Raw genomic sequence first — 55,624 nt, 5'->3', positions numbered from 1 at the left:
CGCCAGTTGCTGTGGGTCGGCACACAGTATGCAAGTGCATTGCGTAGCTACTACGCCAGTTCCCCGGGGCTGGCGCAGTTTCCCTCCAGTCTGGAGGAGTTGCTGGAGGACAAGCGTTTCCCACAGCCGCAGCATCATCTGCGCCGGCTCTATCCGGACCCGATGACCGGCGACATGGAATGGGGACTGGTACGGACCATCGACGGACGCATATCCGGGGTCTACAGCCAGTCGCGCGAGACGCCGATCAAGAAAGCCGGCTTTCCGCTGCGCTGGGAGGCATTCGAGGGCATGGAGAGTTATTCCGACTGGCAGTTCGTGGCGGAGAAGGACCTGACCGACAGCCGGCAATCCGGCGGCGGCCAGGGACAACCAGGCAGTTCCGGGCGAGGGCAGCCGTTCGTGCCCAGCCCGCTGCAGAGCAGTCCGCTGCCAAGCAGCCCAGCCGGTTCGGCAGGAGAGGAGTGATGTCGATGTCGATCTTCAGGCGCAACGCACCGGCAACCGGCAGGCCGTCCCGCAGTGGCGGACGGCTGGCCCGCGCCTGCGGCCTGGTTCTGCTGCTGGCGGCGGCGACGGCAGCGGCCGACGAGGAAGACGAAATGATGGGCTTCCTGGTCGACGACTCCATCTCGCACATCGGCCACGAGTTCTATCGCTACTTCAGCGACCGCATGCGCGACACCAGTCGCCTGGATTTCAACCTGGTGATCCGCGAACGCCCCGACGCGCGCTGGGGCAGCCTGATCATCGTCGAGTACGAGCAGCGCGTGGTGTACCGGCGCTTTCTGTCGCCGAACACCTCGGAACTCAGGACCGTCGCATCCGACGCGGCGGATTTCGTGAAGCAGCAGATCGTCCGCAGCAAGCTGGAAGCACAGCTGCAGGACAACACCGACCTGGAAAAGGATGAACTATGAACAGGAAAACAATCTGCCTTCCAGCCTGCATATGGCTGGCAAGCAATCTGCTCACGGGCTCGGCGGTGGCTTCCCAGCTGGTCTACACGCCGGTCAACCCATCCTTCGGCGGCAACCCGTTGAACGGCAACTGGCTGCTGAACAACGCCCAGGCCCAGGACGATCACGACGATCCGGATGCGGTGAGCCGGACCACCACCTCCGCGCTCGACCGGTTCACCAACCAGCTGCAGTCGCGGTTGCTGTCGCAGCTGCTGACGGATGTGCAGAACGGCAAGACCGGCTCGCTGATCACCGATGAATTCATCGTCAATATCCTGGAGGACTCGGGAGCGCTGACCATCCAGATAACCGACCGATCGACCGGTGAGATTTCCGAGGTCGTCGTAGACGGCCTGGCCCCCTGAACAAGACCAGCAAGGAAGACAGGCCATGAATGCAGTGATGAAGGCAGTACTGCTCGCAGTTGCTGTGACCGCACTCCATGGATGTGCGTTGCGTGATCCGATGCCAGCCGAGCAGGGCGAGCAGCCCACGCTCACTCCGCGCACCTCGACCTACTACGATCTGCTCGCCATGCCACGGCCGAAGGGGCGGCTGGTGGCGGCGGTCTACGGTTTCCGCGACCAGACCGGACAGTACAAGCCGGCCCCGGCCAGCTCCTTCTCCACCAGCGTCACCCAGGGCGCGGCAAGCATGCTGATGGATGCGCTGCAGACCAGCGGCTGGTTCGTGGTGCTGGAGCGCGAGGGTCTGCAGAACCTGCTGACCGAACGCAAGATCATCCGCGCCTCGCAGAAGAAGCCGAACACCCCGGCGAACATCCAGGCCGAACTGCCGCCGCTGCAGGCCGCCAACCTGATGCTGGAAGGCGGCATCGTCGGCTACGACACCGACATCCGCACCGGCGGCGACGGCGCGCGCTACCTGGGCATCGGCACCACGGTGGAATACCGTGCCGACCAGGTCACGGTGAACCTGCGCGCGGTGGACGTGCGCACCGGGCACGTGCTGGCCAACGTGATGACCAGCAAGACGATCTTCTCCATCGGCCAGAGCGCCAGCGTCTTCAAGTTCATCGAGTTCAAGAAGCTGCTGGAAGTGGAAGTCGGCTACACCAACAACGAGCCCGCGCAGCTCTGCGTGCTGGCGGCGGTCGAATCGGCGGTGGCGCACCTGATCGCCCAGGGCATCGAACGCGGCATGTGGCAGGCAGCGGACGTCAATGCGATGACCAATCCGGCGGTGACCAAGTACCTCACCCAGGCCGCTCCGCCGACCATCATCCATACCAACTGAGCTTTTCCCCTGAAGTATTCGGCCCGGCACTCGCCGGGCTTTTTTATGGTGCGCCCGTAGGTTGGCCTAGCGCGTAGGTTGGCGCTGAGCGCAGCGAAGCCCAACAAGCATGCTGCGATGCCCACCGGATGTTGGGCTGAGTTCTTGTAGGTTGGCGCTGAGCGCAGCGAAGCCCAACAAACATGCTGCGATGCCCATCGGATGTTGGGCTTCGTACCTCAGCCCAACCTACGAAGACCCCATGACTATGATCGAGTATCCGTCATAAGTGTTCGATATTCGAACGAATAGTCGATTATCGGATTGTTCGCTGCCCGGCCCAGGGATAAGGTCTTCCCAACGGCATCGCCGGATGCCCTGGATGACCAAACGAGAAAAACCATGGCCGAGCTCCTCACTCTCCGCGAAGCAGTCGAGCGTTTCGTACACGACGGCGACACCGTCGCCCTCGAAGGCTTCACTCACCTGATTCCCACTGCCGCCTCCCACGAACTGATCCGCCAGGGCAAGAAAGACCTGCACCTGGTTCGCATGACCCCCGACCTGGTCTACGACCTGCTGATCGGCGCCGGCTGCGCACGCAAGCTGACCTTCTCCTGGGGCGGCAATCCGGGTGTCGGCTCGCTGCACCGCCTGCGCGACGCGGTGGAGAAGAAGTGGCCGAACGCGATCGAGATCGACGAGCACAGCCATGCCGACCTGGCCAACTCCTACGTAGCCGGTGCTTCGGGCCTGCCGTTCGCGGTACTGCGTGCCTACGCCGGCTCCGACCTGCCGAAGGTCAACCCGAACATCAGGTTCATCAATTGCCCGTTCACCGGCGAGCAACTGGCCGCGGTTCCCTCGGTTCGTCCGGACGTCACCGTGATCCACGCGCAGAAGGCCGACCGCAAGGGCAACGTGCTGCTCTGGGGCATCCTCGGCGTGCAGAAGGAAGCGGCCCTGGCGGCCAAGCGCTGCATCGTCACCGTGGAAGAGATCGTCGACGACCTGAACGCGCCGATGAACGCCTGCGTGCTGCCGACCTGGGCACTCTCCGCCGTCTGCCACGTTCCCGGCGGCGCGCATCCGTCCTACGCCCATGGTTACTACGAGCGCGACAACCGCTTCTACCAGGCCTGGGACCCGATTGCCCGCGACCGTGAAACCTTCACCGCGTGGATCGACGAGTACATCCGTGGCACCGCCGACTTTGCGGCATTCCAGAAAAAAATCGCGGAGGCCAAGTGATGAGCGCCTACAGCACCAATGAAATGATGACCGTCGCCGCCGCCCGCCGCCTGAAGAACGGCGCCGTCTGCTTCGTCGGCATCGGCCTGCCGTCCAAGGCTGCCAACCTGGCCCGTCTGACCTCGTCCCCGGATGTGGTCCTGATCTACGAATCCGGCCCCATCGGCGCCAAGCCCACCGTGCTGCCGCTGTCCATCGGCGACGGCGAGCTGGCCGAGACCGCGGATACCGTAGTGCCCACCGGCGAGATCTTCCGCTACTGGCTGCAGGGCGGCCGTATCGACGTCGGCTTCCTCGGCGCGGCGCAGGTTGACCGTTTCGGCAACATCAACACCACCGTGATCGGCGACTACAACAACCCGAAAGTCCGTCTGCCGGGCGCCGGCGGCGCGCCGGAAATCGCAGGCAGCGCCAAGGAAGTGCTGATCATCCTCAAGCAGTCGCACCGCACCTTCGTCGACAAACTGGCCTTCATCACCTCCGTCGGCCACGGCGAGGGCGGCGACCATCGCCAGCAGCTCGGCCTGCCCGGCAAGGGCCCGGTGGCGATCATCACCGACCTCTGCATCATGGAGCCGGAAGCCGGCACCAACGAATTCATCGTCACCTCGCTGCACCCGGGCGTGACCCGCGAGCAGGTGGTCGAGAACACCGGCTGGGCGATCCGCTTCGCCGACAGCGTCGCCGAAACCGTCGCGCCGACCGAAGTGGAGCTGACTGCACTGCGCGCCCTGGAAGCCCGCACCGCTGCCGCCCACGGCCAGCAAGGCGGTGAGGAATGAGCCGGGAAGTATTCATCTGCGACGCCGTCCGTACGCCCATCGGCCGCTTCGGCGGCGGGCTGTCGGTGGTCCGTGCCGACGATCTGGCCGCCGTGCCGATCAAGGCGCTGGTCGAGCGCAATCCGCAGGTCAAATGGGACGAGCTGGACGAGGTCTACCTCGGCTGCGCCAACCAGGCCGGCGAGGACAACCGCAACGTCGCGCGCATGGCGCTGCTGCTGGCCGGCCTGCCGGAAAGCATTCCCGGCGTGACCCTGAACCGTCTGTGCGCCTCGGGCATGGATGCGGTGGGCACCGCCTTCCGCGCCATCGCCAGCGGCGAGATCGAACTGGCCATCGCCGGCGGCGTCGAGTCGATGTCCCGCGCGCCTTACGTGATGGGCAAGGCCGACAGCGCCTTCAGCCGCGGTCAGAAGATCGAGGACACCACCATCGGCTGGCGCTTCATCAACCCGCTGATGAAGGCGCAATACGGCGTCGATGCCATGCCGCAGACCGCCGACAACGTCGCCGACGACCACCAGGTTTCCCGTGCCGACCAGGACGCCTTCGCCCTGCGCAGCCAGCAACGCGCCGGCCGCGCCCAGGCGGAAGGCTTCTTCGCCGAGGAAATCGTCCCGGTGGTGATCAAGGGCAAGAAGGGCGAGACGGTGATCGATGCCGACGAGCACCTGCGTCCGGATACCACGCTGGAAGCCCTGGCCAAGCTGAAGCCGGTCAACGGCGAAGGCAAGACCGTCACCGCCGGCAATGCTTCCGGTGTCAACGACGGCTCGGTGGCGCTGATCCTGGCCTCCGCAGAGGCGGTGAAGAAGCACGGCCTCGTTCCCCGGGCGCGAGTGCTGGGCATGGCCAGCGCCGGCGTCGCCCCGCGCGTGATGGGCATCGGTCCGGTGCCGGCGGTGCGCAAGCTGCTGGAGCGCCTGAACCTGTCGGTCGCCGACTTCGACGTCATCGAACTGAACGAGGCGTTCGCCGCCCAGGGCCTTGCGGTCACCCGCGATCTGGGCATCGCCGACGACGACGCGCGGGTCAACCCGAACGGCGGCGCCATCGCCCTCGGCCACCCGCTGGGCGCCAGCGGCGCACGCCTGGTCCTGACTGCCGTGCATCAGATGGAAAAGAGCGGCGGCAGGAAAGGCCTGTGCACCATGTGCGTCGGTGTGGGGCAGGGCGTGGCGCTGGTTGTCGAGCGCGTCTGAGGGCTTTTCCCCTCACCCTAACCCTCTCCCGGAGGGAGAGGAGATGGTTCGGAGCGAGGGGATAGCAAACCGCGCCGGCCTACCCCCTCTCCCTCCGGGAGAGGGCGGGGGTGAGGGCGCTCTCGCTCCCGAAGTCCGTTACTCTTCATGAACGAATGCAATCCGCCTGGAGTTTTCCATGCCCTCCGTAAAACTCGCCGACGGCGACCTGAACTACCTCCTCGAAGGCCCGGCCGGCGCGCCGGTGCTGGTGCTGTCCAACTCCCTGGGCACCGACCTGCACATGTGGGACGCGCAGATTCCCGCCTTCAGCGAGCACTTCCGCGTGCTGCGCTATGACACCCGCGGCCACGGCGGCTCGTCCGTCACTGACGGCCCGTACAACATCGAGCAGCTCGGCCGCGACGTGCTGGCCCTGCTGGATGCGCTGAACATCGCCAAGGCCTGCTTCTGCGGCCTGTCCATGGGCGGCCTGATCGGCCAGTGGTTGGCAATCAACGCGCCTGAGCGTATCGAGCGTCTGGTGTTGTGCAACACCGCCGCCAAGATCGGTGACGAGAGCGTGTGGAACCCGCGCATCGAAACCGTCCTCGCCGGTGGCGCGCAGGCCATGCGCGACCTGCGCGATGCCTCCATCGCCCGCTGGTTCACCGCCGATTTCGCCCAGGCGCAACCGGGCAAGGTCGAACCCATCGTCGGCATGCTCGCGCAGACCTCGCCGCAGGGGTACGCGGCGAACTGCGCGGCCGTGCGCGATGCGGATTTCCGCGAGCAACTGACGGCGATCCAGGCACCGACCCTGGTCGTCTGCGGCGCTGCCGATCCGGTGACCACCACCGAACATGGCCGCTTCATGCAGGAACGCATCCGCGGTGCCGAACTGGTCGAATTGCACGCCGCGCACCTGTCCAACGTCGAGGCGGGCGAGCACTTTACCCGTCGCGTACTGGACTTCCTCCGCGCCTGACAGCGAAATCGCGGGCATGGCCCGCTCCTACAGTCCGTCGTGGGGCGAGTTCCTGTAGGAGCGAGCTCTGCTCGCGAAGCTTTTGCGGGGCCGATGTTCGCGAGCAGAGCTCGCTCCTACGGGTGACGCTACGTAGGGTGGAAAACGGCGAAGCCTTTTCCACCATCAGGCGCGGCGTGACGGAGTGGTGGACAAGCTTCGCGTTGTCCACCCTACAAAAAGCACCTTCGGCAGCAAGACAGTTGCTCCTACGATTCGGCATGCACCACTACGTGACTGGGCCATAACCCGCGTAGGTTGGCGCTGAACGCAGTGAAGCCCAACGATGGCGATGTTGGGCTTCGCGTTGCTCAGCACCAACCTACGGTGGGCATTGCAGCCCGCCAATCTCACCCGGCTACTCGCTGGAACAGTCCCTGGTAATCGATCACCAAGCCCTGCTCATCCACCTCGAGAACGGCCTGGAACCCGCTGCCTTCCAGGTTCTGGTACAGGTAATGGCTGGCATCGCGGCGCGTGTAGCCCTGGCGCATCCGTCGCGGCTTCAGCCGGGGCGCTTCCAGGAACACCACATCCAGCTCGGCGTGCTGGCCATCTTCCAGATTCAGCCGGCGGATCGGGAAGGTGTTGGTGAAGGGCGTGGGCCAGATATCGATATCCAGGCAGCCGTCCAGCTCCGCCAGCACAGTGCCGTCGGCGGTTTGCCAGTGCCCAAGGCCGTCCGCCAGCAGATGCAGTTCGTCACTGGCGCTTTCACTCTCGACTCGCAGCAACGCTTCGCGTAGGTGCCACTCGGCATCCCAGCGCAGGCTGTATTCCAACTGATAGGGTGCCTGGCCGTCCTCGCCAATCGCGCGCAACTGGCTGTCGGCGCGCCCCTCCTGCATGCACAGGGTTTCCCAACTGGCGGAAGGTTTCTGCCAGATGCCGATCCAGTTCAGTTCGTCGCTCATGGCGTATCCAGCAGCAGACCGAGGCGCAGCCGCTTGGGCAGGCGCCTGACCACCAGTTGATGGGAGCGGGTGAGGGCGTCGCGCAGTTCGGCGTCGCCCATGGCGTAGGGACGGGTGAGGGCGATCCAGCGGGCGCGGGCGAGATAGGGCGCGGGGCGGATACCGGGACGGTCGACGTAGCCGAGGAACAGCTCGTCGTCGACCTTGAACGCCAGTCCGCCTTCGCCGCCGTCGACGAAATCGAGGATGGCGAACATCTTGTTGCCGGCCACCGAGAACACCCGGTTGCTACCCCATTTGATGTCTTCGCGGGCTCCGGGCAATTGCAGGCAGAAGCGGGCGATCTGGTCTGGCGTCACGGGCACTTCTCCGGCCGTGGTTAGTCGCGGAAATACACCTCGACCAGATGGTAGCCGAACTGGCTCTTCACCGGCCCGTGGACCACGCCGACCGGTTTCTTGAAGATCACCGTGTCGATCGACTTGACCATCTGCCCCGGGCGCACCTCGCCGAGATCGCCGCCGCGTTTGGCGGAAGGGCAGGTGGAGTGCTTCTTCGCCAGGCTGGCGAAATCCTCGCCCCTGGCCAGGCGTTGCTTGATCTGCTCGGCTTCGGCCTGGGTCTTGACCAGGATATGGCGGGCCATGGCGACAGGCATGAACGGTTCCTCTGTGGATTGCGGCAGGGCGCATTGTAGCCCGTCGCAATGCTGCACGAAGGCGGTGATGCATGTCGCATTTCCAGCCGAGTAGCGTTGTGCCATGTCAGATGGCTACCTAGAGTTCGAGTGAAACTTCCTACAAGCGGACCAGCCTCCGGGCTACGGCGTCGCACCTTCCCTTGCGTATGGATGCTTAGATCATGGATATCCAGTCGATGCTGAAAATCCTGGCCACCCAGGACGGGTCTGATCTCTATCTCTCCACCGGTGCGCCGCCCTGCGTCAAGATCAACGGCGTGCTCAAGCCGCTCAACAACGAGCCTCTGCGGACCGGCGACGTGGCGCGCATCGCCCATTCGATCATGGACGACGAGCAGCGCGCGGAGTTCGAGCGCGAACTGGAGATGAACCTGGCGATCGCGGTGAACAACGTCGGCCGCTTCCGCATCAACATCTTCAAGCAGCGCAACGAGGTGTCCATCGTCGCGCGCAACATCAAGCTCGACATCCCGCGCTTCGAAGACCTGAAGCTGCCGGAAGTATTGCTGAAGACGGTGATGGAGAAGCGTGGGCTGGTGCTCTTCGTCGGCGGCACCGGCTCCGGCAAGTCGACCTCGCTGGCGGCGCTGATCGACCACCGCAACCGCAACAGCGGCGGGCACATCATCACCATCGAGGATCCCATCGAGTACGTGCACCGGCACCGCAAGTCGATCATCAACCAGCGCGAGGTGGGCGTGGATACGCGCAGCTTCCACGCCGCGCTGAAGAACACCCTGCGCCAGGCGCCGGACGTGATCCTGATCGGCGAGATCCGCGACCGCGAGACGATGGAGCATGCGCTGGCCTTCGCCGATACCGGCCACCTGGCGATTTCCACCCTGCACGCCAACAACGCCAACCAGGCGCTGGACCGGATTATCAACTTCTTCCCCGAGGAGCGCCGGCCGCAGCTGCTCAACGACCTCGGCAACAACCTCAAGGCCTTCGTCTCCCAGCGCCTGGTGCGCACCCGCGACGGCAAGCGCCGCGCCGCGGTGGAGGTGCTGCTGGGAACGTCCACCATCAGCGACCTGATCAAGCGCAGCGAATTCAGCTCGATCAAGGAAATCATGGAGAAGTCCCGCGCACTCGGCATGCAGACCTTCGACCAGGCGTTGTTCGACCTGGTCGTCGAGGGGGTGATCTGCGAAGACGAGGCGGTGAAGAACGCCGACTCGGCCAACAACCTGCGCCTGCGGCTGAAGCTGCATCGCGATGGCGCGGTGTCGCCCCAGGCCAAGGCCCATGTGCCGGCTCCGGTAGCCGATGCCGCGGACGCCAGCAACTGGGGACTCGAACTGGTCCTCGAGGAACTCGCGGCAGAGGATTCGGAGAGGCTGTTGGCGCACTGAGCATTTGAGCGCATCGCGGGGCTGGAAATTGCCAGCCTCGCGAGAGGGCGATTATCGGCGGTATTTCCGTCTTGCGGCTGGGCGCGCTGCGGCTTCTTGGGTACCCTGTGCGCCTTCCGCTCGATGAGCGGCCTTTCCTGCGTGTCGATCAATGAGTACCTCCAGTTCCCAGTCGCCCGGAGCCAGCCGCCCATTCCTGGGCATCCTGCTGCTGATCCTGGCGACCTTCCTGTTCTCCAGCCACGACGCCTTCTCCAAGTACCTGTCGGGCTTCTACCCGGTGCTGCTGGTAGTCTGGGCGCGCTACGTGGTGCACACCTTGCTGATGGCCGGGATCTTCCTGCCTCGATCAGGCTTGCGCGTGCTGCGTACCCGCAAGCCACTGCTGCAGACCGTGCGCGCCCTGTGCCTGCTGGGAACGAGCTTCTTCTTCGTCACGGGGCTGCAGTACATCCCGCTGGCGGAGGCAACGGCAGTCAACTTCCTCACGCCCCTGCTGGTGACGGCGCTGTCCGTTCCGCTGCTCGGCGAGCGAGTCAGCCTGGGGCAATGGCTGGCGGTTTCGCTGGGGTTCGTCGGGGTGCTGATCATCGTGCATCCCGGCGGGGAACTGTTCACGCCGGCGATTCTGCTGCCGTTCGGCTCGGCGCTGTGCTTCTGCTTCTACCAGTTGCTGACGCGCAAGGTCAGCGAGTTCGACAGTGCGACCACCAGCAACTTCTTCGCCGGCCTGCTCAACACCGTGCTGGTAAGCGTCCTGGTGCCGTTCTTCTGGGAGTGGCCGACGCCCATGCACGCCTTGCTGATGCTGGCCCTGGGCACCTGCGGGATGTGCGCGCACCTGCTCCTGACCCAGGCATTCCGCCACTCCGCGCCGGCCTTGCTGGCGCCTTTCAGCTATTGCCAGATCATTTTCGCCGGGCTGCTGGGCTTCTTGGTGTTCGGCCATATGCCGGAGCATTCGACGCTGATCGGCATCCTGGTGATCTGCCTGAGCGGCATTGCCGCTGCCTGGCTGCAGCGCAGAAAGTGAGTTCCCGTCAGGGGAAGGGTGTTCCGGGTGAACACCCTTGTGTGGTGTGGATCAGCGCTCGTTGAGCGCGAAGGCGGTCAGGCTGAAGGTCGAGATGCCTGCGTCGCTCAGCTTGGCGGAGCCGCCGAGTTCCGGCAGATCGATGATGGCGGCGGCCTCGAAGACAGTGGCGCCCAGGCGTTGCACCAGTTGCGCGGCTGCCAGCAGGGTGCCACCGGTAGCGATCAGGTCATCGAAGATCAGCACGCTGTCGCCTTCGCAGAGGCTATCCGCATGGACCTCCAGCAGGGCTTCGCCGTATTCGGTGGCATAAGGCTGCGCCAGTACGTCCGCCGGCAGCTTGCCGCGCTTGCGGAACAGCACCAGCGGCTTGTTCAGTTCGTAGGCGATGATCGAACCGATCAGGAAGCCGCGCGCATCCATCGCCCCGATATGGGTGAACTCGGTCTCGACATAGCGCTGGATGAAGCTGTCAGCGACGTAGCGCAGCGCGCGCGGCGACTGGAACAGCGGTGTGATATCGCGAAATATCACGCCCGGCTTGGGGAAGTCGGGAACGGCGCGGATCAGGGATTTCAGGTCGAGTTGGTTGAGGATCATGCTGGGAGGCACCTGGTCAGGGCAGAGTTTCAAGACGCAAAAGTATAACGGGCCCGCCTGTTGGCGAGCCCGTTTTCGATGACCGGGAATGGATTGCCTGCCCGATATCAGTTTTCCAGTTCACCGCCTGCCAGGGCGCAAAGCTCGATGGAGTCCAGGATGCGTACTTCCTTTCCATCCGCGTTGATCATGCCGTTCTGCTGGAAGCGGGTGAAAACGCGGGAAACGGTTTCCACCGCAAGCCCCAGGTAGTTGCCGATCTCGTTACGCGACATGGCCAGGCGGAACTGATGGGCGGAGAAGCCGCGAGCGCGGAAACGGGCGGAGAGGTTGACCAGGAAAGTGGCGATGCGCTCATCGGCGGTCTTCTTGGAAAGCAGCAGCATCATCTGCTGGTCATCGCGGATTTCCCGGCTCATGACGCGCAGGAGCTGGCGGCGCAGCTGGGGCAGCTTCTCGGAGAGCGAATCCAGTCGTTCGAAGGGAATTTCGCACACCGAGGTGGTTTCCAGCGCCTGGGCCGATACCGGATAGCTGTCGGTGTCCATCCCGGAGAGTCCTACAAGTTCGCTGGGCAGGTGGAACCCGGTGATCTGTTCTTCGCCGTTGTCGGTGATGCTGAAGGTTTTCAGCGCGCCGGAACGAACCGCGAACACCGAACCGAAAGCATCGCCCTGACGGAACAGGAACTCGCCTTTCTTCAATGGCCTGCCGCGCTTGACGATGTCATCCAGGGCATCCAGGTCGTCTGTGCTGATGGAAATCGGCAGGCAGAGCGGAGCCAGGCTGCAGTCCTTGCAATGCGCTTGCGGCAGCGCACGCAACTTGATGGTTTCGGCCATAAGAAGAAAGTCCTTGGGTGGGAAGGCACATGAAAAATAAGGGTAACGTAGCTATGGCCAGTGATTCCAGTCATTGATATTTCGAACTGCGTCGAAAAACCAACTCTAGGAAAAATCTGACGTCTTTTTCGGATAACCCTTATTTTGAGATCGCTATCTCGAACCTGACAAGGCAACTATGGGAACAGCGTGGAGGAGGGAAGGGGCCGGACTGCGGGAGCGATCCGGCACAAGGGGATTGAAGGCCTCAGATGACACGTGAAAAGCGCTGGATGTTCTGCATGGGCAGATAGTGATCGAACAGCATGCAGATGGAGCGCACCAGCAGGCGTCCCGCCGGAGTGACGTCTATGCCGCTATCGCCGAGGACGATCAGTCCATCGCTGGCGAAGCGCTCCAGTTCCGGCCAGATTTCCGCGAAATAGCTGCGGAAGTCGATGGCGAACAGGTCTTCGATTTCCACGAAGGCCAACTGGAAGTGGCAGATCAGTTGCTGGATGACCGCACGTCGGATCCGGTCATCCCCGTTGCAGTGCAGGCCGCGACGAGTGGCCAACTGGTTGTTGTCGAGACTGTTCTGATAGTCGGTGATGTCGCTGCTGTTCTGGCAGTACAGATCGCCGATCTGGCTGATCGCCGACACTCCGAGCCCTACCAGGTCGCAATGTCCGTGGGTGGTGTAACCCTGGAAGTTGCGTTGCAGGGAGCCATCTTCCTGGGCGATGGCCAGCTCGTCGTCTGGTAGGGCGAAATGATCCATGCCAATGTAGCGATAGCCGGCTGCGCTCAATTGCTCGGTTGTCCGTTGCAGCATTTCCAGCTTTTGCCCTGGGCTGGGCAGTTCCGCGGCGTTGATCCGCCGTTGCGGCATGAAACGCTCCGGAAGATGGGCGTAATTGAATACCGACAGGCGATTCGGCTGGAGCGCGATCACCTGCTCCACGGTGTGGGCGAAGCTGTCGGGAGTCTGCCGGGGCAGGCCATAGATCAGGTCGACGTTGATCGAGCGGTACTGAAGCGTCCGCGACGCGTCGATGATGGCGCGGGTTTCGTCGTAACTCTGCAGCCGGTTGACCGCCTGCTGCACTTCCAGATTGAAGTCCTGCACCCCCAGGCTGACACGGTTGAAACCGAGCTCGCGGAGCATGCCCATGGTCGACCAGTCCGCCTCGCGTGGGTCGATCTCGATGCCATAGTCGCCGGAGTCGTCGTCCAGGAGGTTGAGATGCTGGCGAAGGTGCTTCATCAGTCCGCGGAACTGGTCGGAGCTGAGGAAGGTTGGGGTCCCGCCGCCGAAGTGAAGCTGCTCGACCTGCTGCTCGTCCCCCAGATGCTTGCTGACTATTTCGATCTCGCGGAAAAGGCGGGTGAGGTAGGGAGCGCTGCGTCCGCGATCCTTGGTGATGACCTTGTTGCAGGCGCAGTAGTAGCAGATGTTGGCGCAGAAGGGGATATGCACATACAGCGACAGGGGCCGCGTGGCCCGGCGGCTGTCGCGCAGGGCGTGCAGCATGTCGAAGGGTCCGACTCCTTCGTGGAACTGCACGGCGGTCGGGTAGGAGGTATAGCGCGGGCCGGCCAGATCATAGCGGCGGATAAGATCTGCGTCCCAGCGTATGTTGTCGAGCATGCCCATTGTCCCCGGGTTGGCGAGTGGTTCGGGCAGTCTAGGGAGGGGCGGCAATATGTCTGTTGATTTGTATCAAGCAGCCTTGCCATGCGGGCTCGGGGCCGACGCGTGCATGTCGTGGCCCATAATCCATGCCTGGTGCGGGCCGGGAAGTGTCCAGAGACCGAAGAGGATGACCAGGAGTCCGCCGGCCACGCGTACGCCACGGCGACGCAGCAGTGCGGTAATGCGTTCGGCCGCGAGGCCGGTGGCCAGCAGGACTGGCCAGGTTCCGAGCCCGAAGGCGAACATCAGCATTGCGCTGTCGAGCGCCGATCCCTGGCTGGTGGCCCAGAGCAGGGTGCTGTAGACCAGGCCGCAAGGCAGCCAGCCCCACAGGCCGCCCAGCAGCAGCGCACGCGGCATGCTGGTGACGGGCAGCAGGCGGGTGGCGACTGGCTGGATGTGGCGCCACAGCCCGCGGCCGAGTGCTTCGATGCGGGTGAGTCCATGCCACCATCCCGCCAGATAGAGGCCCATGGCGATCAGCAGCAACCCGGCGACAACGCGCAGCGCCCAGGCGAACGGTGTGCTGGCTATCGCCCATCCGGCAAGGCCTAGCAGCAGGCCGGCGCAGGTGTAGCTGAGAATGCGTCCGAGGTTGTAGGCCAGCAGCAGGCGCAGTCTTTTGCCACGCTGTTCGGCGGGGATGGCCATGGTCAGCGCGCCCATCAGGCCCCCGCACATGCCCAGGCAGTGCCCGCCGCCAAGCAGGCCGAGGATGACCGCCGACACCAGCAGTGGAGCGAGTTCAGCCATCCCGCCTGCCTGCGTCGCTGTCCGCGTCCTGGGCGTCACCTTCGGCTTCGTCTATGCCGGCCTGGTGCTTGGGGTCTTCGTCATCGAACAGGATGCTGTGTGCGGGGCTGTCCATGTCATCGTACTGGCCGCTGTTGACCGCCCAGAAGAGGATCCAGATGGCGACGCCAACGATCAGGACGGCGATTGGAATCATTACGTAGAGCGCAGGCATATCGACTCCGTCGGGATTTCGCTCCGCGAGTGCTCAGCGGGGGCTGGCAGCGCTGGCCGGCAGTATTTCGGTCATGTGCTGCTGACGGGGCTGCGGCTGGTCTTGCGGAACCCGTGTCAGGCGCAGCGCATTGAGCACCACTGTCAGCGAGCTGATCGACATCCCGAGCGCTGCCCATACGGGCGTCAGCCAGCCCAGGGCGGCGAAGGGAAGCATCACACCATTGTACAACCCTGCCCAGACCAGGTTCTCGATAATGACGCGGCGGGTGCGTCTGGCCAGGGCGAACGCGTGGACCAGGCTATCCAGCCGGTTCGACAACAGCACGGCATCGGCATTGGTTTTCGCCAGGTCGGTGGCCGAACCCATGGCTACGCTGATGTCGGCGGCGGCCAGCACCGGCACGTCGTTCACTCCGTCACCCAGCATGAGCACGCGGTGCCCCTGCTGTTGCAACTCGCGCAGTATTGCCAGCTTGTCATCCGGCCGCAGCCCTCCACGGGCCTCGTCGATGCGCAGTTCCCTGGCGACGCTGGTAACCATGGGCGAGTTGTCGCCGGACAGCAGCAGAGTCTTCCAGCCACGGGCGCGGCAGGCCTCCAGCAGGGCAGGCGCATCGTCGCGGATGCGATCATCGAGCACGATCCAGGCGAGCGGGCCGGCTACGTTGCCCAGCAAAAGCCACTGCCCAGGCTCGTCGGGAAGCGCGGGGACGTCCATGCCGCTCAGGGCGCTGACGAAGGCGGGTTGGCCAATGCGCAGGCGCTGTCCTTCGACCAGCCCCTCCAGGCCGAGCCCGGGGTGGGTTTCCACCTGTTCGGCCGCTTTCGGTGCGCGGCCGAAAGCCCGGGCAATGGGATGCTCCGAGCGGTTCTCCAGGGCTGCTGCCAGAGCGAGGCACTGGTCGCCGTCGAGTGCGCTCAGCGGGCGTATGGCGCGCAGGGTGAGGCGACCCTCGGTCAGGGTGCCGGTCTTGTCGAATATCACCGTGTCGATGTGCTTGAAGCCTTCCAGCACATGGCCGCGGGTCAGCAACAGGCCGAGCTTGTGCAGGGCTCCCGTGGCGGCGGTCAGGGCGGTCGGCGTAGCCAGCGACAGGGCGCAGGGGCAGGTGGCGACGAGCATGGCCAGGACCACCCAGAAGGCGCGGGAAGAGTCGTGCTGCCACCAGTACAGGCCCATCACGGCGGCCAGCAGCAGCAAGGTGAGCAGGAACCATTGCGCGGCACGGTCGGCGACTTCGGCCAGGCGTGGCTTGTCGGACTGCGCCCGTTCGAGCAGGCGGACGATGGTCGACAATCGGCTGTCCTTGCCGAGGGCGCGGACTTCTACGATCAGCGGGCCATCCACATTCAGTGTGCCGCCCGTGACGCTGTCACCGGGCTGGCGGGGTTGTGGCAGGTATTCGCCGGTGAGCAGGGACTCGTCGACGCTGGACTGCCCTTCGATGATCGATCCGTCGGCCGGCAACACGGCTCCCGGCTGGATCAGGACCCGATCACCCAGACGCAGCTCGGTGAGCAGAATGCGCGTGCTCTGGCCGTTTTCGTCGAGGCGCAGGCAGGACGCCGGCAGCAGATTGACCAGTTGCGCAGTGGCCGCAGCGGTGCGCTCCCGCGCGCGTCGCTCCAGATAGCGGCCGGCAAGAAGGAACAGGGCGAACATTCCTACGGCATCGAAATACAGGTCGCCCTTTCCGGTGACTGCGGTCCATATCCCGGCCAGATAGGCCCCGCCTATCGCCAGGGAAACCGATACGTCCATGGTCAGGTGGCGGGTGCGGATATCACGGACCGCGCCACGGAAGAACGGTTGGCACGAGTAGAAGACGATGGGCGTGGTGAGGAACATGGCCACCCAGCGCAGGATGGCATGCAGCTCGGGGCTCAGGTCGATATTGAATTCCGGCCAGGTGGCCATCGTGGCCATCATCGCCTGGAACCACAGCAGGCCGGCCACGCCTATCTGGCGTAACGAGCGGCGATTCTCCTCGGCGAGGAGTTCGCTGGCCTGGTCAGGTTGGTAGGGGTGCGCCGCATAGCCGATCTTGCGCAGTTCGGCGAGCAGGGCGCTCAGCGGTAATTGGCTGTCCGCCCAGCGTATGTGCAGTCGATGGTTCGACAGGTTGAGTCCTGCTTCGGCGACGGCGGGTAACTGGCGCAGATGCTTTTCGATCAACCAGCCACAGGCAGCGCAGCTGATACCTTCCATAAGCAGGGTGGCTTCGGCCAGTTCCCCTTCATGCTGGACGAAAGGCTGCTGTACCTCTGGGCGATCGAACAATGCCAGTTCATCGCTGAGCTGGGCAGGCAATGCGTCGGGATTGACGGAAGCCTCGCTGCGGTGGCGGTAGTAGCCTTCCAGTCCGCCAGCGACGATCGCCTCCGCAACCGCCAGGCAGCCGGGACAGCAGAATTCGCGATTTTCACCGAGAACCTGGGCTGTGTAGCGGCTGCCAGCGGGGACTGGCAGCGCGCAGTGGTAGCAGGGGAGGGGGGCGCTCATGGGCGCTCGACTTCGTCTCCCTTGAGGGGTTCGTCCCCCAGGGTGATGGTCCCGCCCGGAGCCACTCGCTCTTCCTCGAACAGGCGCCAGGACTGGCCGTCCTGTTCACCCAGCACTTCGACGAAGCGGCGACCCTTGATGGCCTCTTCGATGCGGCCGATATAACGGCCTTTCTCGGCGGGCGCAGGAAGCAGTTCGAGATGGCGATCCTGGGATTCCAGGGTCGGCGAAAGCAGATTGAGAGTCAGCTTTTCCGGTTGGCTGTTGCCGGCCAGGCGCAGATCCACTTCTCCGGTCAGATCATCGAAATGGATCTTCGCCTGAAGTTGCAGACGCTGGGCGAGGTGTTCGCGATCGAGCGAGCGGTTGATGCCCTTGCCGGCCTCGTAATAGTTGTCGTTGACCAGGGAGTCCTGGTTGGTAGCGGCAATGCGAACCAGCATCAGGCTGAGGAATACCGACGTGCCGAGCATGCCGATGATGATCCAGGGCCAGAGGTGCTTGTACCAGGGTTGTACGGGCGTGGCCGACTGCATGGTTTTTATCTCACAGATGATTTTCCGCAGTGATGCGGATGCTTGCGGACCTGGCAGGTCCGTTGCTCAGGGAGCGGATTTTACGTGGTCTGTGCGCTGCTGGCACCCCGTGTGCGATACGGGGTGCCAGTCTTCTGGCTCGAGTCAGCGGGTGCGGGGACCAATGAAACGACTGGTTGCCTCTTTGCTTATGCCTGGGGCATCGAGCGATTGAACGCTGAAGGTGACCTCGTTGGTAGTGGAGGGAAGCTTTTCCGGATCGATGGACAGCTCCACAGGCATGCTCAGGATTTCACCTGCGCTTACATGAACCTCCTGTTTGCTTTCGAGGCGGAGCCCGTCCAGCCCCTTGGCGCTTAGAGCGTAGGTATGGTCGCGCTGGTCCTTGTTCATGATCTTCAGGCTGTAGACGTTCTCGATCCGGCCTTCGGCGTTTTCCCGATAAAGGACACGGTCCTTGCTCACGTCGAAGCCAACCAGCGGGCGCATGACCAATGCGGTAATCAGCACGCCGATCATCGCCGTCAGGGCAATGGCATAGCCGATCAGCCTCGGGCGGACGAGATGGGTCTTCTGCCCGGACAGGTTGTGTTCGGTGGTGTAGCTGATCAGCCCGCGGGGGTAGTTCATCTTGTCCATGATGCTGTCGCAGGCGTCGATGCAGGCTGCACAGCCGATGCACTCGATCTGCAGGCCGTCACGAATGTCGATGCCGGTCGGGCAGACCTGTACGCACATGGTGCAATCGATGCAGTCACCCAGTCCCTGGGCCTTGTAGTCGAGAGTTTTCTTGCGCGGTCCGCGTCGCTCGCCGCGGCGAGGGTCGTAGGAAACGATCAGGGTGTCCTTGTCGAACATCACGCTCTGGAAGCGCGCATAGGGGCACATGTAGATGCACACCTGCTCGCGCAGCCAGCCGGCGTTGCCATAGGTGGCAAGGGTGAAGAAGCCGACCCAGAAATAGGCCCAGCCATCGGCCTGCCCTGTGACGAGATCGGTGAGCAGTTCACGGATCGGGCTGAAGTAGCCGACGAACGTCAGGCCGGTGACCAGGCCGATGAGCAGCCACAGCGAGTGCTTGGCCGCCTTGCGCGCAAGCTTCGCGCCGCTCATGGGGGCCTTGTCCAGTTTCATGCGCTGGTTGCGGTCACCTTCCGTGACTTTCTCGCACCACATGAAGATCCAGGTCCATACGCTCTGCGGACAGGTGTAGCCGCACCAGACACGGCCGGCGAATACCGTGATGAAGAACAGGCCGAATGCGGAGATGATCAGCAGGCCTGAAAGCAGGATGAAGTCCTGGGGCCAGAATGTGGCGCCAAAGATGTAGAACTTGCGCTCCGGCAGGTTCCACCAGACGGCCTGGCGATCATTCCAGGTCAGCCAGACGGTGCCGAAATATAGAAGGAAGAGTACGGCTCCCCCCGCCATCCTCAGATTTCGGAAGAATCCGGTGAAGGCGCGGGTATAGATTTTTTCTCGGGAGGCATAAAGGTCGACGGTGTCACTGCTTCCCTTGGCGGAGGGAGTGACATCACGGACAGGGATCTGTTTGCTCATCAGTGCGTACCACGGCGGTGGGAGGGCGCTCTGTCAGTACTTGCCGACAAGAGTCAGAAATATGATGCACACCCTACAATGATACGACCTCGGACTGTCTGCAACGGTGCGACTGTTGGTCGCGTTCTGCTTGCCAGAACTGCCGAGGCCTGAAACAAAACGGCGCCAGTGGGAGCTGGCGCCGTTTCTGCTTTTGGCTGTGGAGCGAGAGGGCGGGGTTATTCGCTCTTCTCGGCCTCGCCGTGGGACAGGCTGTAGACATAGGCGGCGAGCAGGTGAACCTGGTCGTTGCCAAGACGCTCCTGCTGGGCCGGCATCTGGCCTTGGCGGCCGTAGCGGATGGTCTGCTGCAGCTGCGCGAAGCTCGAGCCGTAGATGAAGCCTTGCGGGTGGGTCAGGTTCGGCGCACCCATGGCTGCAGTGCCCTTGCCTTCCGGACCGTGGCAGGCCACGCAGTTGGTCGAGAAGAGCTTCTGGCCGTTGGCGACCTGCTCTTCGGTCACGCCTTCAGGCGTTTTGCGACCGTCGAGTTTGGTGGTCACGAACGCGGCAACATCGTGCACGCCCTGGTCGCCCAAGGCTTCGCCCCAGGCCGGCATGGCGGCATGGCGGCCCGCCATGATGGTGGTCTTGATTTCTGCGGTCGCGCCGCCCCAACGCCAGTCGGCATCGGCCAGGTTCGGGAAGCCATAGGCGCCCTTGGCGTCGGAACCGTGGCAAACGGAGCAGTTGGAGGCAAACAGGCGGCCACCCATCTTCAGCGCTTGCGGGTCCTTGGCCACTTCCTCAATGGGCATGGCTGCGAATTTGGCGAAGATCGGACCGTATTTCTCGTCCGCCTTGGCCATTTCCTTTTCCCACTGGTGAACGCCGGTCCAGCCGGGCTCGCCGTTGGCGAAGGGCTTGCCATCGCCGACTTCGGAATAACCCGGCAGTACGCCCTTCCAGTTGCCAAGGCCCGGGTAAAGGACCAGGTAACCGATCGCGAAGACGAAGGTGGCCACGAACAGCATGAACCACCACTTCGGCAGCGGGTTGTCGTATTCCTCGATGCCATCGAACGAATGGCCGACGGTTTCGTCGGTCGCTTCGTGACGCTGGCCACGACGGGTGGCGAACAGCAGCCACGCCAGCGCGATGATTGTGCCCAGGGTGAGTACGGTGACGTACAGACTCCAGAAGGTTGTCATTCTTTGTTGCTCCTAGAAGCTTGCTCTTGCTCGACGTGCTTTTTGGCTTCGGGATCGTCTGCGAAGGGCAGCATCGTGGCTTCGTCGAAGCTCTTCTTGCGCTTGCCGCTGTAAGCCCAGAGCAGTACGCCGATAAAGGCCACCACCACCACGACGGTGCCGATGCCACGAATGGTCCCGATATCCATCACACTCACCGTTTGCTTTTGATGATGGTGCCAAGGCCCTGCAGGTACGCGACCATCGCATCCATCTCAGTTTTGCCTTTGACGGCATCACGGGCACCGGCGATATCTTCGTCGGTATAGGGCACGCCGAGAGCGCGCAGCGCTTCCATCTTCTTGGCGGTGTCCTTGCCGTCGAGCTTGTGCTCAACCAGCCAGGGGTAGGCCGGCATCTTCGACTCGGGCACTACGTTGCGCGGGTTGTAGAGGTGCGCACGGTGCCAGTCGTCGGAGTAACGGCCGCCAACGCGGGCGAGGTCCGGACCGGTACGCTTGGAGCCCCACAGGAAGGGGTGATCCCACACGCTCTCACCGGCGACGGAGTAGTGGCCGTAGCGCTCGGTTTCGGCACGGAACGGACGGATCATCTGCGAGTGGCAGCCAACGCAGCCTTCGCGGATGTAGATATCGCGTCCTTCAAGCTCCAGAGCGGTGCGCGGCTTCATGCCTTCCACCGGCTTGTTGGTCACGTCCTGGAAGAACAGCGGGACGATCTGGGTAAGCCCGCCGATGCTCACGGCGATAACCATGAAGAAGGCCAGCAGGCCGATATTCTTCTCGACTGCTTCGTGCTTCATCAATGTGCTCCTACAGCAGGAATCTGAGCGGCGCGGTCGGCATCAGCCGATTTGGATGCACGCACAGTACGGAAGGTGTTGTAGGCCATCAGCAGCATGCCGGTGGCGAAGAAGGCACCACCCAGCGCACGGACGATGAAGCCCGGGTGGCTGGCCTGCAGAGCCTCGACGAAGGAGTAGGTGAGGGTGCCGTCAGTGTTGACTGCACGCCACATCAGGCCCTGGGTAATGCCGTTGACCCACATGGAGGCGATGTACAGCACGGTACCGATGGTGGCGAGCCAGAAGTGGGCGTTGATCAGGCCGACGCTGTGCATCTGTTCGCGACCGAACACCTTCGGAATCAGGTGATACAGCGAGCCGATGGAGATCATCGCTACCCAGCCGAGAGCGCCGGCGTGTACGTGGCCGATGGTCCAGTCGGTGTAGTGCGACAGCGAGTTGACGGTCTTGATCGCCATCATCGGGCCTTCGAAGGTGGACATGCCGTAGAAGGCCAGGGAAACCACCAGGAAGCGCAGGATCGGGTCGGTACGCAGCTTATGCCAGGCGCCGGAGAGGGTCATCATGCCGTTGATCATGCCACCCCAGCTCGGAGCCAGCAGAATCAGCGACATCGCCATGCCGAGGGACTGGGCCCAGTCCGGCAGTGCGGTGTAGTGCAGGTGGTGCGGGCCGGCCCAGATGTACAGGGTGATCAGCGCCCAGAAGTGCACGATGGACAGGCGATAGGAGTAGATCGGACGCTCGGCCTGCTTCGGTACGAAGTAATACATCATGCCGAGGAAGCCGGTGGTCAGGAAGAATCCTACGGCGTTGTGGCCATACCACCACTGGATCATGGCGTCAGTGGCGCCTGAATACAGCGAGTAGGACTTGAACAGGGTGACCGGGATTTCCATGCTGTTGACGATGTGCAGCATGGCGGTCACAACGATGAAGGCACCGTAGAACCAGTTACCGACATAGATGTGCTTGGTCTTGCGCTTAACGATGGTTCCGAAGAACACCACCATGTAAGTGATCCAGACCACTGCCAGCAGAATGTCGATCGGCCATTCCAGTTCGGCATATTCCTTCGAGCTGGTGTAGCCCAGCGGAAGGGTGATGCCTGCGGCAACGATTACTGCCTGCCAGCCCCAGAAGGTGAAGGCAGCCAGGCTGTCAGAAATCAGACGAGTCTGACAGGTGCGCTGGACAACGTAGTAGGAAGTGGCGAACAGGGCACAACCACCGAAGGCGAAGATCACCAGGTTGGTGTGCAACGGGCGCAGACGTCCGAAGCTGGTCCAGGGTAGGCCAAAGTTGAGCTCGGGCCACACTAACTGTGAGGCGATGAAAACACCGAGCCCCATTCCAAGTATCCCCCAGACCACCGTCATTATGGCGAACTGGCGGATAACCTTATAGTTATAAGCAGTCGGACTGATTGCTGTGCTCATTCTAAGGTTCCACGGTTTTTGGATATTTAGGGACAAAAAAGCGGCGGCAAGTATGGAGAAAGCGGGTAGCCATTGCAACGCGCCAAGCCTTGCCTGGCGCCCGCTTGACGCCCAAGTCAGAGCGCTTTCGGTTCCTGTCGTCGCCTTGTTTGCATAGGCTCGATTACCGATGAAGAACCTGAAAAGAAGGGGGTCGCGTTAGTCGTATTGCTGTTTTGCGAATGGAATCAGCTTAGACGTGGCTGGGAATAGTGTGAAGGAAAAGCCTGACAGAGGTGCGACACTTCGCCGCGCGGAGGAAGGGCTCGCGCCCCGGTGGGGCGCGAGCAGGGGAGGGGATTACCTGGCGGTTGCTTGTCCGGAGATGTTGTAGATGTAAGCAGCGAGGATATGAACCTTATCCTTGCCCAGGTAAGGCTCCTGAGCTGGCATCTGGCCTTGGCGGCCATGACGGATGGTTTGCTGCAGTTGGGCGAAAGTAGAACCATAAATGAACGCGGACGGCTGGGTCAGGTCCGGAGCGCCCATCAGTGCCATGCCTTTGCCTTCCGGGCCATGACATGCCACGCAAGTGGTGGCGAACAGCTTGCTACCGTTTTCGACCTGTTCGTCAGTCACGCCTTCCGGCAACGAGCGACCGTCGAGCTTGGTGGTGATGAAGGCGGCCACGTCATGCACGCCCTGGTTGCCAAGCACGTCTCCCCACGCCGGCATCGCAGCCATGCGGCCGTTCAGAATGGTGGTTTCGATGGTGGCGGGCTCGCCGCCCCAGCGCCAGTACGAGTCGGTCAGATTGGGGAAGCCATTGGCGCCTTTGGCGTCAGAGCCATGGCAGATGGAGCAGTAGCTGGCGAACAGACGCTCACCCATTTTCATGGCTTGCGGGTCCTTGGCTACATCTTCGATTGGCATGGCGGCATATTTGGCGAAGATGGGGCCATATTTCTCCTTGGCCAGTGCCTCTTCATGCTCCCACTGCTTGGCTCCAGTCCAGCCATCGTAACCAGGCAGCAATCCTTTCCAGTTTCCCAGTCCGGGGTAGAGCGCGAGGTAGCCGGCCGCGAAGATGATGGTGCCGATGAACAGCAGGAACCACCATTTTGGCAGCGGATTGTCGTACTCCTCGATGCCATCGAAGGAGTGGCCCATGGTCTTGTCGGTATTGCCGGCGGATTCCCCGCTGCGTGTGGCGAAGATCAGCCACAGCAGTGCGATGAGGGAGCCGACGGTCAATACGGTGATGTACAGACTCCAGAAGGTCGTCATTCTTTGTTGCTCCTAGAAGCTTGTTCTTGCTCGACGTGCTTTCGGGCTACCGGATCGTCCGCGAATGGCAGTAGCGCATCGTCGTCGAAGCGCTGCTTGCGCTTGCTGTTGTAAGCCCAGAGCAGGACGCCGATGAAGGCGGCTGCCACCAGAAGGGTGCCGAAGCCGCGAATGGTTCCGATATCCAAGTTCGTCACCGCTTGTTCTTGATGGATGTGCCGAGGACTTGCAGATAGGCGACCAGTGCGTCCATCTCGGTCTTGCCCTTGACGGCATCACTGGCTCCAGCGATGTCCGCATCGCTGTAGGGAACACCCATCGTTCGCATCACACTCAGCTTCTTGGCGGTGTCCTTGCCGTCGAGCGTGTTTTCGGCCAGCCAGGGGTAAGCCGGCATCTTCGATTCGGGCACCACGTTGCGCGGGTTGTAGAGGTGGGCGCGTTGCCAGTCGTCCGAGTAGCGGCCACCGACGCGGGCGAGGTCCGGACCGGTACGCTTGGAGCCCCACAGGAAGGGGTGATCCCACACGCTCTCGCCGGCGACGGAGTAGTGGCCGTAGCGCTCGGTTTCGGCGCGGAACGGACGGATCATCTGCGAGTGGCAGTTGTAGCAACCTTCGCGGATGTAGACGTCGCGGCCTTCCAGTTGCAGTGCGGTGTAGGGCTTCATGCCTTCGACCGGTTTGGTGGTCACGTCCTGGAAGAACAGCGGAACGATCTGGGTGAGGCCGCCGATACTGACTGCCAGGGCCATGCACAGAGCCAGCAGACCGACGTTCTTTTCGAGTACTTCATGTTTCATGGTCGGTCTCCTCAGGCCATCTGCGCAGCAGATTGCATTTCAGCCGGCTTGGCGGCGCCGACGGTGCGGAAGGTGTTGTAAGCCATGATGAACATGCCCAGCAGGAAGATCGCCCCGCCGATCAGGCGCACGATGAAGCCGGGGTGGCCAGCTGCAAGCGCTTCGACGAAGGAGTAGGTGAGGGTGCCGTCGGTGTTGACTGCGCGCCACATCAGGCCCTGGGCGATGCCGTTGACCCACATGGAGGCGATGTACAGCACGGTGCCGATGGTGGACAGCCAGAAGTGCACGTTGATCAGGCCGACGCTGTGCATCTGCTCGCGGCCGAACACCTTCGGAATCAGGTGATACAGCGAGCCGATGGAGACCATGGCTACCCAGCCGAGGGCGCCGGCGTGTACGTGGCCGATGGTCCAGTCGGTGTAGTGGGAGAGGGCGTTGACGGTCTTGATCGACATCATCGGCCCTTCGAAGGTGGACATGCCGTAGAAGGCCAGGGAGACCACCAGGAAGCGCAGGATCGGGTCGGTGCGCAGCTTATGCCAGGCGCCGGCGAGGGTCATCATGCCGTTGATCATGCCGCCCCAGCTCGGAGCCAGCAGGACCAGCGACATCACCATGCCGAGGGACTGGGCCCAGTCCGGCAGTGCGGTGTAGTGCAGGTGGTGCGGGCCGGCCCAGATGTAGACAGCGATCAGTGCCCAGAAGTGGACGATGGACAGGCGATAGGAGTAGACCGGGCGTTCGGCCTGTTTCGGCACGAAGTAGTACATCATGCCGAGGAAGCCGGCGGTCAGGAAGAAGCCCACGGCGTTGTGGCCGTACCACCACTGGACCATGGCGTCGGTAGCGCCGGCATACAGCGAGTAGGACTTGGTCAGGGTGACCGGGATTTCCATGCTGTTGACGACGTGCAGGATGGCGACCGTGAGGATGAAGGCGCCAAAGAACCAGTTGCCCACGTAGATGTGCTTGGTCTTGCGCTTGATCAGCGTGCCGAAGAAGACGATGGCATAGCAGACCCAGACGATGGTGATCAGGATGTCGATCGGCCATTCCAGCTCGGCGTATTCCTTCGAGGTGGTGTAGCCCAGCGGCAGACTGATCGCTGCGAGCAGGATGATCAGTTGCCAGCCCCAGAAGGTGAACGAGGCGAGGGCGTCCGAGAACAACCGGGTCTGGCAGGTACGTTGTACCGAATAGTACGAGCAGGCGAACAGCGCACAGCCGCCGAACGCAAAGATAACCGCATTGGTATGCAGCGGGCGCAGACGACCGAAGCTCGTCCACGGCAAGTTGAGGTTGAGGTCTGGCCAGACCAACTGAGCAGCGATGAGGACACCGACGGCCATGCCGACGATTCCCCAGATCACTGTCATAATGGCGAACTGGCGGACCACCTTATAGTTATAAGCAGTCTGATTGGTTGTGCTCATGCTATTGGGTTTCCATCCACGGTTATTGGCTAGGTCCATTCCGGCCGGATCTTGCGACACCGCCTTCCCCTTTGGGTTTGGATCTAATTTTTCGTAACTAGCGGAGTGGAGAATGGTTAAAGGCAGGTCCGGGAATATTGACTACGGTCAAATGCCTTCAGAAACTCGGAATGCCCCTACATGTGGTGGTTTGCCTCTCCTGAGGAACCAAGCCCGGGAAAATTGCTGTGCGACGCTGTTGCTGGCGCATGGGGCGGGGGCGCCAATGGACAGCCCGTTCATGGAGTCGATCGCGGCGAATCTTGCGCAGCGTGGGGTCGAAGTCGTGCGCTTCGAATTTTCCTACATGGCTGCGCGGCGGATCGATGGGCGCAAGCGACCGCCAAATCCGCAGCAGCAACTGCTCGATTGCTGGCGAGAGGTGTACGGCCTGGTGCGCGAAGAGGTGTCCGGTCCGCTGGCGATTGGTGGCAAGTCCATGGGTGGACGGATGGCCAGTCTGCTCGCGGACGAGCTGCAGCCCGAGGCGCTGGTGTGCCTGGGCTATCCGTTCCATGCAGTCGGCAAGCCGGAAAAGCCGCGAGTGGCGCACCTGGCGGAACTGAAGACGCGAACCCTGATCGTTCAGGGCGAGCGCGATCCCATGGGTAACCGTGAACTCGTGGAAACCTACTCGCTATCGCCCGCCATCGAGTTGTTCTGGCTGCAGAGCGGCGATCACGACCTGAAGCCCCTCAAGGCCTCCGGCTTCTCCCATGACCAGCATCTCGAAAACGCAGCGGAAAAGATCGCGAACTGGTTGCGAGCAGGCTCGTAGACGAGAGCGGGCACCGGCTGACGGTGCCCGGGCGTGCTTCAGCGGTTGAAGCGCTCGACCAGCGAGTACTGGCTGTGCGCGGTGCTGGTCAGCTCTTCGCTCAGCAGGGCGGTGCGCTGGGCTTCGCCAGAGGTCTGGTCGGCCAGCTGGGCGATGGTGCTGATGTTGCGGTTGATCTCCTCGGCGACCGCGCTCTGTTCTTCCGCGGCGGCGGCGATCTGCGTGGTCATGTCGGCGATATTGGCCACGGCGTCGCTGATGCCGACCAGCGCATCGTCGGCCTGCAGCACGCGCTCCACGCCCTCGTCGGCCTGTCGGCGGCCGATTTCCATGGCGCGCACGGCTTCTTCCGCGGTCTGCTGAAGCTTGGCGATCAACTGGTGGATCTGCTCGGTGGACTCCCCGGTACGCCGCGCCAGCGAACGCACCTCATCGGCCACCACGGCGAAGCCGCGGCCCATCTCGCCGGCGCGGGCCGCTTCGATGGCGGCGTTCAGTGCCAGCAGGTTGGTCTGGTCGGCGATGCCCTTGATCACATCGACCACGCCGCCGATCTCGTTGCTGTCCTGGGCCAGTTGGCTGACCGCCATGCCTGTCTCGCCGACCGACGCGGAAAGCCGCTGGATCGCATCGCGGGTTTCGTCGGCGATGTTGCGACCCTGGCGGGCCAGGTCGTTGGCCTGGCGGGTGGCGTCGGCGGTGCGCTGCACGTTGTTCGCCACTTCCTGGGTGGTGGCGGCCATTTCATTGACCGCAGTGGCGACCAGCTCGGTTTCCTGACGCTGGCGCTCCAGCCCGGTGGAACTCTGGTGGGCCAGGGTGTCAGCCTGGCGGGCTTGTCCGGAAAGGTATTCGGCGGTGTCCTGCAGGCGCGTCAGGCAGGTCTTCAGGCGCGCTTCCTGGCTGAGGATGGACATCTCCAGGCGCGCTTGCGGGCCACGGCTGTCGGTGTACATCCGCGCGATCAGCGGGTCGGAAGTGGTCTGCTCGGCCAGGCGCAGCAGGCGTTTCAGTCCGCGCTGCTGCCAGCCGAGACCGGCCAGGCCGAGCGGAATGGCAAGCAGGGCGGCGAGCATGAAGCCCCAGTAGGAACCCAGCCACACACCGATGAGGAAGGCGATCTGGCTGATCAGGATGAACGGCAGCCAGTCGAGCAGCACCGGCACCCAGAGGTCGCGTCGGGCGATGGCCGGCTTGCCGGCATTCAGCCGCTGGTACAGCGCCTCGGCGCGGCGGATCTGCTCCTCGGTCGGCTTAACCCGCACCGACTCGTAGCCGACCACCTCGTCGTGCTCGAAGACTGGCGTGACGTAGGCATTGACCCAGTAGTGGTCGCCGTTGCGGCAGCGGTTCTTGACGATGCCCATCCACGGACGGCCTTTCTTCAGGGTCGCCCACATGTGCGCGAACACGGCGGGCGGCACGTCGGGATGGCGCACCAGGTTGTGCGGCGAGCCGACAAGCTCCTCGCGGCTGTAGCCGCTGATATCGATGAAGGCATCGTTGGCGTAACTGATCACGCCGCGCTTGTCGGTGGTGGAGATCAGCCGCTGTTCGGCCGGGTAGGTACGTTCGCGTTGGGTTACAGGTTGGTTGTTGCGCATGGGGTGAGGTCCACGAAACTGCCTTTATGGGCGCTGTATCGGCAGATGCCCGTGGAAGTTGAGTGGATATTCAGGATTCGATGGAACAGGTTGCCGCAGGAAAGTCTCCCTCCGGCCGAAGCCGGAGGGGCGGGGCTCAGATCATGCTGCGCAGGACGTAGTGCAGGATGCCGCCGGCCTTGAAGTACTCGACCTCGTTGAGCGTGTCGATGCGGCACAGCACCTCGAAGTCGTCACGGGTATGACCGTCGTGGATCACCTGCACGGTCAGCGTCATGTGCGGTTTCAGCTCACCGTCCAGACCGCGGATGTTCAGCACCTCCGTGCCGGTCAGTTGCAGCGAATGGCGGTCCTGGCCGTCCCTGAACTGCAGCGGCAGCACACCCATGCCCACCAGGTTGGAGCGGTGGATGCGCTCGAAGCTCTCGGCGATCACCGCCTTCACTCCCAGCAGGTTGGTGCCCTTGGCCGCCCAGTCGCGGGATGAGCCGGTGCCGTATTCCTTGCCGGCGACGATCACCAGCGGCGTGCCTTCCTGCTGGTAGCGCATGGCCGCGTCGTAGATCGCCAGCTTCTCGCCGCTGGGGATGTGCAGGGTGTTGCCGCCTTCCTCGCCGCCGAGCATCTCGTTCTTTATACGGATGTTGGCGAAGGTGCCGCGCATCATCACCTCATGGTTGCCACGCCGCGAGCCGTAGGAGTTGAAGTCCGCATAGGCCACGCCGTGCTCGCTCAGGTAGCGGCCGGCCGGGCTGTCCTTCTTGATGTTGCCGGCGGGGGAGATGTGGTCGGTGGTCACCGAGTCGCCGAGCACCGCGAGAATCCGCGCCCGCACGATGTCGCCGACCGCCGGCGGGGCCTCGGCGATGTGCTCGAAGAACGGCGGATGCTGGATATAGGTGGAGTCGGCCTGCCAGGTGTAGGTCTTCGCCTGCGGCACCTGGATCGCCCGCCACTTGTCGTCGCCCTGGAAGACCTCGGCGTATTCCTTGTGGAACATCGCGGTATCGACCTTCTGGATCGCCTCGGCGATTTCCTTCTGGGTCGGCCAGATGTCCTTCAGGTACACCGGCTTGCCATCCTTGCCGGTGCCGAGCGGGTCCTTGCCCAGGTTGATGCGCACGCTGCCGGCCAGCGCGTAGGCCACCACCAGCGGCGGCGAAGCCAGCCAGTTGGTTTTCACCAGCGGGTGCACGCGCCCCTCGAAGTTGCGGTTGCCGGAAAGCACCGACGCCACGGTCAGGTCGGCCTGCTGGATGGCCTTCTCGATGGGTTCGAGCAGCGGGCCGGAGTTGCCGATGCAGGTGGTGCAGCCGTAGCCGACCAGATCGAAGCCCAGCAGATCGAGGTAATGGGTCAGGCCGGCGGCGCGGAAGTAGTCGGTGACCACCTTCGAACCCGGCGCCAGCGAACTCTTCACCCAGGGCTTGCGCTGCAGGCCCTTCTCCACGGCCTTCTTCGCCAGCAGGCCGGCGGCCATCATCACGCTGGGGTTGGAGGTGTTGGTGCAGGAAGTGATGGCGGCGATCACCACGGCGCCGTTCTTCAGCCGATAGGTCTCGCCTTCATGCTGGTAGTCGATCTCGCCCGTCGGCAGGCCGCCGCCGACCGCCGCGCCACCGCCGCCCTCGTCGAGCATGCGGCTGACCTCGTTGACGGGCTTCACCTGCACACCGAGGAAGTCGTCGAAGGCCTTGGCGACGCTGCCCAGCGCGACGCGGTCCTGCGGGCGCTTGGGTCCGGCCAGGCTGGCTTCGACGTCGCCCATGTCCAGGTGCAGGGAGTCGGTGAACGCCGGTTCATGGCCCTTCTCGCGCCACATGCCCTGGACCTTGCTGTAGGCCTCGACCAGCTTGACCGTTTCCTCCGGGCGACCGGACAGGCGCAGGTAGCCGAGGGTGATCTCGTCCACCGGGAAGAAGCCGCAGGTCGCGCCGTATTCCGGCGCCATGTTGGCGATGGTGGCGCGGTCGGCCAGCGGCAGGTCGGCGAGGCCGTCGCCGTAGAACTCGACGAATTTCCCGACCACGCCTTTCTTGCGCAGCATCTGGGTGACGGTGAGCACCAGGTCGGTGGCGGTGATGCCTTCGTGCAGCTTGCCGGTGAGCTTGAAGCCGATCACCTCGGGAATCAGCATCGACACCGGCTGGCCGAGCATGGCCGCCTCCGCCTCGATGCCGCCGACGCCCCAGCCGAGCACGCCGAGGCCATTGATCATTGTGGTGTGCGAATCGGTGCCGACCAGCGTATCGGGGAAGGCGTAGGTGCGGCCATCCTCATCTTTGGTCCAGACCGTACGGGCGAGGTACTCCAGGTTCACCTGGTGGCAGATGCCGGTGCCCGGCGGCACCACGCTGAAGTTGTCGAACGCGCTCTGGCCCCAGCGCAGGAAGGCGTAACGCTCGCCGTTGCGCTGCATCTCGATCTCGACGTTCTCGGCGAAGGCTCCCGGACTGGCGAAGCGGTCGACCATCACCGAATGGTCGATCACCAGGTCGACGGGGGATAGCGGGTTGATCCGCTGCGGATCGCCGCCGGCCTTGGCCATGGCGTCGCGCATGGCGGCGAGGTCGACCACCGCCGGCACGCCGGTGAAGTCCTGCATCAGCACGCGCGCCGGGCGGTACTGGATCTCGCGTTCGGAGCTGCGCTCCCTGAGCCAGGCGGCGAGTGCCTTGAGGTCATCGCCGTTGACGGTGTGGTTGTCCTCCCAGCGCAACAGGTTTTCCAGCAGGACTTTCAGCGACATCGGCAGCTTGCCCAGGTCCCCCAGGCTCTTCGCCGCTTCCGGCAGGCTGTAGTAGTGATAGGTCTTGCCGGCGACATCGAGGGTGCGCAGGCAGTTCAGGCTATCCACGGAGGGCATGACGTTCTCCTCAGGCTGCACGGCCCACGGCAATGCGGGCCGCGTGGAAAGACTCCGGAACACTCAAGCTAGACCTCCCAGCGGGCTGTTGCCATCTTCACTGGCGCGACCGGTAGCCCGGCGGGCAGGTATATAAATGTGAAACCGGAGCCTGCAGCGACTATAGTGCGCGGCCGAGGAGACACCCCGATGAATACCCTGCTACTGCATTGCCGGCCCGGCTTCGAGAACGAGGTTTGCGCCGAACTGTCCGAACACGCTGCACGTCTGGACGTCGCCGGTTACGCCAAGGCCCGGCCGTCGACTGCCTATGCCGAATTCATCTGCCAGGACGCGGATGGCGCTGATCGCCTGATGCATCGCCTGCGCTTCGCCGACCTGATCTTCCCGCGCCAGTGGGCACGCGGCTCAGGCTTCGTCGAGCTGCCGGAGCAGGACCGCATCGGCGTCCTGCTCGAACATCTGGCTCCCTATCCGGTCTGCGGCAGCCTGTGGCTGGAAGTCTTCGACACCAACGATGGCAAGGAGCTGTCGACCTTCTGCCGCAAGTTCGAAAAGCCGCTGCGCTCCGCGCTGGTCAAGGCCGGCAAGCTGCGCGAAGACCCCAGCTTGCCGCGCCTGCTGCTGACCTTCCGTTCCGGCCGCGAGGTATTCGTCGGCCTGGCCGAGCCGCGCAACAGCGCCATGTGGCCGATGGGCATCCCGCGCCTGAAATTCCCCCGCGAGGCGCCGAGCCGCTCGACCCTCAAGCTGGAAGAGGCCTGGCACCACTTCATTCCGCGCGCCGACTGGGACAAACGCCTGGCGCCGAACATGCTCGCCGTCGACCTCGGCGCCGCTCCGGGCGGCTGGACCTGGCAACTGGTCAACCGCGAGATGCGGGTGATCGCCGTGGACAACGGCCCGATGGCGGAAAACCTCATCTATTCCGGACTGGTCGATCACCAGCGCGTGGACGGCTACCAGTTCCGCCCGCGGCAGATGGTCGACTGGATGGTCTGCGACATCGTCGAGAAACCGGCACGTACCGGCTCGCTGATCGAAACCTGGATCGGCGAAGGCCTGTGCCGCGAGGCGGTGGTCAACCTCAAGCTGCCGATGAAGCAGCGCTACGCCGAAGTGCGCAAGATTCTCGACCGGCTGGAGGACAGCTTCCGCAGCCAGGGCCTGCGCGTGGCCATCGGCTGCAAGCAGCTCTACCACGACCGCGAGGAAGTGACCTGCCACCTGCGCCGGCTGGAGCGGGGGGAGCGCTAGGGGGCGGTGCTGCCGGTTGGCACCGCAGCATTTTACGGTGTGTACCGTAGGTTGGCGCTGAGCAACGCGAAGCCCAACATCGCCATCGTTGGGCTTCACTGCGTTCAGCGCCAACCTACGCGGGGTCTGGCCCAGCCACATATAGGGGCCATGCCCGCGATCCTCACCCTGTCGCCGTCGATCCGACCTTCGGTGTCTTGCCGGCGCGGCGCGGATTGCTCCATCCTGTGCGACGCGTCACGGTTCGGGAGGTCGTCGTGAAACACAGGATGCCGTCCCTGCTCGGCAGCTACAGCCGCATGCTCCTGCCGCGTCGCGGGCTGGCGCGTGACGAGCGTGTGCCGTACCTGGCGCTGGACAGCCACCTGCTGCGATTCGACCTGCGCCAGTTGAACGCCTACCGCCGGCATTTCTCTCTCGACCCCGATATCGGCGTGCCGCTGCTCTATCCGCAGGTCTCCGCGCTGCCGCTGCACCTGCGCCTGCTCAGCCGTTCGCGCATGCCGCTGTCGGTGCTCGGGCTGATCCACCTGCGCAACCACATCCAGCGCTACCGCATGCTGGAGGAAAACCAGCGCATGCAGATGGAATGCCGCATTCTCACCAGCCGCCGTAGCGCGCTGGGCATGGAAGTGGATGTCGCCACCGAGATCTGGTGCGACGACCTGCTGTACTGGCAATCGATCAGCACCTACCTGCGTCGCGGCGATTTTCTCGATCCCCAGGCGGAACCCGATCCGCTGCCCGACCGGGCGCTCTGGCAGACGCTGGATGCGCCCGCAACGGATGGCGCCGAATGGAGCGTGCCGAAGACGGCGGGCTGGCGCTATGCCGGGCTCAGCGGCGATTTCAATCCGTTGCACCTGTCGCGCCTGGTCGCCTCGCGTTTCGGTTTCGAGCGGCCATTCGTGCACGGGATGTGGGAACTGGGGCGGAGCCTGCAGGAGCATCGCCTGGGCGAGTCGGTCAGGCTGGATGCACACTTCAAGGCGCCGCTGGCGCTGGGCAGCGTGGTACGCGAGAGCCGCAGGCGGCGCGGCAGCCGCGAACAGTGGGCGCTGTTGCCGGTGGAAGGCGGGCCGCCGGTGTTGCTGGCGCAGCTCGACGCCGCGCCAACGGGGGCGATGCGCTGACGGCACCTATCCCGGTGCCGCCAGAAACAGGCTCTTAGGCCAGGCCGACGTAGAGGTTCTGCACGTCGTCGTTGCCGTCGAGGGCATCGAGGAAGGCTTCGACCTCTTCCAGCTCGGCGCCGCTCAGGCTGACCGGATTCTTCGCCTTGTAGCCCAGCTTGGCGGAGGCGACGGTGAAACCATGCTCCGGCAGGGCGCGGCAGACGGCGTCGAGGTCGGTGGAGTCGGTGAGGAACAGGGTGTCGCCGTCCTCCTCGCCCGGCTCGAAGTCCTGGGCGCCGGCCTCGATGGCGGCCAGCTCCGGGTCGGCGTCAGCGCTGGCCGGGGTGGCTTCGACCATGCCCAGGTAATCGAAATCCCAGGCGACCGATCCGGAGGCGCCCAACTGGCCCTTGCGGAACAGCACGCGGATTTCCGCGACGGTGCGGTTCACGTTGTCGGTCAGGCACTCGACGATCACCGGTACGCGATGCGGGGCGAAGCCTTCGTAGACCACGCGCTCGAAGCTGGCGCCGCCGTCGAGCAGGCCGGCGCCTTTCTTGATCGCGCGTTCCAGGGTGTCGCGCGGCATCGAGGCCTTCTTGGCCTGCTCGACGACCAGACGCAGCTTCGGGTTCATGTCCGGATCGGCGCCGTTGCGCGCGGCGATCATGATCTCTTTCGACAGCTTGCCGAAGACGCGGCCCTTGGCGTTGGCTGCGGCTTCTTTATGTTTGGCTTTCCACTGGGCGCCCATGGCGAATCTCTTGGCTGGATGAACAGGCGGACAAGTCTAAGGCCTCGGACCGCCGCTGGCGATTGGTGCGCGACTGGCTGTCAGGTCCGGCGCCAGACGCTGGCCAGCCACGGCTGCTGTTCGCGCGGCAGGCCGGCGGGGCGGTAGTAGTGCTCCAGCTCGACGAAACCGGCATCGGCCAGCAGGCGGCGCCAGTTCTGCAGGTCATGGAACGCGCCATAGCGGCCGCTGTTCCAGCCTTCGCTGTTGTCGCCGCGCGGATTGGAGCTGAACAGCACGCCGCCGGCCTTCAGCGTCGCGCGCAGTTCGCCGAGCACCCGTGGCAGTTCCTGGCGCGGGATGTGGAACAGCGAGGCATTGGCGAAGATCCCGTCGAAATACCCGTCGGGCAGCGCCAGTTCTAGGAAGTCCTGCAGCCACACCTCGCAGCCGGAATCGGCGCGGGCCATGGCGACGAAGCTGGCACAGCCGTCCAGCCCGACCGCTTCATGCCCCAGTGCGGACAAGGTCTTGAGGTCGCGCCCCGGCCCGCAGCCAAAGTCGAGGATGCGCAGCGGCGGGGCGCCGTGGATGTGGCGGAGCAGGGCGTCGATGTTCTGGCTGACGTCGTGGTCGCGGGTGCCCTCGCGGAAGGCGTCGGCGCGCAACTGGTAGTGCTCCAGGGTGATGCTGGAGATGTCGTGCAGTTCGTTCGGGGTCAGCTTCATGGAGAGCTCGCCGGGGAGGATGGATCGATTCTATCCGCTCCCCGGCGCAGCCGCTGCGGGTCAGAGCTTGCCGGCCCGATCGCGCAGGACGTACTTCTGGATCTTCCCGGTGGAGGTCTTCGGCAGTTCGGTGAAGACCACCGTGCGCGGCACCTTGAAGCCCGCCAGGTGCTCGCGGCAGAAGGCGATGATCCTGGCCTCGTCGACGTCCGCGTGGCCGCTCTTCAGGGTGATGAAGGCGCACGGCGTCTCGCCCCAGCGCTCGTCCGGACGCGCCACCACAGCCGCTTCCAGTACCGCCGGATGGCGATAGAGCACGCCCTCGACCTCGATGGTGGAGATGTTCTCGCCGCCGGAGATGATGATGTCCTTCAGCCGGTCGCGGATCTCGACGTAGCCGTCCGGATGCCATACAGCCAGGTCGCCGGTATGGAACCAGCCGCCGGCGAAGGCTTCCTCGGTGGCGGTGGGGTTCTTCAGGTAGCCCTTCATCACGGTGTTGCCGCGCATGAAGATCTCGCCGAGGGTCTCGCCGTCGTGCGGCACCGGTTCCAGGGTGGCCGGGTCGGCGACCATCACGCCCTCCAGGGTCGGATAGCGCACGCCCTGGCGCGACTTGATGCGTGCGCGCTCGTCCAGCGGCTGCTCGTCCCACTCCTGTTTCCAGGCGCAGACGGTGACCGGTCCGTAGACCTCGGTCAGGCCGTAGACGTGGGTGACGCTGATGCCCATTTCCTCCACCGCGCCGATCACCTTGGCCGGCGGTGCGGCGCCGGCGACCAGCGCATTGACCGGGTGATCGATGGCGGCCTTGGCCGAGGCGGGCATGTTGACCAGCGCATTGAGCACGATCGGCGCGCCGCTGAAGTGGGTGACCTGGTGCTCGCGGATCAGGTTGAAGATCTTCTGCGGATCGACCCGGCGCAGGCACACATGCACGCCGGCCATCGCGGTGACGGCCCAGGGATAGCACCAGCCGTTGCAGTGGAACATCGGCAGGGTCCACAGATATACGGGGTGCTGGCCCATCGACCAGATCATCTGGTTGCCCAGCGCGTTCAGGTAGGCGCCGCGGTGGTGATAGACCACGCCCTTGGGATTGCCGGTGGTGCCGGAGGTGTAGTTCAGCGAGATGGCGTCCCACTCGTCCTGCGGCCACTGCCAGGCGAACTCGGGATCGCCCTCGGCCAGCAGCGCCTCGTAGTCCAGGCTGCCCACGGCCTCGCCTTCGCCGTATTCCGGGTCGTCCACGTCGACCACCAGCGGCGGATGGTCGAGCATGCCGACGGCGGCGCGGATCACCTCGTGGAACTCGCGATCGGTGATCAGCACCTTGGCCTCGCCGTGCTGCAGCATGAAGGCGATGGCCTCGGCATCCAGACGCACGTTGAGGGTATTCAGCACCGCGCCGATCATCGGCACGCCGAAGTGCGCCTCGATCATCTCGGGAATGTTCGGCAGCATCACCGCCACCGTGTCGCCACGGCCGATGCCGCGCCCGGCGAGGGCGGAGGCGAGGCGGCGGCAGCGCTGGTAGGTTTCGCGCCAGTTGCGGCGGATGCTGCCGTGGATGATGGCGGGGTAGTCGGGATAGACGCTGGCCGTGCGCTCGATGAAGCTCAGCGGAGTCAGCGCCATGTGGTTGACGGCAGCGGGCGCAAGACCCTGTTCGAAGATCGACATGAAGACACCCTGTGGCTGATTGTTAGCTCATTGTTTTGTAGTGCCAGCGATTCGCCGGCTACATGGGACGCTTTATAGCAACGGGTGAAAAAGTATGGAAGTTAAACCTATGTTGTATAGTATATCTACTATATCTATCCTGAGCCCGATCCAGAGCCTTCCATGCAGCATCTGAACACCCTGGTTCGCCTGATCCGCGAGCAGGCCCCGCTGACCGCGCGCGCCGCCGCCCTGTGCAGGCTCTGTGCGACGCGGCCCGGCGCAGGGCGCAGCCTCTATCTCGGCTGGCAGGGCCGGACCTACGAGCCGCTGGGCGGCGGACAGCTGCCGCCCGGACACGGTGATCCCCTGCAGGCCAGCGACGACGCGCTGCATGCGGCGTTGGCCAGTCAAGCGCGTCTGTCGCTGGTGGAGCTGGCGCGATTGCCCTGCTGGCTGGCCGGACGACTGAAGCGCGCAGGTATGCAGGAAGGGCTGGCGCTTTCCCTGTCGCTGGGAAGCGGCCAGGACGGATTACTGCTGATCGAGGGCGGAGCGGAGGCAGCGGCCTGGCTGGACTGGACCGGTGAACTGCTATCCGGTCTGCTGAGCCTGGCCGGTGGCGCGTTGCCCACGGCGCCGCTGCTCAGCGCCGATCCGCTGCCGGCCCTGCTGCTGGACGAGCAGGCCCGGCCGCTGGAGGCCAACGAGGCCCTGCGCGGCCTGCTGGCCGAGGGCGTGGCGGACGATGCACTGTCGCTGTTGCCGGGCAACCATGCGCATCTGGTGCGCGCCAGCCTGGAACGGGGAAGGTCGATCATCGACGTGCCCAGCGAGGCGAACGGCCGGCATTTCCTCTGGAGCTTCATCCCCGAACCCGGCCAGCGCCGGGTGCTGGCACGCTGCCGGGAAGCCACCGCGCAACTGCGCGACGCCCGCGAGGCGGCCAGGGCGCGGCGCCTGTACCGGCTGATCACCGAGAACACCACCGACCTGATTTCCCGCCACACCCTCGATGGCGTTTTTCTCGACGCCTCGCCGGCCTCCTGGACGCTGCTCGGCTACTGGCCGGAGGAATTGCGCGGCCAGCCGCTGCAGCCGCTGGTGCACCCGCAGGACCTGGAGCAGGTCGCCGAGCGCAGTCGGGATGCGCTGATCCAGGACGGCTACCTGACCCAGACCTACCGCCTGCGCCATCGCGACGGCCACTACCTGTGGTTCGAGACCGCCAGCCGGGCGATCCGCGAAACCTACACCGGCGCGGTGGTCGAGGTGGTCAGCGTGTCCCGCGACATCACCGCGCGGGTCCGCGCCGAAGAGAATCGCCGGCGCCTGGCGGAAGTGGTGGAGGCCAACACCGACCTGGTGCTGTTCGTCGACCCGGCCGGCCGCCTGACCTACCTGAACCCCGCCGCCCGCGTGGCCCTGAACTTGCCGGAAGGACAGACGCTGCCGGGCCTCGCAACGCTGCTCGACGACGAGCTGCGCCAGCACCTGCAGCGCGAAGGCTGGAGCGGCGCCCAGCGCCAGGGCGCGTGGTACGCCGAGGGGCGGTTGTGCCCGTGCGGCGATAGACCCTCGCTGCCGGTTTCGCTGGTGCTGCTGGCGCATCGCGCGGCCGGCGACGAGCGCTACTACTCGCTGGTCGCCCGCGACATGACCGAACGCGAACTGCGTGACGCCGAGCACCGCCGCCACCAGGACGAACTGGCGCACACCGCGCGGCTGGTCACCCTCGGCGAACTGGCTTCCGGCATCGCCCACGAGATCAACCAGCCGCTGGCGGCGGTGGTCAACTACGCCGGCGCCAGCCAGCGCTACCTGCAGATGCTCGGCAGCAATCCGGATGCTGCGCAGCGCGTCGCCCAGGGCCTGGCGCGGATCACCGAGCACGCCAACCACGCCTCGGAAGTGATCCGCCGCTTGCGCGCCTTCCTGCGCAAGGGCCAGCGGCGCATGCAGGCCCTCGACCTCGGCGAGCTGGCGCGCGAGTCGCTGCGGCTCTGCACATGGGAAGCGGGGCAGGCGAAGGTGACGATCGAACAGGCGCTGGCGGACAATCTGCCGCCGGTCTACGCCGACCGCGTGCTGCTCGAACAGGTGCTGCTCAACCTGCTGCGCAACGCCATCGACGCCAACCGCGAACGGCATGCCGGCGAGCCTTCGCGGATCGTCATAGGCAGCATGGCGCAGCCCGGCGGCTGGCTGGCGGTCCGGGTCGAGGACGACGGACCGGGCGCCACGCCCGAGGCGCTGGAGCGGATGTTCACGCCGTTCTACACCAGCAAGCCGGAAGGTCTGGGGCTGGGCCTGTCGATGAGCCGCGGCATCGTCGAAGGCTTCGGCGGCACGCTCGAAGCGCATCCCGTCGAAGGCGGCGGACTGCGCCTGGAATGCCGTCTGCCGGCAGCCGGCTCGCAAGGACAACGACATGAAAAGGATTGAAGGAGAGGAAACGATGGGCTTGCCCGATGAGCCGGTGGTCTACGTGGTGGACGACGACCAGGGAATGCTCGACTCGACCGTCTGGCTGCTGGAGTCGGTCGGCCTCAAGGCGCGGCCGTTCACCAGCGGGCGCGACTTCCTCGACGCCTGCGACCCGCACGCCCACGGCTGCGTGCTGCTCGACGTGCGCATGCCCGGCCTCGGCGGGCTGAGCGTGCAGGAGGAAATGTGCCGGCGCGGCATCGACCTGCCGGTGATCTTCGTCAGCGGCCACGCCGACGTGCCCATCGTCATCCGCGCCTTCAAGGCCGGCGCCGTGGACTTCATCGAGAAACCGTACAACGAGCAGCTTCTGCTCGACAGCGTGCAGCAATCCCTGCAGGCACGGGCCCGCCAGGGCGTTTCGCGGGAACTGGACGAGCGTCTGGCCGCGCTCACCCCGCGCGAGCGCGATGTGTTCCTGCCATTGGTGCGCGGCTACACCAACCGCGAAGTGGCCGAGCAACTGGATATCAGCGTGAAGACCGTCGACCTCTATCGCGCACGGGTGATGAAGCGCATGCAGGCGGAAACCCTGGCGGACCTGGTAGGCATGGCCATCGCCGCCGGCCTGGTCGATCCGTTGCGTTTGCGGGGAGAGTAGGTTGGTGCTGAGCTTGCGAAGCCCAACATCCGGTGGGCGATACACCATTTTCGTTGGGCTTCACTGCGCTCAGCGCCAACCTACGAATGCTGCCGTTCGAGGAAGGCCAGGATCAACCGGTTGACCTCGTCGGCCGCCTCCATCTGCACCATGTGCGCCTGTCCGGGGAGGAGGTGCACCTCCGCGTCCAGTCCCTCTGCGTGGCGGGCCGGGATGATGGCGTCGGCGTCGCCCCAGATCACCAGTGCGGGATGCCGGCCGCCTTCCAGCACGTCGCTCAGGTCGATCTGCTGGCGGCCGCCGGTGAACAGGTTGTCCGCCAGTTGCCGCAATGCCGCATCGACGCCTTCCAGGCGCTTGTACTTGAGCATGTCTTCGAGCATCTGCCGGTTCACCAGGCCGGGGTCGGAGAACAGTTGCACCAGTTGCGGCTTCAGCGCGTTGCGGTTGGCCGCGTCGACGAAGCCCTGCAGGTAGTCGCCGTTGATCTCCGCGCCGAGGCCGGCGCTGCCGACCAGGGTCAGCGACAGCACCCGCTGCGGCGCCAGGCGGGCGACGTTGAGCGATACCGCGCCGCCCATGGAGTGCCCGGCCAGGTGAGCGTGCTCGATGTCGAGATGATCGAGCAGGGCCAGCACCGTCTCGCTCAGCTCGTCCAGATCGCCGCGCTGCAGCGTCTTGCCCGACTCGCCGTGGCCCGGCAGGTCGAGGGCGATCACCCGGCGATCCGCTGCCAGCGCCTCATGGTTGAACAGCCAGTTGTTCAGGTCGCCGCCGAAGCCGTGCACCAGCACCAGCGGCGTGCCGCCTTCGCCCCGGTCGAAGAAGCGGATGCCGCGGCCATCCAGCTCGACCTTCTGCGGCACCGGGCCGGCTGCTTCGCCATCCTCGCCACCGGGAACGAATTCCGCCTGGAAGCGCTCGACCACCGCGTCGATCTCCGCCTCGCTGGCTTCGCCCTCGACCACCACGGCGAGCAGCGCGCCCACCGGCAGGGTCTCGTCTTCCTGGGCGATGCGCCGGCGCAGGACGCCGGAGAAGGGCGCCTCGACGCTGCTGGATATCTTGTCGGTCTCCACGTCGACCACCGCTTCGCCTTTCTCGATGGCATCGCCCTCCCGCTTCAGCCAGCAGTCGACCCGTCCCTCGGTCATCGACAGGCCCCACTTGGGCATGGTCAGGGTATGGATATCGCTCATGCGACTTTCCTCCCTTCGACCGCCTTCAGCACCGCCGCCTCGATCTTCGCCGCGCTGGGGATGTACAGGTCTTCCAGCGAGTCGGTGAAGGGCACCGGCGTGTGCGGCGCGGTGACCAGTTCGATGGGCGCCTGCAGGGCGGAGAAGGCCCTTTGTGCGACCAGCGCGGCGATGTCGGTGGCCATCGAACAGCGCGGATTGGCCTCGTCGATCACCACCAGGCGGCCGGTCTTCTCGACGCTTTCGAGGATGCTGTCCTCGTCCAGCGGACTGGTGGTGCGCAGGTCCAGCACCTCGCAGGAGATACCCCGGCGCGCCAGGCTGGCGGCGGCGTCCATCGCCAGGTGGACCATGCGCCCGTAGGTCACCAGGGTCACGTCGTCGCCGTCGCGGAGGAAGTTGGCCTCGCCGAAGGGCACCGTGTACGACTCCTCCGGCACCTCGCCCTGCATGGTGTAGAGCAGCTTGTGCTCGCAGAAGATCACCGGGTCATTGTCGCGGATCGCCTGGATCAGCAGGCCCTTGGCGTCGTACGGCGAGGATGGGCAGACCACCTTCAGGCCGGGGATGTGCGTCCACATCGAGGTGAGCATCTGCGAGTGCTGGGCGGCGGCGCGCAGGCCGGCGCCGACCATGGTGCGGATCACCAGCGGGGTGACCGCCTTGCCGCCGAACATGTAGCGGAACTTGGCCGCCTGGTTGAGGATCTGGTCCAGGCAGCAGCCGATGAAGTCGACGAACATCAGCTCGCACACCGGGCGCATGCCACGGGTCGCGGCGCCCACGGCGGCGCCGACGTAGCCGACTTCGGACAGCGGGGTATCCAGCACGCGGCCGGGGAACTGGTGGTAGAGGCCCTTGGTGACGCCGAGCACGCCGCCCCAGGCGTCCTGCTCGCCGGGTGCGCCGGCGCCGCCGGCATTGTCCTCGCCCATGATGAAGACGGTGGGGTCGCGGCGCATTTCCTGCGCCAGGGCTTCGTTGATGGCCTGCTGGTAGGTGATTTTTCTAGCCATGATGGTTCTCCGATTGTTCTTGTTTTAGGGGTAAGAGACGTACACGTCGCGCAGCAGGTCGGCCGGCTCGGGCTTGGGATCGGCCTTGGCCTGGCGCACTGCGTCGTCGATCTGCCGTTCCACTTCCTCGTCGATGCCATCGAGCTGGGCCGGGCTGAGCAGCCCCGAGGCCGTGGTGCGTTCGCGGAACTGCTTCAGGCAGTCGCGGGTTTCGCGGAAGTTCTTCACTTCGTCCGGGGCGCGGTAGGTCTGCGCGTCGCCCTCGAAGTGGCCGTAGTAGCGGGTCAGCTTCACCTCGATCAGCGAGGGGCCCTGGCCGGCGCGGGCGCGTTCGATGGCGGCGCCGGCGGCCTCGTGGACGGCGAAGAAGTCGAAGCCGTCGACGATGACCCCGGGCATGCCGAAGCCGACGGCGCGGTCGGCGATGTCCTTGCAGGCCACCGACCAGTTGGCTGCCGTGGCTTCGGCATAGCCGTTGTTCTCGGCGACGAACAGGCAGGGCAGGTTCCACACCGTGGCGAGGTTCATCGCCTCGAACACCGCGCCCTCGTTGGAACCGCCGTCGCCGAAGAAGGCCACCGCCACGCCTTGGGTGCCCTTCAGCTTGGCCGCCAGCGCGGCGCCGGCGGCCAGCGGTGCCCCTGCGCCGACGATGCCGTTGGCGCCGAGCATGCCCCGGGACAGGTCGGCTATATGCATCGAGCCGCCCTTGCCCTGGCAGACGCCGGTCTTCTTGCCGTAGATCTCGGCCATCATCCCGTGCACGTCGACGCCCTTGGCGATGCAGTGGCCGTGGCCGCGGTGGTTGGAGGAAATGCAGTCCTCGTCGTTCAGATGGGCCATCACCCCGGCGGCGCAGGCCTCCTCGCCGGCGTAGAGGTGGACGAAGCCGGGAATCTCGCCGGTGGCGAACTCCACGTGCAGGCGCTCCTCGAAGGCGCGGATGGTGCGCATGACCCGGTAGGCATGGAGGAGCTGGTCGGTATTCAGCGAAGTGGACATCTTGTTGTTCTCCAGGGCTTGTCTCAGCGGGCGGCCACCGTGGGGGGCCGTTGTCCGGGATAGAGCAACGCCGGTGCCAGCGAGTCTGGAAAATCGCCAGGAGTGCCGTGCCAGAGCGGGTGGTCGATGGCTTCGCGATGCCTTTGACGGGGCGCGGATGAGACGCGGCATTTCACTTCGCCGGGCCAGGCGGCGAGACGCTGAGACGCTCCGTCTCACGGCCGGCCGTTCGCGGGCTGGTGCTTGTCCGGTGGTGGCTAACGGCGCTTAATGGGCGGCACAACGACAAGACACGAGAACCGGAGGCCTGCCTTGCTTCCTGCCTACTCGAAAGCCCACGTGGACTGCGTCAGCCGCGTGCTGCGCAATGCCGATCGCCTGCCCGATGCGCCGGTGCCGTCGCTGATCCTCGATTCCTGGCGGCGCTCGATGCAGCAGCACCACCTCGACCCCGGCTCGCTGCAGGGACCGCGCATCCTCAGCGAAGGCGTGCTCCGGGAGTGCCGCGAGCGCTCCGAGATGTTCCTGCGCATCGCCAGCGAGGAAGTCTCACGGCTGCACGGCCGGGTGCGCGACGCCGACTACTGCGTGCTGCTCACCGATGCCCAGGGGCAGACCATCGACTACCGCGTCGAATCGGCGATCCGCAGCGACTGCCGGCGCGCCGGCCTGTACCTCGGCACCTGCTGGTCGGAAGGCGAGGAGGGCACCTGCGGAGTGGCGGCCGTGCTGACCAATGGCGTGCCGGTCACCGTGCACAAGCGCGACCACTTCCGCGCCGCCTTCATCGGCCTGACCTGCTCGGCGGCGCCGGTTTATGGCCCACAAGGCGAACTGCTCGGAGTGCTCGATGTGTCCGCCGTCGAGTCGCCGGACGACCGCCGCAGCCAGCACCTGATCCACCAGATGGTGACGCAGAGCGCCCGCGAGATTGAAAACGCCTTCTTCATGCACAGCGCCGAAGGCCACTGGCTGCTGCGCGCCCACGCCGCGCCGGGCTACGTCGACAGCCAGCCGGACTACCTGTTCGCCTGGGACAACGACGGCCGCCTGCTGGCGCTCAATCCGGCGGCGCGGCGCTACCTGCAGCGGCTGTACGGGATGATTCCGCAGCATGTCGGCGAGGTCTTCGACCTGAACGCCCTGCGCAAGGCGGCGGACCAGGCGCCATGCCGTCTGCCCGGGCATGGCCTGCATGTGCGCCTGAGCGTGCCGAAGCGGCCGGCGAGCGTTGCCGTGCAGCGCCCGGATTCGGAGCAGGTCGATCCGCGTATCGCCGAAAGCCTGCGGCTGGCGGTGCGGGTCAAGGATCGCAACCTGCCGGTGCTGATCCACGGCGAAACCGGTGCCGGCAAGGAAGTCTTCGCCCGCCAGTTGCACGAATCCAGCGCCCGTCGCGACAAGCCGTTCGTGGCGCTGAACTGCGCGGCGATCCCGGAAAGCCTGATCGAGAGCGAGCTGTTTGGCTATGTCGCCGGGGCCTTCACCGGCGCTTCCGGCAAGGGCATGCGCGGCCTGCTGCAGCAGGCTGATGGCGGAACCCTGTTCCTCGACGAGATCGGCGACATGCCGCTGAGCCTGCAGACCCGCCTGTTGCGCGTACTGGCCGAGGGCGAAGTGGCGCCGCTGGGCGCCGCACGCCGGGAATGCGTAGACATCCAGGTGATCTGCGCCAGCCACCGCGACCTGTCGGCGCTGGTGGCGGCCGGCGGATTCCGCGAAGACCTCTACTTCCGCCTCAGCGGCGCCCGCTTCGAACTGCCGCCGCTACGGGAGCGCAGCGACAGGCTGGCGCTGATCAACCGCATCCTCGACGAAGAAACCTCCCGCTGCGGCGTACGCCTCGGCCTGGCCGGCGCGGCGCTGGAATGCCTGCTCGGCTATCGCTGGCCGGGCAACGTGCGGCAACTGCGCCATGTGCTGCGCTATGCCTGCGCGGTGTGTGGTGGGGACACGATCCAGCTGGGGGATTTGCCGGCCGAGTTGCGGGGTGAGGCGCCGGTGGCTGCTGTCGAGGAAACGGCGGATTGCCCCGAACGGCAGGCGCTGCTCGACGCGCTGGTGCGCCATCGCTGGAAGCCGGGACCGGCGGCGGCCGCGCTGGGGATTTCGCGGGCGACGCTGTATCGGCGGGTGAACCAGCATGGCATCGAGATGCCGGGGAAGCGTCGGGGGTGAGGGAGCCGCGACGCCAAAGTCTTCCATAGGAGCGGGCCATGCGCGCGAATCGCGGGCATGGCCCGCTCCTACAGATGGCTTGGCGCCGGAGCAAACCCCTGTAGGAGCCAGCTTGCTGGCGATCCCGGGTTACCAGGCAATGCCGATGCATGCAGCATGGGTATCGCTTCGCTCAACCCATCCTACGAAGAGCGTGGTGCGCAAAAACCTCAGGCGACCCGCCCCAGGTTGATCGTCAGCGGCCAGCTCATCGCCCGGGTTGCCACCTCGCCCCAGGTGCGTTCGAACTCGGGGCGCAGTTGTTCGACCGGGTCGACCCCGGTTGCGGCCTGGTAGCTCGCCACCGCCGACCAGCTCTGCAGATAGCCGAGCAGCCGCTGCAGGTTCCACTGGGTTTCCAGGGCGAAGGGCGGCACGGCGAGGCGTTCGAAGGGGAAGGGCAGGTTGGCGTAGCCGTTCTCCACATGCCGGCGCTCCTCGGCCCAGTACGGTCCGACCACGTCTTCGTAGAGATGGCGCACCAGCGCATCGAGGCCCGGTTCGATGTTCAGCACGTTGTACGAGACCACCGCCAGCAGCGCGCCGGGGCGGGAGACGCGGTGGACTTCGGCGTAGAAGCGTTCGACGTCGAACCAGTGCAGCGCCTGGGCGACCAGGGTCAGGTCGACGCTGCCGCTGGCCAGCGAGGTGCTTTCCGCCGGTTCGCAGCGGTAGTCGATGTTCGCCTCGCGCGGGGCCTTGTCCAGTTGTTCGGCGTTCACGTCGGTGGCGATCACCTGGCGGAAGTGCCGCGCCAGGTCGACCGTCGCCTGCCCGGACCCGCAGCCGCAGTCCCAGGCGAGGTCGGTACCCGGGGCGGCCTGCGCCAGCCAGGCGAAGAAGGCCGGGTCGTAGGTCGGGCGGTTGGCGCGGTAGGCGGCGGACTGCTTGCTGAACAGGGTGCGGGTGTCGGTCATGGGCAAGCCTGTGAGAGCGGAAAACGACGGATCATCTTGCGACAGCCATGCGCCGCGTCAAGCCTTGCGGCGCAGCAGGGACAGCCGGCGCAGCCAGTCCATCACGCCGCGTTTCTGCGCCATCGTCGGTTGCTCGACCAGCAGCGCCTGGCTGGCCTGGATGCGGTAGTCGAGCAGGCGGGTCATGGCTTCGGCGATCTCCTGGCGCGCTTCCAGGCAGGGCTCCAGCACCTTCTGGTCGATGCGGTACAGCGAACCGTCGGTGACGGCGGCGAACTGCGCCTGCCAGGCGGTGTGAGTGAGGATGCCGGCCTCGCCGATCACCTCGCCGGGGCCCATGCGTCCGGCTTCGATACCCCCACCTTCCTGTGGCAGGATCACGCTGATCACGCCGGATTCGATGATCAGCAGTTCCTCGCTGACCTGCCCCGGCGTCAGCAGCACCTGGCCTGCCTTGAAGGTCGAGCGCTGCATCTGCGCACCGAGGCTGTCCTTTTCCTCGTCGCTGAGGGTGGCGAACAGGCTGGAGCGGCCGAGCACGGCGCGGGCGCCGGAAACGCTGGCGACGAAGGCTTGCGCTTCCGGCAGGCTCAGCAGGCTGATCCCGGCGGCCTGCAGATGGCGGAAGGCGAGGTCGAACAGCTGGTTGCGCACCTCGCGCTTTTCTCCCATCGAGGCGACGAAGCCGCTCAGTTCGTACTCCACGGCATTGCCGCCGGCCTTGCGCACGCTGACGCTCGGCGCTGGCGTGGCGAGCAGGGAACGACAGCCGTTGAGCGCCTGCTCCAGCGCGTCGATCACCCGGCGCGGACGGACCAGCGGGCTGACTTCGAGGCTGATGCTGACACCGAACAGATGCTGCGGACGGCTCAGGTTGAGCACCTTGGCCTTCGCCGCCATCGAGTTGGGCACCACCGCCAGGCTGCCCTGGCCGGTTTGCAGGTAGGTGGAGCGCCAGTCGATCTCCACCACCTTGCCTTCGATGCCGTCGATGGAGACCCAGTCGTCCAGCTGGTAGGGTTTGGTGGTGTTCAGCACGATGCCGGAGAACACGTCGCTGAGCGTGCTCTGCAGCGCCAGGCCGACGACGATCGCCACCACCCCGGAGGTCGCCAGCAGGCCCTTCACCGGCAGTTCGAGCACGTAGCCGGCGGCGGCGATGAAGGCGGCGAGGAAGATCAGCGCGCCGATCACGTCCTGCAGCAGCCTTCCCGCATGGCCGACCCGCTGCAGCAGCAGGGCGCCGATCACCACCGTCAGGCTGCGCGCGGCGAACAGCCACCAGAGGATCTGCAGCGCGGTGGCGCCGAGGTGGCTGGGCATGTCGTCCGGCCACGGCGCCTTCTGCAGCGGGCTCATGCCGGCGTTGATCAGCACCAGGCTGTACAGCAGGAAGCAACCGAGCCGGCAGAGCAGCCGCCATTGCGGCGGGCGCATGGGCAGCAGCCACCAGAGCAGCAGGTCGAACAGCAGGATGCCGGACGCGACGATCAGCGGGTGGTCGGTCAGCAGGGACGGCATGGGCATCTCCATCGGGGAGCGGGCTCAATGAAGATGGCACAGGAATCGTAGGTTGGTGCTGAGCTTGCGAAGCCCAACGGTGCCACGGCATGGCGGATGTTGGGCTTCGCTGCGCTCAGCGCCAACCTACGGGGTTTCGAGTACGGTCACAGTGGCGGTGGAGCCGGCGCGGAGGCGGTTGCGGTCGGCGTAGGCGGGATCGATGCGAATACGCACCGGAATGCGCTGCGCCAGTTTCACCCACGTATAGCTCGGGTTGATGTTCGCCAGCAGGCGGCTGCCGGCGGTGTTTTCGCGGTCGGTGATGGCAAAGGCGATACTTTCCACCTCGCCGTCGAAGCGCTCGCCGCTCATCAGCTCGATGCGCACCTTGTCGCCCTCGTGGATGCGCGGCAGCTTGGTTTCCTCGAAGTAGCCGCTGACATGGAAGGAGTCGCTGTCCACCAGCGCCAGCAGTGGCGTGCCAGTGGTGGAGAAGTCGCCGGCGCGGGTCTGCAGGTTGGTCACATAGCCGTTCACCGGCGAGTACAGGCGGGTGCGTTCCAAATCGAGCCGGGCCTGGGTGTAGGCGGCCTCGGCGAGCTGCACGTTGGCCTGCGCCAGGCCGAGGTTGGCCTGTTCGCGCAGCAGCTGGGCCTGGGCCACGGCGACGTCGGTGCTGGACTTTTCCCATTCCTCGTTGGAGATCGCCGAGCGTGCCTTCAGCGCGCGGCGGCGGGTTTCCTCGCTCTGTCGTTGCCGCAGCAATGCCTGGTTGGCGACGATATTGGCCTGCGACTGGCCGAGTGCTGCCTTCGCCACTTCCACCGCGCGCGCCGCGTGCTTCACCGCCAGGTCGTAGCGCGCCGGGTCGATTTCCAGCAGCAGGTCGCCCTTGCTGACGTGCTGGTTGTCGTGCACGCGCAGTTCGACGATGCGCCCGGAGACGTCCGCCGAGAGCGTCACCACGTCGGCGCGCACCCGTGCGTCGCGGGTCCAGGGCGCCTGGGTGTAGTAGATCCAGGCGTAGATGCCGAGGACGACAGCCACGGCCACCGTGGCCAGGGTGAGCAGGGGCGGCAGTATCTTGCGCAGGGCGTTCATGTCAGGCGATGGCTCCCATCAGCAATACCAGGCTGGCACAGATGCAGGCATACAGCGCGCCTTCGAACAGCGCCTCGTGCCAGACCCAATGCAGCACGCCCAGCCGCCGCAGCAGCCAGTCCAGCACGAAAAAGATCGGCAGGGCGAAGATCAGCGCCTGGGCAATCGGCGGCAGGTAGACGCCACCGAACTGGAGGTCAGCGGGCATCGAGCGGTTTCTCCTCGAAGGGTGGAACGATGTCTTCCGCGAGCAGGCTGCGGTAGCGGTCGATCAGGGTGGCGGCGACCAGCAGGCCGGTGCTGGTGACGAACAGTGCGCGCGGTGCGATTGCGCCTGACTCTGGCGCCTCGTGCAACGCATCCAGGCGCTCGGCGAAGGCGCGCAGCGCCTCCAGCAGGCCGTCCGGTTGCACCAGGTCCGGCCGTTCCAGGTACCCGGCGGTCTCTTCCAGCAGTTCCTGCAGGCGCTGTCGCAGCGGGTCGGAAAGCCCGCGTGGATCGAGGCTTTCCCGCCGCAACTGGTGCAGGGCGACGCCGAGCGAGGAGCAGGCCAGGCTGCATTCGAAGCGTTCGGCGGAGCGGCGGTCGGTCGCGCTGGGCAGCAGGCCGAGCATGCTCGCCAGGCGGTCGACCAGGCGGCTTTCGAAGGCGAAGCGATTGTCTTCGATGGGCCTGGCGCGCAGCAGTCCGGGCAGTTCGGCGCGGGTCTGGCGGAACAGCCGGCGCAGGCGCGCCGGTGCGTTGAACGGGAATACCCAGGCATACACCAGCACCGCCAGGACCGTGCCGAACAGGTACGCACCGGCGAATTCGAACCATTGCAGCGCCGAGTTGCTCCAGTTGCCCTGGTTCTGCGGGCCGATCAGCAGGTAGGCCGACAGCCCGAAGCCGATGGCGATGCCGGCGGTCTGCAGATTGGCCAGGCCGACGGCGATGGCATAGAGCAATGGCACCAGGAGCAGCGCGAGCATCTCGAAATCGTTCACGGTGGGCAGCAGCAGGAACTGGTAGACCGCTGCGACGGGCATCGCCAGCAGCACGCCGCGCAGGTAGTTCTGGCACGCCTGCAGGGGCCGCGGGAAGGTCGAGAGCAGCGAGCAGAGGATGCCGACCAGGATCATGCCGGCGCGGGCGCCGTCCCAGGCGGTTTCGAGCCAGATCAGCCCGGCGGCCACGAGGGCGATGAAGGCCCGTGCGCCGTTCGCCGCGGCCAGCGCGTAATCCAGGTGCAGCGCATGCTCGCGGCCCTGGCGGTGATAGCAACTGGCGGGGCGGCCTTCCTGGATCGCCTCGGTCAGTTCGATCATCTCGTCCAGTTGCTGCATCAGCCGCGCCTGCTCCCAGCGCAGCGCCCAGGCCAGCGAACGCAGCGAGGCGGGCAGGCCGTCGGCGAGCTGTTCCGCTTCCTGCGCGGCGGCATCGAAACGCTGGCTGAGGCGGGTGATCCGGCGCCGGGTCTCCGCCGGCAGGGCGCGGCCGTGGCGGGCCAGTTCTTCGAGGCAGGCGAGCTCTTCCTCACGCAGCAGGCGGATCGATTCCGGCAGCGGTATCCGCATGCGCTGCATGATCAGCCGGCGCTGCTGGCGCAGCAGCGCCAGGCGCGAGGTCATCAGCACCAGCTGGTTGCCGAGCGGCTGCACCAGGCCGTCGGCGCTGCGCAGGCGCGGAGCGTCGAAGTAGAGGGTGCGGCGCAGTCCTTCGAGGGCGCTGATCTCGCCGAGCAGTTGCATCTGCCGGCGGTGGAAGGCGTCTTCCTCCTCGTCGCCGCGGATCGCTTCGATGGCATGGCTGGCGATCAGCTTGAGCAGGTGATCGATCTTGGCGAAGTAGCCATGCGCCACGGCCTGCGGACGGGCGGTGAGCAGGCTGATGAAGGTGACGCCGGCCACGCCGAGCAGGGTTTCGGTGACACGGATGATGGCCAGCGGGTAGACGCTCTCCGGGACGGGCTGACCGAGCATCGCCACGATGACCGCCGTGAAGCCGCTGAGCACGAAGGCCTGCGAGTAGGTGTAGCGCAGCAGCGCGCTGCCGGCGGTGCACAGCGCCAGCCATAGGGCGAGGGTGACGATGAAGGGCAGCGGCGCCTGGGCGAAGACCTCGGTGATGGCCACCGCGACGATACCGGCGACGATGCTGCCGACGATCTGCGAGAAGCACTTCTGCAGCGCCATGCCGGCCAGCGGGGTGCTGACGATCACCACGGTCATGCTCGCCCATTTCGGTTGTTCGAGGTCGAAGAGGAAGGCCAGGTAAAGCGTCAGCAGCCCGGCGGCGATGGTGCGCAGGGCGAACAGCAGGGTGTCGCGGTTGGGTTGCAGGAGTGCACGCAGGTAGACGAGCAGGGGCTGCATGGCGGTGTGACCTTCAGAGCGCTGTGAAGAAAAACGAATCTTGTCGGAACAACTGTCTTTGCTTCGTCGCGAGGCTCCCCCTCACCCTAACCCTCTCCCAGAGGGAGAGGGGACTGTCCGGAGTTGCCGGCTGGCACGATATTCATCCCGATGCCAATCTGCTCCCTCTCCCCTCGGGAGAGGGCTGGGGTGAGGGAATCGCAACGCCGGCGCTTCCGTAGGAGCAAGCTTGCTCGCGAAACATGCTTCCCGATCATGCCGATGCATCCGGTTCGCCAGGCCGCAGGCGTAGGGCGGGTGCAACCCGCCAATGGCTGTCTACATATTGGCGGGTTGCACCCGCCCTACGCACTCGCCTGTCCAAGCCTCAGCCTTCGAGGCGGCTGTCGATGCCGATCTCGCCGCTCAGCAGCTTGTGCACCGGGCAGGCGTTGGCGATTTCCAGCAGGCGCTGGCGCTGCTCGGCGTCCAGCTCGCCGTGGAGCTGGATGGCGCGGCCGATGCGGGTCTGCCCCGGGTTCAGTTCGGTGTAGTTGAGCTCGACATCGATGCCCTCCAGCGGCCAGCCCTTGCGTTTGGAGTACATGGCCAGGGTGATGCAGGTGCAGGCGCCGAGGGACGACAGCAGCAGCTGGAACGGCGGCGGACCGCTGTCGGCGCCACCGAGGGCGGCCGGTTCGTCGGCCAGCCAGCGCTGCGTCTCGGCGCTGAAGGTGACCTGATAGGGGATACCCTGGTAGCGGGCATGTACGGGCGATTCGCTCATGAAGCACTCCTTGTGAGGGCCGCCCGGGGGCGGCAGGTACCGCTGGGCAACTGGGCGGGGAGAGGGGCGAACCCCTCTCCGCCGGCGTCACTTGCTCAGCAGGTTGTAGCTGGTGATCAGGTTGCGGTAATCGGGAATGTGGTTGGAGAACAGCGTAGCCAACCCTTCGATGTCGTTGCGCCAGTCGCGGTGCAGTTCGCAGGCCACGCCGAACCAGCTCATCAGTTGCGCGCCGGCTTGCGACATGCGATCCCAGGCGGCGTCGCGGGTGATCGGATTGAAGGTTCCGGAAGCGTCGGTGACGACGAACACGTCGAAGCCTTCTTCAATGGCGGACAGGGCCGGGAAGGCCACGCAGACCTCGGTGACCACGCCGGCGATGATCAACTGCTTCTTGCCGGTGGCTTTCACCGCCTTGACGAAGTCCTCGTTGTCCCAGGCGTTGATGTTGCCGGGGCGCGCGATGTACGGCGCGTCGGGGAACTGCTCCTTCAGCTCGGGCACCAGCGGGCCGTTGGGGCCGGTCTCGAAACTGGTGGTGAGGATGGTCGGCAGCTTGAAGTACCTGGCCAGGTCGCCCAGGGCCAGCACGTTGTTCTTGAACTTGTCCGGTTCCATGTCGCGTACCAGGGAAAGCAGGCCGGCCTGGTGGTCGACCAGCAGTACAGCGGCATCGTTCTTGTCGAGGCGTTTGTATTGGTAGGCCATGACGCTCTCCTGTACAGCTGAGGGGCTCCGTGGCATGCGCCACGGAGCCATGCGGACTCAGCGCATCGAGTCGAGGGTTTCGTTGTTGGTCACCACCTGCTGGGCCTTGGTGTAGCTTTCGATCAGCAGGCGGTAGTGCGGGAAGATCAGGCTGTAGGCTTCGGCCCACTGCACGGCGTCCGGACGGTTCCAGGTCTGCTGGATTTCCGAACACACCGCGGCGGTGTCCATCGGCACCACGCCGGCCTGCACCACGCGGGCGAGGGTGATTTCCTGGGCCATCTTCGAGTAGGTGCCGGAAGCGTCGATCACCGCGAACACCTTGTAGCCCGCATTCACCGCGGCGATGCTCGGGAAGGCCATGCACACGCTGGTGATGGTACCGGCGATGACCAGGGTCTTCTTGCCGGTCTTCTCGACGGCGGCGACGAACTCGGGGTTGTCCCAGGCGTTGATTTCGCCCTTGCGTGCCACGTACTGGGCGTGCGGGGCGGCTTCATGGATTTCCGGGATCAGCGGGCCGTTCGGACCCTGGGGTACCGAGGCGGTGGTAATGACCGGGATTTTCGCCAGGGTCGCGATCTTCGCCAGGGTGATGGCGTTGTTGCGCAGCTCGGTCATCGGCATGTCCTTCACCGTCTGGAACAGGCCGCTCTGATGGTCGATCAGCAGCATGGCCGTGTCGTTCGGATCGATAACCGGGCGCTGGCCATTGAAGTTTGCGACTTGCGAGAAGTTGCTCATTTACAGTTCCTCTTCATGGGTATGGGTAATTCCTGGCCCCAGGGAGCCCGCGCTTCCCTGCGCGGGTAGACAACCAGACTAGGCAATGGCCACGTCCGGGGTGTGACTTCAACCGGCCATTCGTCCGAAGCGTCCTTCGCGGAAATCGACGATGGCCTGCTGGATTTCGCTGTCGCTGTTCATCACGAACGGACCGTAGCCGACGATGGGTTCCTCGATCGGTTCACCGCTGAGCAACAGCAGCAGCGCGTCGTTGTTGGCCTCCAGGTGCAGCTCGCTGCCCTTGCGGTCGAGCAGCACCACCTGGCCTTCGCGCAGCACTTCCGAGTGGTTGAGCAGCAGGCTGCCGCGCAGGACCACCAGGGCGGTATTGCGGCCCTCGACGACATCCAGCCCGACCGACTTGCCGGCGTTCATGCGGATGTCCCAGACGTCCATCGGCGTGAAGGTCCGCGCCGGGCCCTTGTGGCCCTTGTAGTCGCCGGCGATCACCCGCAGGCTGCCGGCGTCGTCCGGCAGCGCCAGGTTGGGGATGCTGGCGTCGACGATGGTCTGGTAGCCGGGCTCGGCCATCTTGTCGCGGGCCGGCAGGTTGACCCACAGCTGCACCATGTCGAGGGTGCCGCCGCTGCGGGCGAAGTCCTCGGAATGGAATTCCTCGTGGAGGATGCCGGACGCGGCGGTCATCCACTGCACGTCGCCGGGCCCGATGCGGCCGCCGGAGCCGGTGGAGTCGCGGTGCTCCAGTTCGCCCTTGTAGACGATGGTCACCGTCTCGAACCCGCGGTGCGGATGCTGGCCGACGCCACGGCGGCTGTCGGTCGGTTCGAAATCGCGCGGACCGGCATGGTCGAGCAGCAGGAACGGGCTGATGTGGCTGCCGAAGTTGTCGTAGGAGAACAGCGTGCGTACCGGGAAGCCGTCACCGACCCAGTGGGAGCGGGGAGCGCTGTATACGCCGAGAATCTTTTTCATGATTGCCTCCGTCTGTGGGGCGCCGTTGTTTCGTTCCGACCGAAACATCGACCGCCCGGTGCATGGAGCTAGATTAGATTTGCAACGCTTGGCCCGGTAGTCGGCATAAATTAACCTCAGCGTTCTATCTGGAGAACGCTGATGGAAGACCTCAACGATCTGTATTACTTCGCCCAGGTGGTCGAGCACGGCGGCTTCGCCCCGGCCGGCCGGGCGCTGGACATGCCCAAGTCGAAACTCAGCCGGCGCATCGCGGCGCTGGAGGAACGCCTCGGCGTGCGCCTGATCCAGCGCTCGACGCGGCACTTCTCGGTGACCGAGATCGGTCAGGAATTCCACCGCCATTGCCTGGCCATGCTGGTGGAAGCGGAAGGCGCCGCCGAGGTGATCGAGCGCCACCGTTCCGAGCCGCAGGGCGTGGTGCGCCTGGCCTGCCCGACGGCGCTGCTGCACTTCTGGGTCGGGCCGATGCTGGCGCGCTTCATGGTCGACCACCCGCTGGTGGAGCTGCATGTGGAGGCCACCAACCGCCACGTCGACCTGATCCAGGAAGGCATCGACATCGCCCTGCGCGTGCGCTTCCCGCCGCTGGAAAGCAGCGACCTGGTGATGAAGGTGCTGGGCAACAGCCGGCAGATGCTGGTCGCCACCCCGGAACTGCGCGCGCGCCTGCCGGAGAAGGCCACCCCGGCCGACGTCGCCACCCTGCCGAGCCTGCACTGGGGCTCGCCGCAGCGCGAATACCAGTGGCATCTGGACGGCCCCGGCGAGGTGCGGGCGTCGGTACGCCACCAGCCGCGCCTGGTCACCGACGACCTGATGGCTCTGCGGCAGGCGGCGTTGCTGGGAGTAGGGGTGGTGCACCTGCCGAGCGTGGTGGTGCGCGCCGATCTGGACGAAGGACGATTGGTGAACCTTCTGCCGGACTGGGCGCCGCGTACCGGACTGGTGCACGCGGTGTTCCCCTCGCGGCGGGGGTTGTTGCCTTCGGTGCGGGCGTTGCTGGACTTCCTCGAAGAGGAATTCAAGGTCAGCGACATGGCCTGACGCCGCTGCTCTTTGTAGGAGATTCTATGTCAATGGGGCTTCGCCTCCTGGGGGTGATAAGCCGTCTGCGTCTGCATCAGGGCAAAGGCTATCCGGGCTAATTTGCGGGCCAAAATGGTCAGGGCCTCGGTCTTCTTCAAC

The 55,624-nt window shown here is 65.2% G+C and carries 53 protein-coding genes (1 of these 53 cut by a window edge); 17 read left to right on the top strand and 36 right to left on the bottom strand.

The features are described 5' to 3' along the window. From JFY56_RS09260 to pcaD, 8 genes are all read left to right on the top strand, one after another. Positions 1–468 carry the 3' portion of a type II secretion system GspH family protein gene (locus JFY56_RS09260; protein ID WP_208313356.1) on the top strand. It extends 150 nt beyond the left edge of the window, so the window shows 468 of its 618 coding nt (coding positions 151–618); its start codon lies off the left edge, out of view; it ends in the stop codon at positions 466–468. A 5-nt stretch (positions 469–473) separates the two neighbouring features. After that, positions 474–920 carry a curli production assembly/transport protein CsgE gene (gene csgE, locus JFY56_RS09255; RefSeq protein ID WP_208313741.1) on the top strand — a complete coding sequence of 149 codons (447 nt, stop codon included), beginning with the start codon at positions 474–476 and terminating at the stop codon, positions 918–920. After that, on the top strand, positions 917–1,327 hold the full coding sequence (locus tag JFY56_RS09250; RefSeq protein WP_208313355.1) for a curli assembly protein CsgF: 411 nt from the start codon (positions 917–919) through the stop codon (positions 1,325–1,327). Before csgE ends, JFY56_RS09250 begins: the two co-directional genes overlap by 4 nt. A 25-nt stretch (positions 1,328–1,352) precedes the next feature. Further along, positions 1,353–2,219 carry a CsgG/HfaB family protein gene (locus JFY56_RS09245; RefSeq protein WP_208313353.1) on the top strand — a complete coding sequence of 289 codons (867 nt, stop codon included), beginning with the start codon at positions 1,353–1,355 and terminating at the stop codon, positions 2,217–2,219. Between the two features lie 381 nt (positions 2,220–2,600). Then, positions 2,601–3,449 (top strand): CoA transferase subunit A, encoded by an 849-nt coding sequence (locus JFY56_RS09240; RefSeq protein WP_208313350.1) that lies wholly within the window; start codon positions 2,601–2,603, stop codon positions 3,447–3,449. Continuing rightward, complete coding sequence (locus tag JFY56_RS09235) at positions 3,449–4,231, top strand: CoA-transferase subunit beta (RefSeq protein ID WP_208313348.1); 783 nt, start codon at positions 3,449–3,451, stop codon at positions 4,229–4,231. The genes JFY56_RS09240 and JFY56_RS09235 overlap by 1 nt, the downstream gene beginning before the upstream one ends. Next, a complete protein-coding gene (gene pcaF, locus JFY56_RS09230; RefSeq protein WP_208313346.1) occupies positions 4,228–5,433 on the top strand; it encodes a 3-oxoadipyl-CoA thiolase in 1,206 nt (401 codons plus the stop codon). The genes JFY56_RS09235 and pcaF overlap by 4 nt, the downstream gene beginning before the upstream one ends. A 178-nt stretch (positions 5,434–5,611) precedes the next feature. After that, on the top strand, positions 5,612–6,400 hold the full coding sequence (pcaD, locus tag JFY56_RS09225) for a 3-oxoadipate enol-lactonase (protein WP_208313344.1): 789 nt from the start codon (positions 5,612–5,614) through the stop codon (positions 6,398–6,400). A 389-nt stretch (positions 6,401–6,789) separates the two neighbouring features. Here pcaD and JFY56_RS09220 read toward each other — a convergent pair whose 3' ends face one another. The 3 genes from JFY56_RS09220 to JFY56_RS09210 are packed head-to-tail and all read right to left on the bottom strand — an operon-like array spanning position 6,790 to position 8,011. After that, entirely contained in the window at positions 6,790–7,353 is a 564-nt protein-coding gene (locus JFY56_RS09220; protein ID WP_208313342.1) for a putative glycolipid-binding domain-containing protein, read from the bottom strand. Continuing rightward, the gene (locus JFY56_RS09215) at positions 7,350–7,712 is read right to left on the bottom strand and encodes an MmcQ/YjbR family DNA-binding protein (RefSeq protein ID WP_208313340.1); all 363 of its coding nucleotides are present in this window, start codon (positions 7,710–7,712) and stop codon (positions 7,350–7,352) included. Before JFY56_RS09215 ends, JFY56_RS09220 begins: the two co-directional genes overlap by 4 nt. 20 nt (positions 7,713–7,732) lie before the next feature. Next, on the bottom strand, positions 7,733–8,011 hold the full coding sequence (locus JFY56_RS09210; RefSeq protein WP_208313338.1) for a peptidylprolyl isomerase: 279 nt from the start codon (positions 8,009–8,011) through the stop codon (positions 7,733–7,735). A 203-nt stretch (positions 8,012–8,214) separates the two neighbouring features. On the opposite strand from JFY56_RS09210, the gene JFY56_RS09205 reads away from it, so the two are divergent. Both JFY56_RS09205 and JFY56_RS09200 read left to right on the top strand, forming a co-directional pair. Beyond that, positions 8,215–9,408 carry a PilT/PilU family type 4a pilus ATPase gene (locus JFY56_RS09205; protein WP_208313336.1) on the top strand — a complete coding sequence of 398 codons (1,194 nt, stop codon included), beginning with the start codon at positions 8,215–8,217 and terminating at the stop codon, positions 9,406–9,408. 151 nt (positions 9,409–9,559) lie between these two features. Further along, on the top strand, positions 9,560–10,441 hold the full coding sequence (locus tag JFY56_RS09200; protein WP_208313334.1) for a DMT family transporter: 882 nt from the start codon (positions 9,560–9,562) through the stop codon (positions 10,439–10,441). A gap of 51 nt (positions 10,442–10,492) precedes the next feature. Here the strand turns inward: JFY56_RS09200 and JFY56_RS09195 are convergent, their stop codons facing one another. The 16 genes from JFY56_RS09195 to ccoN (JFY56_RS09120) form a co-directional block, all read right to left on the bottom strand. Next, positions 10,493–11,041, bottom strand: coding sequence for an adenine phosphoribosyltransferase (locus JFY56_RS09195; RefSeq protein ID WP_208313332.1), 549 nt, complete (start codon positions 11,039–11,041; stop codon positions 10,493–10,495). 107 nt (positions 11,042–11,148) lie between these two features. Continuing rightward, complete coding sequence (gene fnr, locus JFY56_RS09190) at positions 11,149–11,883, bottom strand: fumarate/nitrate reduction transcriptional regulator Fnr (protein ID WP_208313330.1); 735 nt, start codon at positions 11,881–11,883, stop codon at positions 11,149–11,151. A gap of 247 nt (positions 11,884–12,130) precedes the next feature. Further along, the gene (gene hemN / locus JFY56_RS09185) at positions 12,131–13,513 is read right to left on the bottom strand and encodes an oxygen-independent coproporphyrinogen III oxidase (RefSeq protein ID WP_208313328.1); all 1,383 of its coding nucleotides are present in this window, start codon (positions 13,511–13,513) and stop codon (positions 12,131–12,133) included. Positions 13,514–13,585: 72 nt separating this feature from the next. Then, positions 13,586–14,311: a sulfite exporter TauE/SafE family protein gene (locus tag JFY56_RS09180; RefSeq protein WP_208313326.1), complete on the bottom strand. Its 726-nt coding sequence runs from the start codon at positions 14,309–14,311 to the stop codon at positions 13,586–13,588. Next, positions 14,304–14,525 (bottom strand): cbb3-type cytochrome oxidase assembly protein CcoS, encoded by a 222-nt coding sequence (gene ccoS, locus JFY56_RS09175; RefSeq protein WP_208313324.1) that lies wholly within the window; start codon positions 14,523–14,525, stop codon positions 14,304–14,306. Before ccoS ends, JFY56_RS09180 begins: the two co-directional genes overlap by 8 nt. Positions 14,526–14,558: 33 nt before the next feature. After that, positions 14,559–17,030, bottom strand: a complete 2,472-nt coding sequence (locus JFY56_RS09170; RefSeq protein WP_208313322.1) for a heavy metal translocating P-type ATPase — start codon at positions 17,028–17,030, stop codon at positions 14,559–14,561. Next, the gene (locus tag JFY56_RS09165; RefSeq protein ID WP_208313320.1) at positions 17,027–17,566 is read right to left on the bottom strand and encodes a FixH family protein; all 540 of its coding nucleotides are present in this window, start codon (positions 17,564–17,566) and stop codon (positions 17,027–17,029) included. Before JFY56_RS09165 ends, JFY56_RS09170 begins: the two co-directional genes overlap by 4 nt. Before the next feature lie 144 nt (positions 17,567–17,710). After that, positions 17,711–19,126, bottom strand: a complete 1,416-nt coding sequence (gene ccoG, locus JFY56_RS09160; RefSeq protein WP_208313318.1) for a cytochrome c oxidase accessory protein CcoG — start codon at positions 19,124–19,126, stop codon at positions 17,711–17,713. A 218-nt stretch (positions 19,127–19,344) separates the two neighbouring features. Next, positions 19,345–20,316: a cytochrome-c oxidase, cbb3-type subunit III gene (ccoP, locus tag JFY56_RS09155; RefSeq protein ID WP_208313316.1), complete on the bottom strand. Its 972-nt coding sequence runs from the start codon at positions 20,314–20,316 to the stop codon at positions 19,345–19,347. Then, positions 20,313–20,504, bottom strand: a complete 192-nt coding sequence (locus JFY56_RS09150) for a cbb3-type cytochrome oxidase subunit 3 (protein WP_208313314.1) — start codon at positions 20,502–20,504, stop codon at positions 20,313–20,315. The genes ccoP (JFY56_RS09155) and JFY56_RS09150 overlap by 4 nt, the downstream gene beginning before the upstream one ends. Before the next feature lie 5 nt (positions 20,505–20,509). Continuing rightward, positions 20,510–21,118 carry a cytochrome-c oxidase, cbb3-type subunit II gene (gene ccoO / locus JFY56_RS09145; RefSeq protein WP_208313312.1) on the bottom strand — a complete coding sequence of 203 codons (609 nt, stop codon included), beginning with the start codon at positions 21,116–21,118 and terminating at the stop codon, positions 20,510–20,512. Next, the gene (gene ccoN / locus JFY56_RS09140) at positions 21,118–22,560 is read right to left on the bottom strand and encodes a cytochrome-c oxidase, cbb3-type subunit I (RefSeq protein ID WP_208313310.1); all 1,443 of its coding nucleotides are present in this window, start codon (positions 22,558–22,560) and stop codon (positions 21,118–21,120) included. Before ccoN (JFY56_RS09140) ends, ccoO (JFY56_RS09145) begins: the two co-directional genes overlap by 1 nt. 339 nt (positions 22,561–22,899) lie before the next feature. Continuing rightward, the gene (ccoP, locus tag JFY56_RS09135) at positions 22,900–23,826 is read right to left on the bottom strand and encodes a cytochrome-c oxidase, cbb3-type subunit III (protein ID WP_208313308.1); all 927 of its coding nucleotides are present in this window, start codon (positions 23,824–23,826) and stop codon (positions 22,900–22,902) included. Next, entirely contained in the window at positions 23,823–24,014 is a 192-nt protein-coding gene (locus JFY56_RS09130; protein ID WP_208313306.1) for a cbb3-type cytochrome oxidase subunit 3, read from the bottom strand. Before JFY56_RS09130 ends, ccoP (JFY56_RS09135) begins: the two co-directional genes overlap by 4 nt. Before the next feature lie 5 nt (positions 24,015–24,019). Continuing rightward, a complete protein-coding gene (ccoO, locus tag JFY56_RS09125) occupies positions 24,020–24,628 on the bottom strand; it encodes a cytochrome-c oxidase, cbb3-type subunit II (RefSeq protein ID WP_208313304.1) in 609 nt (202 codons plus the stop codon). Positions 24,629–24,639: 11 nt separating this feature from the next. Beyond that, a complete protein-coding gene (gene ccoN / locus JFY56_RS09120) occupies positions 24,640–26,064 on the bottom strand; it encodes a cytochrome-c oxidase, cbb3-type subunit I (protein WP_208313303.1) in 1,425 nt (474 codons plus the stop codon). Between the two features lie 151 nt (positions 26,065–26,215). On the opposite strand from ccoN (JFY56_RS09120), the gene JFY56_RS09115 reads away from it, so the two are divergent. Then, entirely contained in the window at positions 26,216–26,881 is a 666-nt protein-coding gene (locus tag JFY56_RS09115; RefSeq protein ID WP_408004397.1) for an alpha/beta family hydrolase, read from the top strand. A gap of 38 nt (positions 26,882–26,919) precedes the next feature. Here JFY56_RS09115 and JFY56_RS09110 read toward each other — a convergent pair whose 3' ends face one another. Both JFY56_RS09110 and acnA read right to left on the bottom strand, forming a co-directional pair. Then, positions 26,920–28,485, bottom strand: a complete 1,566-nt coding sequence (locus JFY56_RS09110; RefSeq protein ID WP_208313299.1) for a methyl-accepting chemotaxis protein — start codon at positions 28,483–28,485, stop codon at positions 26,920–26,922. A 136-nt stretch (positions 28,486–28,621) separates the two neighbouring features. After that, positions 28,622–31,351, bottom strand: a complete 2,730-nt coding sequence (gene acnA / locus JFY56_RS09105) for an aconitate hydratase AcnA (RefSeq protein WP_208313297.1) — start codon at positions 31,349–31,351, stop codon at positions 28,622–28,624. A gap of 189 nt (positions 31,352–31,540) precedes the next feature. Between acnA and rlmM the strand changes: the two genes are divergently transcribed. Continuing rightward, positions 31,541–32,608: a 23S rRNA (cytidine(2498)-2'-O)-methyltransferase RlmM gene (gene rlmM / locus JFY56_RS09100; RefSeq protein ID WP_208313295.1), complete on the top strand. Its 1,068-nt coding sequence runs from the start codon at positions 31,541–31,543 to the stop codon at positions 32,606–32,608. 257 nt (positions 32,609–32,865) lie between these two features. Further along, on the top strand, positions 32,866–33,741 hold the full coding sequence (locus JFY56_RS09095; protein ID WP_208313293.1) for a MaoC/PaaZ C-terminal domain-containing protein: 876 nt from the start codon (positions 32,866–32,868) through the stop codon (positions 33,739–33,741). Between the two features lie 34 nt (positions 33,742–33,775). Here the strand turns inward: JFY56_RS09095 and JFY56_RS09090 are convergent, their stop codons facing one another. The 3 genes from JFY56_RS09090 to JFY56_RS09080 all read right to left on the bottom strand — a co-directional run bounded on the left by JFY56_RS09090 (position 33,776) and on the right by JFY56_RS09080 (position 36,867). Beyond that, complete coding sequence (locus tag JFY56_RS09090) at positions 33,776–34,477, bottom strand: YebC/PmpR family DNA-binding transcriptional regulator (protein WP_208313291.1); 702 nt, start codon at positions 34,475–34,477, stop codon at positions 33,776–33,778. Positions 34,478–34,557: 80 nt separating this feature from the next. After that, complete coding sequence (locus JFY56_RS09085; RefSeq protein WP_208313289.1) at positions 34,558–35,184, bottom strand: class I SAM-dependent methyltransferase; 627 nt, start codon at positions 35,182–35,184, stop codon at positions 34,558–34,560. 60 nt (positions 35,185–35,244) lie between these two features. After that, a complete protein-coding gene (locus JFY56_RS09080; RefSeq protein ID WP_208313287.1) occupies positions 35,245–36,867 on the bottom strand; it encodes an acyl-CoA synthetase in 1,623 nt (540 codons plus the stop codon). 162 nt (positions 36,868–37,029) lie between these two features. Between JFY56_RS09080 and JFY56_RS09075 the strand changes: the two genes are divergently transcribed. After that, the gene (locus JFY56_RS09075) at positions 37,030–39,291 is read left to right on the top strand and encodes a PAS domain-containing sensor histidine kinase (RefSeq protein WP_208313285.1); all 2,262 of its coding nucleotides are present in this window, start codon (positions 37,030–37,032) and stop codon (positions 39,289–39,291) included. Positions 39,292–39,304: 13 nt separating this feature from the next. Then, positions 39,305–39,934 carry a response regulator transcription factor gene (locus JFY56_RS09070; RefSeq protein ID WP_208313283.1) on the top strand — a complete coding sequence of 210 codons (630 nt, stop codon included), beginning with the start codon at positions 39,305–39,307 and terminating at the stop codon, positions 39,932–39,934. Positions 39,935–40,014: 80 nt separating this feature from the next. Here JFY56_RS09070 and JFY56_RS09065 read toward each other — a convergent pair whose 3' ends face one another. From JFY56_RS09065 to JFY56_RS09055, 3 genes are read right to left on the bottom strand one after another with little or no spacing between them, the layout of a single operon-like run. After that, complete coding sequence (locus JFY56_RS09065) at positions 40,015–41,133, bottom strand: acetoin dehydrogenase dihydrolipoyllysine-residue acetyltransferase subunit (RefSeq protein WP_208313280.1); 1,119 nt, start codon at positions 41,131–41,133, stop codon at positions 40,015–40,017. Then, positions 41,130–42,149 carry an alpha-ketoacid dehydrogenase subunit beta gene (locus JFY56_RS09060; RefSeq protein ID WP_208313278.1) on the bottom strand — a complete coding sequence of 340 codons (1,020 nt, stop codon included), beginning with the start codon at positions 42,147–42,149 and terminating at the stop codon, positions 41,130–41,132. Before JFY56_RS09060 ends, JFY56_RS09065 begins: the two co-directional genes overlap by 4 nt. 24 nt (positions 42,150–42,173) lie before the next feature. Continuing rightward, positions 42,174–43,151 (bottom strand): thiamine pyrophosphate-dependent dehydrogenase E1 component subunit alpha, encoded by a 978-nt coding sequence (locus JFY56_RS09055; protein ID WP_208313276.1) that lies wholly within the window; start codon positions 43,149–43,151, stop codon positions 42,174–42,176. 312 nt (positions 43,152–43,463) lie between these two features. On the opposite strand from JFY56_RS09055, the gene JFY56_RS09050 reads away from it, so the two are divergent. After that, entirely contained in the window at positions 43,464–45,329 is a 1,866-nt protein-coding gene (locus tag JFY56_RS09050) for a sigma-54-dependent Fis family transcriptional regulator (RefSeq protein ID WP_208313274.1), read from the top strand. A 209-nt stretch (positions 45,330–45,538) separates the two neighbouring features. Here JFY56_RS09050 and JFY56_RS09045 read toward each other — a convergent pair whose 3' ends face one another. From JFY56_RS09045 to JFY56_RS09005, 9 genes are all read right to left on the bottom strand, one after another. Next, the gene (locus JFY56_RS09045; protein ID WP_208313272.1) at positions 45,539–46,285 is read right to left on the bottom strand and encodes a class I SAM-dependent methyltransferase; all 747 of its coding nucleotides are present in this window, start codon (positions 46,283–46,285) and stop codon (positions 45,539–45,541) included. A 57-nt stretch (positions 46,286–46,342) separates the two neighbouring features. Next, a complete protein-coding gene (locus tag JFY56_RS09040; protein WP_208313270.1) occupies positions 46,343–47,806 on the bottom strand; it encodes a mechanosensitive ion channel domain-containing protein in 1,464 nt (487 codons plus the stop codon). A 126-nt stretch (positions 47,807–47,932) separates the two neighbouring features. Beyond that, positions 47,933–48,889: an HlyD family efflux transporter periplasmic adaptor subunit gene (locus tag JFY56_RS09035; RefSeq protein WP_408004393.1), complete on the bottom strand. Its 957-nt coding sequence runs from the start codon at positions 48,887–48,889 to the stop codon at positions 47,933–47,935. A gap of 1 nt (position 48,890) precedes the next feature. Then, on the bottom strand, positions 48,891–49,097 hold the full coding sequence (locus tag JFY56_RS09030) for a DUF1656 domain-containing protein (protein WP_208313268.1): 207 nt from the start codon (positions 49,095–49,097) through the stop codon (positions 48,891–48,893). Next, complete coding sequence (locus tag JFY56_RS09025; protein ID WP_208313266.1) at positions 49,087–51,243, bottom strand: FUSC family protein; 2,157 nt, start codon at positions 51,241–51,243, stop codon at positions 49,087–49,089. Before JFY56_RS09025 ends, JFY56_RS09030 begins: the two co-directional genes overlap by 11 nt. A gap of 367 nt (positions 51,244–51,610) precedes the next feature. Next, positions 51,611–52,009, bottom strand: a complete 399-nt coding sequence (locus JFY56_RS09020; RefSeq protein WP_208313264.1) for an OsmC family protein — start codon at positions 52,007–52,009, stop codon at positions 51,611–51,613. Positions 52,010–52,096: 87 nt separating this feature from the next. Continuing rightward, positions 52,097–52,717, bottom strand: a complete 621-nt coding sequence (gene ycaC, locus JFY56_RS09015) for an isochorismate family cysteine hydrolase YcaC (protein WP_208313262.1) — start codon at positions 52,715–52,717, stop codon at positions 52,097–52,099. 57 nt (positions 52,718–52,774) lie between these two features. Beyond that, entirely contained in the window at positions 52,775–53,461 is a 687-nt protein-coding gene (locus JFY56_RS09010; protein WP_208313260.1) for a hydrolase, read from the bottom strand. 108 nt (positions 53,462–53,569) lie between these two features. Next, on the bottom strand, positions 53,570–54,436 hold the full coding sequence (locus JFY56_RS09005; RefSeq protein ID WP_208313258.1) for a pirin family protein: 867 nt from the start codon (positions 54,434–54,436) through the stop codon (positions 53,570–53,572). 138 nt (positions 54,437–54,574) lie between these two features. Here JFY56_RS09005 and JFY56_RS09000 point away from each other — a divergent pair, with 138 nt between their 5' ends. Beyond that, positions 54,575–55,483, top strand: coding sequence for a LysR family transcriptional regulator (locus JFY56_RS09000; RefSeq protein ID WP_208313739.1), 909 nt, complete (start codon positions 54,575–54,577; stop codon positions 55,481–55,483). The last annotated feature ends 141 nt before the right edge of the window (positions 55,484–55,624 follow it).

It is taken from the genome of Pseudomonas schmalbachii (assembly GCF_017589465.1).
Taxonomy (GTDB): Bacteria; Pseudomonadota; Gammaproteobacteria; order Pseudomonadales; family Pseudomonadaceae; genus Pseudomonas; species Pseudomonas schmalbachii.
This window is presented reverse-complemented; position numbering and strand designations above follow the sequence as displayed.

Excerpts from the sequence above, each read along its gene's own strand:
- csgE (WP_208313741.1), top strand. The coding sequence starts at position 474 with ATGTCGATCTTCAGGCGCAACGCACCGGCAACCGGCAGGCCGTCCCGC.
- JFY56_RS09250 (WP_208313355.1), top strand. The coding sequence starts at position 917 with ATGAACAGGAAAACAATCTGCCTTCCAGCCTGCATATGGCTGGCAAGC.
- JFY56_RS09245 (WP_208313353.1), top strand. The coding sequence starts at position 1,353 with ATGAATGCAGTGATGAAGGCAGTACTGCTCGCAGTTGCTGTGACCGCA.
- JFY56_RS09240 (WP_208313350.1), top strand. The coding sequence starts at position 2,601 with ATGGCCGAGCTCCTCACTCTCCGCGAAGCAGTCGAGCGTTTCGTACAC.
- JFY56_RS09235 (WP_208313348.1), top strand. The coding sequence starts at position 3,449 with ATGAGCGCCTACAGCACCAATGAAATGATGACCGTCGCCGCCGCCCGC.
- pcaF (WP_208313346.1), top strand. The coding sequence starts at position 4,228 with ATGAGCCGGGAAGTATTCATCTGCGACGCCGTCCGTACGCCCATCGGC.
- pcaD (WP_208313344.1), top strand. The coding sequence starts at position 5,612 with ATGCCCTCCGTAAAACTCGCCGACGGCGACCTGAACTACCTCCTCGAA.
- JFY56_RS09220 (WP_208313342.1), bottom strand. The coding sequence starts at position 7,353 with ATGAGCGACGAACTGAACTGGATCGGCATCTGGCAGAAACCTTCCGCC.
- JFY56_RS09210 (WP_208313338.1), bottom strand. The coding sequence starts at position 8,011 with ATGCCTGTCGCCATGGCCCGCCATATCCTGGTCAAGACCCAGGCCGAA.
- JFY56_RS09205 (WP_208313336.1), top strand. The coding sequence starts at position 8,215 with ATGGATATCCAGTCGATGCTGAAAATCCTGGCCACCCAGGACGGGTCT.
- JFY56_RS09200 (WP_208313334.1), top strand. The coding sequence starts at position 9,560 with ATGAGTACCTCCAGTTCCCAGTCGCCCGGAGCCAGCCGCCCATTCCTG.
- JFY56_RS09195 (WP_208313332.1), bottom strand. The coding sequence starts at position 11,041 with ATGATCCTCAACCAACTCGACCTGAAATCCCTGATCCGCGCCGTTCCC.
- fnr (WP_208313330.1), bottom strand. The coding sequence starts at position 11,883 with ATGGCCGAAACCATCAAGTTGCGTGCGCTGCCGCAAGCGCATTGCAAG.
- hemN (WP_208313328.1), bottom strand. The coding sequence starts at position 13,513 with ATGCTCGACAACATACGCTGGGACGCAGATCTTATCCGCCGCTATGAT.
- JFY56_RS09180 (WP_208313326.1), bottom strand. The coding sequence starts at position 14,311 with ATGGCTGAACTCGCTCCACTGCTGGTGTCGGCGGTCATCCTCGGCCTG.
- ccoS (WP_208313324.1), bottom strand. The coding sequence starts at position 14,525 with ATGCCTGCGCTCTACGTAATGATTCCAATCGCCGTCCTGATCGTTGGC.
- JFY56_RS09170 (WP_208313322.1), bottom strand. The coding sequence starts at position 17,030 with ATGAGCGCCCCCCTCCCCTGCTACCACTGCGCGCTGCCAGTCCCCGCT.
- JFY56_RS09165 (WP_208313320.1), bottom strand. The coding sequence starts at position 17,566 with ATGCAGTCGGCCACGCCCGTACAACCCTGGTACAAGCACCTCTGGCCC.
- ccoG (WP_208313318.1), bottom strand. The coding sequence starts at position 19,126 with ATGAGCAAACAGATCCCTGTCCGTGATGTCACTCCCTCCGCCAAGGGA.
- ccoP (WP_208313316.1), bottom strand. The coding sequence starts at position 20,316 with ATGACAACCTTCTGGAGTCTGTACGTCACCGTACTCACCCTGGGCACA.
- JFY56_RS09150 (WP_208313314.1), bottom strand. The coding sequence starts at position 20,504 with ATGGATATCGGGACCATTCGTGGCATCGGCACCGTCGTGGTGGTGGTG.
- ccoO (WP_208313312.1), bottom strand. The coding sequence starts at position 21,118 with ATGAAGCACGAAGCAGTCGAGAAGAATATCGGCCTGCTGGCCTTCTTC.
- ccoN (WP_208313310.1), bottom strand. The coding sequence starts at position 22,560 with ATGAGCACAGCAATCAGTCCGACTGCTTATAACTATAAGGTTATCCGC.
- ccoP (WP_208313308.1), bottom strand. The coding sequence starts at position 23,826 with ATGACGACCTTCTGGAGTCTGTACATCACCGTATTGACCGTCGGCTCC.
- ccoO (WP_208313304.1), bottom strand. The coding sequence starts at position 24,628 with ATGAAACATGAAGTACTCGAAAAGAACGTCGGTCTGCTGGCTCTGTGC.
- ccoN (WP_208313303.1), bottom strand. The coding sequence starts at position 26,064 with ATGAGCACAACCAATCAGACTGCTTATAACTATAAGGTGGTCCGCCAG.
- JFY56_RS09115 (WP_408004397.1), top strand. The coding sequence starts at position 26,216 with ATGCCTTCAGAAACTCGGAATGCCCCTACATGTGGTGGTTTGCCTCTC.
- JFY56_RS09110 (WP_208313299.1), bottom strand. The coding sequence starts at position 28,485 with ATGCGCAACAACCAACCTGTAACCCAACGCGAACGTACCTACCCGGCC.
- acnA (WP_208313297.1), bottom strand. The coding sequence starts at position 31,351 with ATGCCCTCCGTGGATAGCCTGAACTGCCTGCGCACCCTCGATGTCGCC.
- rlmM (WP_208313295.1), top strand. The coding sequence starts at position 31,541 with ATGAATACCCTGCTACTGCATTGCCGGCCCGGCTTCGAGAACGAGGTT.
- JFY56_RS09090 (WP_208313291.1), bottom strand. The coding sequence starts at position 34,477 with ATGGGCGCCCAGTGGAAAGCCAAACATAAAGAAGCCGCAGCCAACGCC.
- JFY56_RS09085 (WP_208313289.1), bottom strand. The coding sequence starts at position 35,184 with ATGAAGCTGACCCCGAACGAACTGCACGACATCTCCAGCATCACCCTG.
- JFY56_RS09080 (WP_208313287.1), bottom strand. The coding sequence starts at position 36,867 with ATGTCGATCTTCGAACAGGGTCTTGCGCCCGCTGCCGTCAACCACATG.
- JFY56_RS09075 (WP_208313285.1), top strand. The coding sequence starts at position 37,030 with ATGCAGCATCTGAACACCCTGGTTCGCCTGATCCGCGAGCAGGCCCCG.
- JFY56_RS09070 (WP_208313283.1), top strand. The coding sequence starts at position 39,305 with ATGGGCTTGCCCGATGAGCCGGTGGTCTACGTGGTGGACGACGACCAG.
- JFY56_RS09065 (WP_208313280.1), bottom strand. The coding sequence starts at position 41,133 with ATGAGCGATATCCATACCCTGACCATGCCCAAGTGGGGCCTGTCGATG.
- JFY56_RS09060 (WP_208313278.1), bottom strand. The coding sequence starts at position 42,149 with ATGGCTAGAAAAATCACCTACCAGCAGGCCATCAACGAAGCCCTGGCG.
- JFY56_RS09055 (WP_208313276.1), bottom strand. The coding sequence starts at position 43,151 with ATGTCCACTTCGCTGAATACCGACCAGCTCCTCCATGCCTACCGGGTC.
- JFY56_RS09045 (WP_208313272.1), bottom strand. The coding sequence starts at position 46,285 with ATGACCGACACCCGCACCCTGTTCAGCAAGCAGTCCGCCGCCTACCGC.
- JFY56_RS09040 (WP_208313270.1), bottom strand. The coding sequence starts at position 47,806 with ATGCCGTCCCTGCTGACCGACCACCCGCTGATCGTCGCGTCCGGCATC.
- JFY56_RS09035 (WP_408004393.1), bottom strand. The coding sequence starts at position 48,889 with ATGAACGCCCTGCGCAAGATACTGCCGCCCCTGCTCACCCTGGCCACG.
- JFY56_RS09030 (WP_208313268.1), bottom strand. The coding sequence starts at position 49,097 with ATGCCCGCTGACCTCCAGTTCGGTGGCGTCTACCTGCCGCCGATTGCC.
- JFY56_RS09025 (WP_208313266.1), bottom strand. The coding sequence starts at position 51,243 with ATGCAGCCCCTGCTCGTCTACCTGCGTGCACTCCTGCAACCCAACCGC.
- JFY56_RS09020 (WP_208313264.1), bottom strand. The coding sequence starts at position 52,009 with ATGAGCGAATCGCCCGTACATGCCCGCTACCAGGGTATCCCCTATCAG.
- ycaC (WP_208313262.1), bottom strand. The coding sequence starts at position 52,717 with ATGGCCTACCAATACAAACGCCTCGACAAGAACGATGCCGCTGTACTG.
- JFY56_RS09010 (WP_208313260.1), bottom strand. The coding sequence starts at position 53,461 with ATGAGCAACTTCTCGCAAGTCGCAAACTTCAATGGCCAGCGCCCGGTT.
- JFY56_RS09005 (WP_208313258.1), bottom strand. The coding sequence starts at position 54,436 with ATGAAAAAGATTCTCGGCGTATACAGCGCTCCCCGCTCCCACTGGGTC.